The 57,671-nt window shown below is 50.2% G+C and carries 5 protein-coding genes (2 of these 5 only partly in view); all 5 read left to right on the forward strand.

The genetic code is table 11. The features are described 5' to 3' along the window. Tightly spaced (at most 17 nt apart), the 5 genes in view from NYE68_RS09410 to NYE68_RS09430 form a layout consistent with a single transcriptional unit that may run on beyond the window. A protein-coding gene (locus tag NYE68_RS09410; protein WP_324635841.1) for a non-ribosomal peptide synthetase crosses the window boundary here: on the forward strand, positions 1-13,222 show its 3' portion. Its footprint begins 1,727 nt before the window's first position; 13,222 of the gene's 14,949 nt are visible here — the last part of the coding sequence; its start codon lies off the left edge, out of view; the stop codon is at positions 13,220-13,222. Position 13,223: 1 nt separating this feature from the next. Continuing rightward, positions 13,224-26,642 carry an SDR family NAD(P)-dependent oxidoreductase gene (locus NYE68_RS09415; RefSeq protein WP_342494077.1) on the forward strand — a complete coding sequence of 4,473 codons (13,419 nt, stop codon included), beginning with the start codon at positions 13,224-13,226 and terminating at the stop codon, positions 26,640-26,642. A gap of 17 nt (positions 26,643-26,659) precedes the next feature. Continuing rightward, the gene (locus NYE68_RS09420; protein WP_324635839.1) at positions 26,660-37,195 is read left to right on the forward strand and encodes an SDR family NAD(P)-dependent oxidoreductase; all 10,536 of its coding nucleotides are present in this window, start codon (positions 26,660-26,662) and stop codon (positions 37,193-37,195) included. Continuing rightward, complete coding sequence (locus NYE68_RS09425) at positions 37,185-53,486, forward strand: non-ribosomal peptide synthetase (RefSeq protein WP_324635838.1); 16,302 nt, start codon at positions 37,185-37,187, stop codon at positions 53,484-53,486. Before NYE68_RS09420 ends, NYE68_RS09425 begins: the two co-directional genes overlap by 11 nt. Before the next feature lie 13 nt (positions 53,487-53,499). After that, positions 53,500-57,671 carry the 5' portion of a beta-ketoacyl synthase N-terminal-like domain-containing protein gene (locus NYE68_RS09430; RefSeq protein ID WP_324635837.1) on the forward strand. It continues 3,286 nt past the right edge of the window, so 4,172 of the gene's 7,458 nt are visible here — the first part of the coding sequence; the start codon lies at positions 53,500-53,502; the stop codon falls past the right edge of the window.

Here is a 57,671-nt window from a genome sequence, read left to right on the forward strand (position 1 = left end):
AGACACGGCTTCTGCAGAGAAAGAAATTGAACGGGATTTTATCCGTTTTCTGAAAGAGGAACTTTCCATCGCGGATGAGCTCGTTGATCCAAATACACCGTTTCAAAGTCTTGGCGTCAATTCCATCAAGATGATGAAACTCGCCAGATCAATTGAAAAAACGTATCACATCCGGCTGACGGCAAGAGAGCTGCACAAAAACCCGACGATTGGCGCTTTAGCGGCTTATACTGCTGAAAAAGCGGCAAACATGTCAGCGGACCATCATCCCCAAAAAGCCGAACCGCCGGCAGAACGGGAGAGACGGCAAACGGCGCCAGCGCTTTCAGAAGTCCAAAAAGGGCTGTGGACATTGCAGAAAATGTCGCCTGAAACGACTGCATACCATGTCCCGCTCTGTTTCCGATTCACATCCGGAATCGACAAAGAGAAACTGAAACAGGCGTTTCAGCTCGTATTAAAGCAGCATCCGATGCTCAAAAGCGCCGTGAATGAAACAGACGGCGGGTTTTATTTCATAGAAGCGGCAGATCCTTTTGTATTCTCGGAAGAAGATATTTCTGACGTCAATGAATCACAAATATCCGCTCTGATACGGAAAAAAGTGAAAGAGCCGTTTGTCAAAGAAGGCGGGCCTTTGCTGCGCGTGCAGCTGCTTTCAAAATCCGCCGAGGAACATTATCTTTTGACGGTCATTCACCACATCGTGTTTGACGGCATTTCATCCATTACATTTATTCACAATCTGCTGGATCATTATCAGGCGCTGCTGGAGGGAAAAGAAGAGTTTACAGCTGCCGCTCCCGGTATTCATCCCGATTTCGCGGCTTGGGAAAAGCGGTATTTAGCGGGTGAAGAAAGCAAAGCTGCCCGCGCTTACTGGATGAAACAGCTTGAGGGCGATCTGCCTGACCTTCAGCTTCCGCCGATGCGCACGGAAAGCAGTGTTCCGGAGTTTACAGAAGATACGCTGACACGCCGTCTTCCCGAACGGCTGCTGAATAATATAACGGCGTTTGCCGCATCCCGTTCGATTCATTTGTCTACCGTCATGCTGAGCTGCTATATGGTGCTTTTAAGCAAATATACGGATAAGGAAGATATTGTGACAGGCATGCCTGCAATGGTCAGACCCGAAGAACGCTTTGACGGAGTGGTCGGCCATTTCCTCAACATGCTTCCCATACGGAGCAGAGCCGGACGAAAAGAAACATTTGCTGACTTTGTTCAAAAGGTGCAGGATGCCGTTCTGGACGGACTGGATCACTCCTTTTATCCGTTTCCGAAAATGGTGCGTGATGTGCATGCAAAACCCCTGCAGAACGCTTCGCCTGTTTTTAGCAATGCCTTTTTCTATCAGAACTTTCTGCAGCATTCGAGCTATCAATCGATGCTTGATGAATACAAGGAATTCTCCTGTGAGTTTGTAAAAGACATTCATCAGGAGGGGGAATATGATCTTGTATTTGAAATGTGGGAAGAAGCATCAGGCATGGATCTTACGATTAAATACAGCACCGAATTATTCGACGAAGCAGGGGCGGCCAGACTTTTCAGCCAATTTGTACAGGCTGCTGAAGCTTTGACGGCGAATCCGGATACGCCGCTTGAGAACGTTTCTCTCATGACAAAAAGAGAGGAGCACATGATTCTTAATACTTGGAATGAGACAAGCCGTGAATATCCGGATGCCTGCTTCCATGAATTATTCGAACGTCAGGCGGCAGAAACGCCGGACGCTTGTGCGGTTGTGTATGAAGAGCAAAAGCTGACGTACCGTGAGCTTAATGAAAAAAGCACGAAGCTGGCGCTCTATTTGCAGGCGCACGGTGCAGGCCCTGATGATCTCATCGGCATTTATACAAACCGTTCATTGCACATGGCTGTCGGCCTTCTCGGCATTTTAAAAGCAGGGGGAGCGTATGTGCCGCTTGATCCTTCTTATCCCGCTGACAGATTGGAATATATGATCGCCGACAGCAGGATTTCAATGTGCCTGACGACAGCTGATTTAGAGCACTCTTTGAACTGGGGAGGCGTGCAGACAACTGCCATTGACCGCGATTGGTCTCATATTGAAAGTACAGCCGCGGAAAGAACGTCGCTGAAGCGGTTAGTGACACCTGACGATCTGGCGTATGTCATTTACACGTCGGGCAGTACGGGCAAACCGAAAGGCGTGATGATTCCGCACCGGGCGCTGACCAATTTCTTACTCTCGATGGCGAATGAACCGGGGCTTTCGTCCGAAGACAAACTGCTTGCCGTCACGACATATTGCTTTGACATCGCGGCACTGGAGCTTTACCTTCCTTTAATCAAAGGAGCGGAGTGCAACATCTGTAAGACAGAAGTCACAAAAGACGCACGGAAGCTGAAAGAGCTGATTCAAGAGTACAAACCGACGATCATGCAGGCGACCCCGTTTACGTGGAAAATGCTCTTTCATTCCGGATGGTCAAATGAAGAAAATGTGAAAATCCTTTGCGGCGGAGAGGCGCTTAGCGAACAATTGAAGCAGCAGTTTCTCGATACGAAAAGTGAGGCTTGGAATATGTTCGGGCCGACAGAGACGACAATCTGGTCCGCGGTGCAGCGGATAACGGAGAATGAGAGCGCGCTTACGATCGGACGCCCGATCGCCAATACCCGCGTGTATATTATGGATTCCGGTCTCAACCCTGTTTTAGAAGGGGTGCCGGGAGAACTTTGTATTGCGGGAGACGGATTGGCAAGAGGGTATTTCAACAAGCCTGAGCTGACAGATAAAGCTTTCGTCAGCCACCGGCTCGAACCGGGATCAAAGCTTTATAAAACAGGCGATATGGCGCGTTTTCTTCCCGGCGGCCGCATTGAATACATGGGACGGATGGACACCCAAGTCAAAATCCGCGGCTACCGCATTGAACCCGGAGATATTGAGAGCAGGCTGAATGCCCATCCGGCCGTACAGGAAAGTGTAGTGGTTGTGAACAATCACTCCGGAAATGAGAAGCTTTGCGCGTTTTATATCCGGAAAAACGGAGAGCCGCTTCCGTCTGCAAAGGAATTGCGCAATCATTTGAAACAAGCGCTGCCGGCCTATATGATGCCAGCTTCGTTTATCCGTCTTGAAGAGCTGCCGCTTACGCCGAACGGAAAAGTGGACCGCAAGCTTCTTGCTGCCCGCGATCTGACGGAAAAGCAGCCGGACACACAAACATTTTCATCATCTCATATCCAGCAGGCGGTGCTGGCGATTTGGCAGGATGTATTGAAAAGCAAAGATATAGAGCTTGATGACCGCTTTTTTGATGCGGGGGGAGATTCGCTTCTTGCCGTGACTGTCACTGACCGGATGACGCAGGAACTGGATTGTGAATTCAGTGTAACGGAGCTGTTTGAATACGCGACGGTAAAAGACATCAGCCGGTACATCACAGAACAAAAACCGAAAGAAACCGTTTTGGCTCCTGTGCCGCAAAAGAAAGTGAATACAGAAGATCGGGAACACCCGGCGGGAGAATTTCCCGATTATTACGAGGACAGCCTTGCGGTTATCGGTATATCCTGTGAGTTTCCGGGAGCGAAAGATCATTACGAATTTTGGAATAACATCAAAGAAGGCAAAGAAAGCATCACCTTCTTTTCAAAAGAAGAGCTCCGCCGATTCGGTATTTCTGAAGAACTGGCTGATCATCCCGGCTTCGTTCCGGCTAAATCAGTTTTAGAAGGGAAAGAAATGTTTGATCCCGGTTTCTTCGGCTTTTCACCGAAAGATGCGGAGTATATGGACCCTCAGCTGAGAATGCTTTTGCTCCATTCATGGAAAGCAATCGAGGATGCGGGGTATATCTCCAAAGAAATTCCGGAAACAAGCGTGTATATGTCTGCCAGCACAAACTCTTACCGCAGCCTGCTGCCGGAGGAGACGACAGCACAGCTGGAAACGCCGGATGGCTACGTGTCATGGGTGCTTGCCCAAAGCGGTACGATTCCGACGATGATTTCTCATAAACTCGGGTTGAAAGGGCCGAGCTATTTTGTTCATGCCAACTGCTCATCTTCGTTAATCGGCCTGCATTCGGCTTTTCAAAGCCTGCAGTCCGGCGAAGCCAAGTACGCCCTTGTCGGCGGTGCGACCCTTCATACGGAATCAAGCGCCGGGTATGTTCATCAGCCGGGGCTGAATTTTTCGAGCGACGGGCATATTAAAGCGTTTGACGCGGACGCTGACGGAATGATCGGCGGTGAAGGGGCCGGCGCCGTGCTCTTGAAAAAAGCGTCTGATGCGGTTAAGGACGGCGACCATATTTATGCGCTGCTGCGCGGAATCGGCGTCAATAACGACGGAGCGGATAAGGTCGGATTTTATGCGCCGAGCGTCAAAGGACAAGCTGAGGTCATTCAGAAGGTCATTGATCAGACGGGCATACATCCCGAAACGATCGCGTACGTCGAAGCTCACGGCACAGGAACAAAACTCGGCGATCCGATCGAACTGTCCGCACTTCAATCGGTGTACGGTCGATATACAGATAAAAAACAATACTGCGGCATCGGTTCAGTCAAAACAAATCTCGGGCATTTGGATACAGCGGCCGGAATGGCGGGCTGCATCAAGGTTGTCATGAGCTTATATCATCAGGAAATCGCGCCGAGCATCAATTACAAAGAGCCGAATCCGAATCTTCATTTAGAAGACTCTCCGTTTTACGTAGCGGGAGAAAAGAAAGAGTTAACCCGTGAGAACAGAGCGCACCGCATGGCTTTAAGCTCTTTCGGTCTTGGCGGAACAAACACACACGCGATTTTTGAACAATATCCGGATGCATCCGAAGCAGCAGACGCTGCCGGTCCGTTCATCATTCCGTTGTCTGCCAGAAAAAAAGATCGTCTGAAGGAGTACGCAAAACAGCTGCTGGCTTTTCTGGAAAGAAAAACGGACGCCGGCCTCGCTGATCTTGCCTACACGTTCCAAGTCGGAAGGGAAGCGATGGAAGAGCGCGCGGCCTTTATCACAAGCGGCATTGCGGAGCTGAAGCGGCAGCTTGCCGATTTTATCAATGATAATCCGGCTGTAACAGGCTGCTTCAGAGGAGAAAAACAGCAGGCGAAAGATATTGCCTGGCTTTCTGATGATGATGACAGCGCTGAACTCATTGAGAAATGGCTTGCGAAAGGAAAAGGACCGAAGCTCTGTGAAATGTGGAGTAAAGGCGTCGCCATTAATTGGCACAAGCTTTACAAAGACAAGCATCCGAAACGAATCAGCGTGCCGGTCTACCCGTTTGCAAAGGAGCCGTACTGGCCGAAAAAAGCAGAAAAGAACACATCTGCCGCACACACCGGAGTCTCAGTTTTACACCCGCTCGTGCAGCAAAATACGTCAGATTTAACCCTTCAGAAGTTCAGCTCACGGTTTACAGGCTCAGAATTTTTCCTGAAGGATCATGTGGTCAGGGAAAAAGCGGTGCTGCCGGGAGCGGCATATTTGGAAATGTCTTATGAAGCGGTAAAACGGGCGCTTGGCGGCTTATTAAAGGATCGAGACAGAATAACGCTCCATCATACGGTCTGGATGAAACCGATCGTCGTTCACGAACAAGAGCGCCAAGTCCATATTGCGCTGTTCCCTGAAGAGGACGGCATCATCTCATATGATATTTACAGCGTCAACGCTGACGGCGAAGAAGTGCTGCACAGCCAAGGACGGGCCGAAATCATTAAGGCTGAACGAGAGCCTGAGGCCGACCTTTCTGCCATACAAAACAGATGCAAAGCGGATATTCTTGATCCGGCGGCCTTTTATCGGGAAGGCAGGAGCAGGGGGATGTTCCACGGAAAAGCCTTCCAAGGCATTAAGTCCGCCTTTATCGGCGAGAAAGAAGTGCTTTCGGACATACAGCTTCCGGATTCTGTTTCTCACACGAACGGAAAATTTACGCTTCATCCGAGCATCATTGATTCAGCTATTCAGACGGCGACGATCTGCATTATGCAGGAGTTTTCCGGACAAAAACTGATTCTGCCGTTTGCGCTGGAATATCTTGAAGTCATCAAAGCATGCACACCGGCTATGCGGGCGCATGCACGCTTCAGTGAAGGATATCAAACCGGTGATTCCGTGCAGAAAGCCGACATTGACCTGTTCGACGAAACAGGAGCGCTTTGCGTGAAGGTGAGAGGATTCTCTACGAGAGTGCTTGAAGGCGATGCAGAATCGGCTCAGCGGCTATCAGGCTCGGAAAAGGTCTTGTTTGCACCGGTCTGGAAAGAAGCCGCCGCATCCGAGAAAGCTTCTGTCCATGCTGATGAGCATTTGATCATACTTTGTGAAGATGCCTGCCGTATAAAAGATGAAGCGGCATCCGGCCTGAAAGACGCCGAACTGCTGATTGCAGAAGGTGAGGGTGAAACAGCCGCTGAACGCTTCCAAAGCTATGCGCAGACAGTCGCCGAGCACATCCGGCGGATCATCAGCGAAAAAAGGCAGGGCCGCATTCTGATTCAGACCGTTATTTCAGCAGACGGCAGCCAGCAATTGTTTGCGGGGTTAACAGGTTTGTTAAAAACAGCCGAGCTGGAATACGGAAAACTTGACTATCAGCTCATCGAAATGGAATCAATCGGCGAAATGCCGGCTGTCGCTCAAAAACTGAAAAACGACAGTCATCGGCCGCAGGATAAACATATCCGTTATAAAGGAGAAAAACGGTATGTGAAGGCTTGGGAAGAAATGCATCCCGCAGGGGGCGGCATCGTCTGGAAGGACGAAGGCGTATATCTGATTACCGGAGGCGCAGGAAGCCTGGGCTTGATGTTCGCAAAAGAAATCGCAGGTCGCGTAAAACACCCGAAAATCATTCTGACGGGCCGCTCAAATCTGGCAGAAGCCAAACAGCGTGAGCTTGCTATGCTTCAGCACTCAGGCGCAAATGTCGTCTACAAAAAACTGAATGCGGCGGACCGGCGGGAAAATGAAGCGCTGATCAAAGAGATTACGGCGGAATTCGGAAAGCTTAACGGAATTATTCACGCTGCGGGAGTGATACAAGACCGCTTCCTGCTGCAAAAAACGAAGGAAGAGTTCAGAGAAGTGCTTGACCCGAAAGTGATCGGAACCGCTTATTTAGATGAAGCCAGCAAAGACTGCAATCTTGACTTTTTCGTATTGTTCTCCAGTGTTTCCGGCGTTCTCGGCAACGTCGGGCAGGCTGATTATGCCGCCGGCAACGCGTTTATGGATGCATACGCCGCTTACAGGCAATCCCTTACGGAGAATGGCCTGCGGCACGGAAAAACGGTCGCCTTTAACTGGACGCTGTGGAAAGATGGCGGTATGCAGGCGGGAGACGAGACAGAGAGAATGATGAAAAAAGCTTTCGGCATGGTTCCGCTTCAAAAGGCGTCAGGCCTGGCTGCATTTTATGAAGGAATGGCTCAGGAAAAGCCGCAGCTTTTAGCAGCTGAAGGACACGCAGCAAAATTAAAACAGTCGTTCCTGTCCGTTTCTGAAACTGAAAAGCCGCAGGTGGAGAAAATAGAGCCTGTATCCGCCGTTTCGGGAGACAAATGGCACGGTGCGCTTATCAGATTGGTCAGTTCAATTTTAAAAGTCGGCCAAGACGAGATTGATATAGATACGGAACTGAGTGAATACGGTTTTGATTCCGTATCGTTTACCGTCTTTACGAATCAATTAAATGAAGCGTATCAGCTGGAGCTGGCGCCGACGATCTTCTTCGAACACGGGACGATCCGCAGTTTAGCAGAGTATTTGACGGATGAGGCAGAAGCCGGCCTTCCTTCTCAGCCGGAAGAAAAACACGATGCAGAAGAATCTCTTCAAACGCTTCACACCGCTTTGAAAGCCATGGTAAGCGGCATTTTAAAAGTTGACCGTGAGGACATTGAGACAGATACGGAATTGAGTGAATACGGTTTTGATTCCGTATCGTTTACCGTCTTTACGAATCAATTAAATGAAGCGTATCAGCTGGAGCTGGCGCCGACGATTTTCTTTGAGTACGGAACGATCAGCGGTCTCGCCGGATATTTGGCAAAAGAGCATCCGGGCCGTTTCGGCGAAAAGAAGAAAGAGTCTCGGAAAAAAGAGCAGCCAAAAGCCCAAAAACCGAAAATGCAGCGGAAAAAGCGCTTCGCAACGGTAATGAACGCTGCGGCAGCGGCACAAGAGCCGCGCCGCTTTGACCCGGTTGCCATTGTCGGAATCAGCGGCCGATTCCCGGGTGCAAAGGATATAGAGGAATTTTGGCGCAATTTGAAAGAAGGAAAGGATTCGATCACAACCATTCCGAAAGAACGCTGGGATTGGCAAGCGTTTGATGGCGACCCGAATCTTGAAAGGAACAAAACGAATATCAAGTGGGGCGGCTTTATCGACGGAATAGCTGAATTTGATCCGCTGTTCTTTGGGATTTCACCGCGGGAAGCCCAATATTTAGATCCGCAGCAGCGGCTGTTATTGACTTATGCATGGCGGGCGATAGAAGATGCGGGCTGTAAGCCGGAAAGCCTTTCCGGTACAAATACGGGCGTCTTTATCGGCACCGGAAATACCGGTTATAAAGATTTGTTCACAAGGGCAGGTCTTGCGCCGGAAGGACATGCGGCGACAGGCAGCATGATTCCTTCCATAGGTCCGAACCGTTTGAGCTATTTGTTAAATCTTCACGGGCCGAGCGAGCCGATTGAAACAGCATGCTCAAGCTCGCTTGTGGCGATTCACCGGGCGGTATCCGCTATAGAAAACGGAGAATGCGACATGGCGATTGCCGGGGGAATCAACACGATTCTGACGGAAGAAGCGCATATCAGCTACAGCAAAGCAGGCATGCTCAGCAAAGACGGAAAATGCAAAACCTTCTCCAAAGATGCCAACGGGTATGTCAGAGGAGAAGGCGCGGGAATTCTGATGCTGAAGAAACTGACAGATGCAGAACGTGACGGCAATCCGATTTACGGTGTGATCCGCGGTACGGCTGAAAACCACGGCGGCCGGGCGAATACGCTAACCTCGCCGAATCCGAACCTGCAGGCTGATTTATTAGTGAAAGCATACCGGAAAGCGGGAGTGGACCCGAGCACCGTTACGTATATTGAAGCGCACGGTACAGGAACGGAATTGGGCGATCCGATTGAAATAAATGGTCTGAAAGCGGCGTTTCACGAGCTGGCGAAAACAAATCAAGAGCCCGAAGTCTCCGGTCACCGCTGCGGCATCGGTTCGGTCAAAAGCAATATCGGCCATTTAGAGCTTGCCGCGGGAGTATCAGGCGTCATGAAAGTGCTTTTGCAAATGAAGCACAAAACGCTGGTGAAAAGCCTGCATTGCGAAACGATCAATCCGTACATTCAGCTTGATGACAGTCCTTTCTACATCGTGCGGGAAAATCAGGAATGGACGGCAGCAAAAGATAGAAACGGAAATGCCATTCCGCGCCGGGCCGGGGTCAGCTCATTTGGCATCGGCGGGGTCAACGCCCATATCGTCATTGAAGAGTATGTCCCGAAAGCAGCCGCTCAGCCTGAGCACAGCCCGGAAAATCCGGCAATCATCCTTTTGTCCGCCAAATCAAAAGAAAAACTGTTTGAACAGGCGCAGCAGCTGCAAAAAGCGATCCGTCAAACGCCGTATACAGACCAAGACTTGGCGGGCGTCGCTTATACGCTGCAAACCGGAAGGGACGAAATGGAAGAGCGCTTGGCCATTCTTGCAGCGACGATGGCAGAATTGGAAACAAAGCTGGAAGCATTTACGAAAAATGAGAAAAACATCGCCGGGCTGTATACCTGCCAGTCTCACCGCAATAAAGATACGTTTGCCTTGTTCACGGCCGATGAAGATATGGACATCGTCATTGACGCCTGGATTAAAAAAGGCAAATTCGCCAAGCTGGCAGAGGTATGGGTGAAAGGCGGCGTATTGAATTGGAACCGGCTGTATGAAAAGGGTACGCCGCGTTTACTCAGTCTTCCGTCTTATCCGTTCGCAAAAGACACGTATTGGGTGCCTGAGAATCCTGACAAAAAGAAGGTCCATGCAGAGGAACGGATGAAACGTATTCTGACGAAACAATGGGAACTGAGCCCGATCGAACTGGGTGAACCGTGCCCACGTTCCGTTGCGATTTTGACAGGCGGGGGCACGATCAATCTCGCTGAAGAGATCGCAGCGCACATGCCGAATCACCGTATCATCACCGCATCAGACCTTACCGGTGAATATGACTGGCAGGCGTTTGACGGAGTCATCGACCTCCTCGGCGCAGCGAAAGAAGATTCTCAAGACATGGCCGGAATCAAATGGCTTCAGCAATTGATTGAGCATGGGCATAAAGAAGGGATGACACTGCTTTGTGTCACGAAAGACCTTGAGTCACTAGATAAAGAAGCCAATCAAACAACAGGAGCAAAACGGGCCGGTCTGTACAGAATGCTGGCATGCGAGTACGGTCATCTGTCTTCAAGGCATCTCGACCTTGAAGGAGCGCTTTCGGATGACAAACTGGCGAAGCAGATTGCCGATGAGTTTCATGCCCGCACTGATGACGCGGAAGTTTGCCGGAGGGACGGCTTGCGCTACCGCGCTGTATTAAGCGGCTCAGAAAATATGAATATGCAAGGCGAGAGAATTGATTTTCCGGACAACCATGTGCTTCTGATCACCGGAGGGACGAGGGGGATCGGTCTTTTATGCGCACGCCATTTTGCCGAACATTACGGAGTGAAAAAACTGGTGCTTACAGGCCGCGAGACCCTTCCGCCGCGAAGTGAGTGGACGGGCGGACTGAATGGGGTGACGGCTTCTGTAAAAGCGAAAATTGAAGCTGTTCTCGACTTGGAATCCAAAGGGGTACAAGTGAAGGTTTTGTCAGTCCCGTTAGCTGATGTAGCTGTGCTGAGACAGGAACTGAGTCAGATAAAACAGACGCTCGGACCTATCGGCGGCGTGATTCACTGCGCGGGTGTGACCGATAAAGAGACGCTCGCATTCATCAGAAAAACCGATGAAGACATACAGCGCGTGCTCGAGCCGAAAGTAGACGGGCTTCAGGCGTTATACAGTGTGCTCAGCGAAGAGCCGCTGAAGTTTTTCGTCTTGTTCTCTTCCGTGTCAGCTGCGATACCGGCGCTTTCGGCAGGACAGGCCGACTATGCCATGGCCAATGCGTATATGGACTATTTTGCAAACTCATACAAAGAGCAGCTGCCGATCGTAAGCATTCAGTGGCCGAACTGGAAAGAAACCGGAATGGGCGAAGTAACGAACAAAGCTTATAAAGAGAGCGGGCTATACAGCATCACGAATGCAGAAGGATTACAGCTCCTTGACGGCATACTTCTTGAATCAGCAAGGGGCCCGGTGCTGCCGGCCGTTCTGAATCCTAAGCTGTGGAAGCCGGAGCGATTCCTGCGGCGGAGCAGGCAGGATCAGCCAATGAGTCCGGCTATGGTAAAACCGGCGGAAAAAACCGCTTATACTGCCGCAGACAACGCTCAATTAACAAGGAAAACAGAAGAATGGCTGAAAGAATTATTTTCTGAAGAGCTGCGGATTGACCAGGATCAGCTTGAGACAGACGTATTATTCCAAGATTACGGAGTGGATTCCATTATTCTTGCTCAGCTTCTGCAGCGGATCAATCGGAATCTCTCGGCATCGCTTGACCCGTCCATTCTGTATGAATATCCGACGATTCAATCTTTCGCAAATTGGCTTCTCGAAGGATATACAGAAGTTTTGTCAGAACGGTTTGATTTGGCGGCGGAGCCTGTTAACAAGAAGCCGGCTGAGCCGTTGATTGAAACACAAGCCGTTAAGGTGCAAGAAGAGCCGGCCGGAAAACAGATTCACCGGGAAGATATCGCGGTCGTCGGCATGTCCTGCCGGTTTCCGGGAGCGGCTTCTTTAGAGGCGTACTGGTCGCTTTTGGCTGAAGGCCGTTCGGCTATCCGTCCTGTTCCGGCTGAACGATGGGGGTTGAAGACGCCTTATTACGCGGGAATGCTTGATGGAATTCATCAATTTGATCCGGACTTCTTTTTACTGGCTGAAGAAGATGTAAAGGCAATGGACCCTCAAGCTTTGGCCGCTCTGGAAGAATGCCTTAACCTGTGGCATCACGCGGGCTATACGCCGGATGAGATAAAGGGAGAAGCAATAGGTGTGTATCTCGGCGGACGCAGCCGTCACAGACCGGGTGAAGATAAACTGCTGGACGCGAAAAACCCGATCGTCGCGCTGGGCCAGAATTATTTGGCCGCCAATCTCTCTCAATACTTTGATATGCGCGGCCCGAGCGTTGTCCTCGATACGGCTTGTTCTTCTGCTTTAGTCGGAATGAATATGGCCGTGCAGGCTCTTGTAACAGGAGAAATAAAAGCGGCCGTCGTCGGCGGCGTGAGCCTGTTTGAATCAGAAGAAACCCATAAATTATTTGAACAGCGCGGCATATTAAGTAAAGCGCAGTCGTTCCATGTATTTGACGAACGCGCCGATGGAGTCGTGCTGGGCGAGGGTGTCGGAATGGTTCTATTAAAAACCGTGTCTCAGGCCATTGAAGACGGAGATTCTATCTATGCCGTAGTGAAGGCGGCATCCGTCAATAATGACGGAAGAACGGCAGGCCCGGCTACGCCGAGTCTGGAAGCGCAAAAATCCGTCATGAAGACGGCTCTTGAAAAAAGCGGAAAACAGCCGGAAGACATTACTCATATTGAAGCGAACGGTTCAGGCACGGTCGTGACGGATCTGTTAGAACTGAAGGCCATTCAATCCGTCTACCGTTCAAAAGACGCCGGCCCGCTCGGAATCGGATCTGTGAAACCGAACATCGGGCACCCGCTTTGCGCCGAAGGAATTGCAAGTTTCATAAAAGTTGTTCTCATGCTGAAAGAAAAGAGCTTTATCCCGTTTTTATCAGGCGAGCATGAAAATACACATTTTGATAGAGAAAAGGCCAATATTCAGTTCAGCCGCACTCTGGCAGACTGGCCGTCACCAATGCCGGCGGCAGGAATTAACTGCTTTGCCGACGGCGGAACAAACGCTCACGTCATTGTGGAAGCGTGGCAGGAAGACGAAGGGCGCCGAATCAAGCGCCATCCTTTAACACCGCCTGCATTAAATAAGCGGCTGATTTCGCCGGACAGCAAAGAAGAAACGAACGAAAAAGCTGCGGCAAACATCTGGGATACCTATGAAGTGGAGGTTTAACGTGAAGAACTTCAATAAGCAAATCACTTTATCGCTGAAAAATCCGTTTATTTTACATCATGACGTTTACGGACAAAAAGTCCTTCCGGGATTGGCTTATATTGATATGTTTTATCAGATTTTCAAAGAGCGCGGCTATTCATACGACGGGCTTCAGCTGCGCCATTTATCCATATATCAGCCGCTTATTGCGAAAGAAGACAGCGCCGTCAAGCTTACGGTTGAATGTACAAAGGTAAAAGAAGGGCGCTGGAAACTTACCGCAAAAGGGGCTGAGGTCAGCGGCGGACGAGTCCAGCCGGAAGAACGTATTTACGTCAAAGCGGAAATGCACGAGACAGCACCTGCAATTTTCAGTGAAACGCTTGATCTTGACTCTGTCAAACGCGAGGCGCAACGCACCATTGATTTAAATGAGCTTTATGCACAATGCAGAAGCCAGGAATTGGTTCACAGCGGATATATGAAAGCGGAAGGAGAAGTGTTTGAGGAGCGGGACGGCGTCACCTTTGATGTATCGCTCGGAAAAGACGCGATGGGACAGGCCGGAGGGTTTTTGTTCCATCCGACTCTTCTTGACGGAAGCGGCGTCGGTGCAAACCTATTGATCTCATCGCTGTTAAATGGGGAAAAGAGGCTGTTTCTGCCTCTTTTCTACGAATCTTTTACAGCTTCCGAACCTTTGCAGAGCGGCTGCATCACGAGAATCAAACGTTCGTCGCTTCGGCAGGAAAAGGAGCTCATTTACATTACACTGGAGTTTTTTAACGCATCCGGCCGGAAAGTAGCCGAGCTTAAAGATTTCACAAGCAAGCTCGTGCGGGATGCCGAGCTGATCAATACAGAACGAAAGACTGCTGAGAAGTCTCCGGAAAAAGCCGGTTTACCGGAAGTTGCGGCATCGCTTGAAGGCGGACACCCGCATGAGGAAGCGGAACGGTATGTCATGAATTTGATGGCTGAAAAAATCGGCAAGCCGCTTGAACAGATTGATTCTCAAGTCGGCTACTATGAAATGGGGCTGACATCGTCCGGACTGCTTGACGTCGTCGAAACGATCAGCGAAAAAATCGGCGAAACTCTTTCTCCGACTTTGCTGTTTGAATATACGACGGCAGCAGAGCTGGCAGCTTTCCTGACTGAGCAGTACGGGAGCCATTTCAGCGCGTCTCCGGCAAAGATGGAGAAGCCGGTTGAGCCGCAAACAGAAAACAGGCGGAAAAGCAGTGTGCCGCTAGATGAAGATATCGCAATTATCGGCATGGCCGGCCGCTATCCGCAGGCCGAAAATATTCATGAATTCTGGGAAAACCTGAAAGAAGGAAAAAACTGTGTCACCGAAATTCCGGAGTCTCGCTGGGACTGGCGCCGGTTTGAAAATGTAAAGTCGCCTTCCGGAAAGAGCATTTCAAAATGGGGCGGATTTATTGATGATCCGGATTGTTTTGATCCCCAATTTTTCCGGATTACGCCGCGGGAAGCTGAAACAATGGACCCTCAGGAACGGCTGTTTTTACAAACATGCTGGGAAACGATTGAGGATGCCGGATATACGCCGAAGTCGCTCGCAGAGGCGCGCGGACGGAATAAGAGACAGCGCGTCGGCGTCTTCGCAGGGGTGATGCATAAGGATTATACGTTGGTCGGGGCTGAGGCTTCTTCTGAAGATCATGTATTCCCGCTTTCTCTTAATTATGCGCAAATCGCAAACAGAGTTTCATATTTTTGCAATTTTCACGGGCCGAGCATGGCGGTCGATACGGTCTGTTCATCTTCGCTGACTGCGGTTCACCTTGCTGCGGAAAGCATTCGACGCGGGGAATGTGAATCGGCGGTTGCCGGAGGGGTCAATTTGTCGCTGCATCCGAATAAATATCTGACATACGGTTTATGGGACATGTTTTCAACAGACGGGGTTTGTCATACATTCGGGAAAGACGGAGACGGCTATGTACCGGCTGAAGGAATCGGTGCCGTTTTATTAAAACCGCTGCGAGAGGCGGTAAAAGACGGAGACCGGATTTATGCGGTGATAAAGGGCAGTGCCGTCAACCACGTGGGGACAGTGAGCGGAATTTCCGTGCCGAGTCCTGTCGCGCAGGCCGATTTGATTGAAGAATGCCTGGACAAAGCGGGCATCGATCCGCGCACGGTCAGTTATATTGAGGCGCACGGGACGGGAACTTCTCTCGGCGATCCGATCGAGGTTCAAGGCCTTGTCAAGGCGTTCCGCCAGTACACACAGGACAAACAGTTCTGTTCGATCGGATCAGTGAAGTCCAATATCGGCCATGCGGAATCGGCTGCGGGCATCAGCGGCTTAAGCAAGGTTGCCCTGCAGCTTCACCATAAAACTTTGGTGCCGTCTCTTCATTCGGAGGAGCTGAATCCGTATTTAGATTTTGAACAATCACCGTTTTACGTCCAGCATCATACCGAAGCATGGCAGCAGCCATCAGTGACGGAAAACGGAAACGAAACCGTATATCCCCGGCGTGCGGGCATCAGCTCTTTCGGGGCGACAGGTTCAAACGTGCATCTCATTCTGGAGGAATTTATCCCTGAAGAATCACACGGAACAAATGCTGAACCGGCAGAAGAACAGACATTCATTTTCCCGGTTTCAGCCCGGAATGAAGAACGGCTAAAAGAGTACGTTGCGAAGCTGTCTGCATTTATTCATCCCGGCCTGCCGCTTGAGGATGCGGCGTATACACTTCAGATCGGCCGTGAACAGATGGAGGAGCGGGTTGCGTTCACCGCTCAGGATATGACACAGCTCAAAGAGCGGCTGGAAGGCTTTCTGGCGGGTAAAACGGTCAGCGGGTGCTGGCGGAACCGAGCCGATAAAAGCAAACAGGCAGAGCTTGCTCCGGACTTGATACATAAATGGCTTTCTTCCGGGAGACTGGAGATGATTGCCGAAAAGTGGGCCGGCGGAGGAACGATGGATTGGAATCTCTTGTACGGTGAAAACAAACCGAATCGGATCAGCCTGCCGACATATCCGTTTGAAAAAATCCGGTATTGGGTGCCGAAGGCGGAGAAAAGAGAATCGCTGCCGCAAAAAAATGCAGGCATGCTGCATCCGCTCCTGCATGAAAATGTATCAAACATGTCAGGCGTCCGTTTTCGGTCCTCGTTTAGCGGCGGAGAATTCTTCCTGAAAGATCACGTCGTCAAAAACGAGCGGACGTTACCGGGCGCGGCTTATCTGGAAATGGTCCGGGCGGCCGTGGAACATGCGGCAGAAACGAAGGAAGAAGGAACAGTCCGGCTGAAACATGTCGTATGGATACGTCCGTTTACAGCGGCGGATGAGTCCGCAGAACTGTATCTCCGTCTTTATGACGAAGAAAATGGGGAGATGGGATTTACGGTTTACAGTGAATCGGCTTCCTCGGAACAAGAGCCCGTTCTCTATGCGCAAGGAAGCGCGGCGTTTGCCCGAACGGGCGAACCGGCCAAAATCGAGATTGACAAATTAAGAGAGTCACGCCGTCTGATCACACCTGACGCTTGCTATCAGGCATACAAACAGATGGGGATTGAATACGGGGATGCTCACAAAGCGGTCACGGAAATCTATGCAAAAGACAGCAAAGTGCTCGCGAAGCTCTCACTCCCGTCATCTATTTCTCATACAAAAGATCAGTTTGTCCTCCATCCGAGCCTTTTGGATGCGGCCTTCCACGCGACAATCGGGTTAATGCTTGACAGAGACGGGACTGACATACGGCCGATGCTGCCGTTTGCTCTCGAACAGATTGATGTGTTGAAAAGCTGTAAAAGCAATATGTGGGTTTCCATTGCGTACAGCGGCGAAAGCAAGCCTGAAGATGCCGTGCAGAAGCTGGATATTGATGTATGTGACGAACAAGGCAATGTATGTGTGAAAATGACTGGTTATTCCGCACGGGAAATTGAAACGGATAAAACAGATACACTATTTTTTGAACACATATGGGAAGAGAAGACCGCTGTACATGAAGAAGCGCCGATCCATTTCAAAGCCCGTCACGTGATGATATCTGACCGGTTTACGGATCAAATGAACAGCATACAGACAGACTTCAGCTGTCATGTGCTCCGTGATCAGCATAAGAGTGAAGACGAACGGTTTGAAGCTTGTGCGCTTCAGGCGTTCGAAGAAGTGAAGAAAATCCTCGCTTCAAATTCCGGCGGGCGCGAACTCATTCAGATTGTCGTGCCTCAAGAAGCGGATACGCAGCTCCTTTGCGGCTTAACGGGGCTTTTGAAAACAGCGGCGCTTGAAAACCCGAACCTGACCGGCCAGCTGATTGAATTGGAGCCGGACGTCAAGGCAGACATTCTGTCCCGATATGTAAGTGAATGCAGCGCTCATCCTGATGACAAGCATATTCGCTATGAAAACGGCAGGCGCTATACGGCACAATGGCAGGAAACGGGTCTTGAACAGTTCGGCGCCGAAAAGCCGTGGAAGGATAAAGGTGTTTATCTGATCACAGGCGGTGCGGGCGGACTCGGATTTTTATTCGCCAGAGAAATCGCCCGGCATGCAAAAGACGCCGTTCTTATTTTAACGGGGCGTTCTCTGTTGGATAACCGTAAAAAAGCCCAGCTTCAAGAACTGTCCGATCTCGGCGCGCAAGCTGTGTACAAACAAACGGACATGACGGAAAAACAAGAAGTTCAATCGCTCACAGCGGACATCTGTCGGCAGTACGGCGGATTAAACGGTATCATACACAGCGCCGGAACGATAAAAGACAACTATATTCTGAAAAAACACAAAGATGAAATCCGTGATGTACTGGCGCCGAAAGTCTCCGGACTGGTTCATCTTGACGAAGCGGCAAAGGACATTGAGCTTGATTTTCTGATTCTTTTCTCTTCCGGAGCCGGAAGCGCCGGAAGCGCGGGCCAGGCTGATTATGCGATGGCCAATGCGTTTATGAACGCCTTCAGTGAAAAAAGAAACCGTAAAAAAGCCCGAAATGAACGCTATGGACACACCCTTTCAATCTGCTGGCCGCTTTGGAAAGACGGCGGCATGACGGTTGATGCTGAAACGGAAGCCATGCTGACAAAAGAAAGCGGCATGGTCCCTATGCAAACAGAAAACGGCATTCAGGCTTTATACCGCGGGTGGGCGGCAAACACATCCCAAGTCATGGTGACGGAAGGCTACGCCGCAAAAATCCGGACGTTTCTGAAAAAATCAGCGGATGATCAGCCGGATAAGGGCAGCGAAACGGAAGAACCGGCGGGTCTTACAGCAGGCGGAGAGAACATGCTTGCAGAAAAAACGGAGCATTTCTTGAAACAAGTGCTTTCGGAAGTGACCAAACTTCCTGTCGGCAAAATTGATGCCAAGGCGCCTATGGAAGATTACGGAATTGATTCGATTATGATTATGCATTTGACGGGCCGGCTGGAAAAGAGCTTCGGCTCATTATCAAAAACATTGTTTTTCGAGTACCAGAATATCGAATCGCTGGCGCAGTATTTTATGAAAGCACACCGGGACACGCTGCTGGAAGTGACCGGGATGAAAACAGAAGAAACCCCTGCAGCCAAACCTGCGCTGTCTGAGAAAGCGAAAGTAAAGCCCGTTTTCAAACGGAATGAAGGCAAAAAAGGCTTTGCGCAAGTCCGTCCGGAAACGCGGGAAAATCAGCAGCTGACAGAGCGTGAAGATATCGCGATTATCGGTATATCAGGACGATATCCGCAGGCCGAAAATCTACAGGAATTTTGGAAGAATTTGAGTGAAGGCACTGACTGCATAACCGAAATTCCAAACGATCGCTGGGATCACAGTCTTTATTACGACGCTGATAAAGATAAAGAAGGCAAGACGTACGGAAAATGGGGAGGATTTTTGAAAGACGTGGACAAATTTGATCCGCAATTCTTCTCTATTTCGCCCCGTGATGCAAAATTGATGGACCCGCAGGAGCGGTTATTCCTGCAATGTGTCTACGAAACGATGGAAGATGCCGGTTACACGCGCAAAAAGCTCACGGAAAAATCGGTTGATTTGCTTGGCGCCAATGTCGGTGTTTACGTCGGCGTCATGTACGAGGAATATCAGCTTTACGGAGCCGAAGAACAGGCGCGCGGAAAATCGCTTGCGCTGACCGGAAATCCGTCATCAATTGCGAACAGGGCTTCCTATGTATTCGGTTTTAACGGCCCGAGCATGGCTCTGGATACGATGTGCTCTTCTTCTTTAACAGCCATTCATCTGGCATGCCAAAGCTTGCGGAACGGGGAATGCGAGGCAGCATTTGCCGGGGGCGTCAATGTATCCGTTCATCCGAATAAATATTTGATGCTCGGCCAGAACAGATTTTTATCAAGCAAAGGCAGATGTGAAAGTTTCGGAGAAGGCGGAGACGGTTATGTGCCCGGTGAAGGAGTGGGCGCCGTACTCCTTAAGCCGCTTTCTAAAGCGAAAGCGGACGGTGATCATATTTACGGCCTGATCAAAGGAACGGCCGTGAACCATGATGGAAAAACAAACGGGTATTCCGTACCGAATCCGAACGCCCAAGCCGCGGTGATCAAACAGGCGTTAAAAGACGCGGGAACCGATCCGAGGGCGGTCAGCTACATCGAAGCCCACGGCACCGGGACTTCACTCGGCGATCCGATTGAAATCACGGGTCTGACAAAAGCCTTTTCAGAACAAACACAAGATAAACAGTTTTGCGCCATCGGCTCAGCGAAATCCAATATCGGGCACTGTGAAAGCGCGGCGGGCATCGCCGGGCTGACGAAGGTGCTCCTGCAAATGAAGCATAAGCAGCTAGCACCGTCATTGCATTCCCGGACGCTTAACCCGAATATTGATTTTCTCGCTACGCCGTTTAAAGTGCAGCAGACGCTTGAAGAGTGGAAAAGACCGGTCATAAATGAAAACGGAGTAAATAAAGAATTGCCGAGAACCGCGGGGCTTTCCTCATTCGGAGCCGGCGGCGTCAACGCTCATATCGTCATCGAAGAATATTCCGCTGATGAGGATAAGGAGACGGCTTATGCCGCGCCTCATCCGTCGATGATCGTCCTTTCCGCGAAAAATGAGCAACGGCTTCAAAAACAGGCGAAACGTCTTCTTGATGCACTGCGGAGCGGGCGTTACCGGGAAGCGGATCTGAGCCGGATTGCATATACGCTTCAAATCGGCCGTGAACCGATGGAAGAGCGTCTCGGAATGATTGTCAGCAATTTGCGCGAGCTTGAAGAGAAGCTTGACGAATTTACGGGCGGCAAGGAGTCAATTGACCAGCTCTACCGGGGACAAGTCAAACAGAATAAAGACACGATGGCGCTGTTTGCGGCTGATGAGGACATGGAAAAAACCATTGAGGCGTGGCTTGAAAAAGGCAAAGCCGCAAAGGTATTAGAGCTTTGGGTGAAGGGCCTTCCGCTGAATTGGGATAAGTTGTATCAAATGGGCAGACCGCAAAAAATCAGTCTCCCGGCCTACCCGTTTGCAAAAGACAGTTATTGGATCGACATATCAGCAGATGCCGCTGTCAAAAGACCGGCCGAAACACAGTCTGCGCCGATCGCACCGGCGGCCGCCCCGGAACCGGTCATTGAAGTAACAACTCTTCACGAGGAGACTGCCAAAGACAAACCGTCAAACATTACACTGCAGCCTTTGAGCGGCGCGAAACCGAAAAGAACCGTACAGCCCGCTTCCCGTCCGGCGGTTTCCGCTGAAAAAGTAAGTGCCGTATTGACCGAAAGTTTGGCAGACGTTTTATATATGGATGCCGACGATATCGACGCAGACGACACATTTATTGATATCGGTATGGATTCAATTACCGGTCTTGAATGGATAAAGGTCGTTAATAAAACGTACGGCACGTCCCTTACGGTGACGAAAGTATATGATTATCCGACAATCCGCCAGTTTGCGGCTTTCTTGCAAAAAGAGCTCGGGACAGAACCGATCCTTGAGGAAGCAACCGAACCGCAGAAATCAGAGGCCGTGAAAAAACCGTCAAACATCATGCTGCAGCCTTTAAACGCTCATAAGCAGCATGTGACACAAGCAGAAGCGGATATTCTGGAGGCGATGTCTGAAACGGCAGCTTCCGCCGAACCGGAAGAACCGATTGAAGCGGTGCATGACGAGTTATCAAAAGCACTGGCTGATGTATTGTACATGGAGCGGCATGAAGTAGATATTGATGAGGCCTTTATTGACTTGGGTATGGATTCGATTACCGGTCTTGAATGGATAAAGGCCGTCAATAAACGGTACGGCACGGACTGTAACGTAACGAAAGTGTATGATTATCCGACAATCCGTCAATTTGCCGATTTTCTGCGTACGCAGCCGTCCGTCCGCGGCAGAAAAAAACAGGCGGTTCCCGTACGTCCAAAGCCGCTTACGCAGCAACATGCCCCGCAGGAGAAAACACCTGCCGAGCCGGAGAGATTAACGATTCAAAAGGAACCTGAACCGGTGCAGGCCAAACGGGAGCCTAAAGACGAGATAGCGGACGCGATAGCCATCGTCGGCATGTCGGGAAAGTACCCGGATGCGCCGGACCTAAAGACGTATTGGGACAACTTAGCCCGTGCGAAAAACGCCATTCGCGACATTCCGCTTTCCCGCTGGGATGTAAACAAATACTATGATCCGGCCTTAAACAAGAAGGGCAAAGTATACTGCAGATCAATCGGTATGCTTGACGGCATTGAAGAGTTTGATCCGCTGTTCTTTAATATATCTCCGTCTGAAGCGGAACTTATGGACCCGCAGCACCGGATATTTTTACAGGAAGGTTTTAAAGCCTTTGAAGATGCGGGTTACAGCTCAAAAGAATTAAACGGGAAAAATTGCGGCGTTTATTTGGGGATTATGAACAATGAATACGGCATGATGTTAAACAAACATCAGACAGGAGGAAGCGCGACGGGCAACAGTTTCAGCATCGCGGCGGCCCGCCTGCCTTATTATCTCAATTTGAAAGGGCCGGCCATTCCGATCGATACGGCATGCTCTTCATCTCTCGTCGGGACTCATTTGGCGCGTCAGGCGCTGTTGAATCATGAAATTGACATGGCGCTTGTCGGCGGTGTGACCTTGTATTTAACGCCTGAATCATACATCAGCATGTGTGAAGCAGGAATGCTGTCTCCTGACGGCCAATGTAAAGCATTTGATAACAGTGCGAACGGATTTGTGCCTGGCGAAGGCGCGGGGGCGCTCATTTTGAAGAGGCTGAAAGATGCGGAAGCCGATCAAGACCATATTTACGGAGTCATTATCGGATCTGGAATTAACCAGGACGGAAAAACCAACGGCATTACCGCACCAAGCGCGAAAAGCCAAATGGATTTAGAGCGCCAAGTGTATGAAGCGCACAACATCCACCCTGAGAGCATCACCTATGCGGAAATGCACGGCACCGGCACAAAGCAGGGGGATCCGATTGAATTAGAAGCCCTGTCTTCTGTATTTAAGGAAAAAACGGATCGCAAACAATTTTGCGCCATCGGTTCGGTTAAATCGAATATTGGGCATACGTCGGCGGCGGCAGGTGTAGCAAGCGTCCAGAAGGTTCTGCTGTCGATGAAGCATCAGCAGCTTGTGCCGACCCTACATTTCAGCACGCCGAATGAACATTTTGATTTTGATGACTCGCCTTTATTTGTCAATACCGAACTCAAACCTTGGGAAACAGGCGGAGCACCGCGGCGGGCCTGTGTCAGCTCATTCGGCTACAGCGGCACAAACGCTCATCTCGTTATCGAAGAGTATCAGCCGAAAGACCGGGGAAGCCGTAAGCCTGATGAGACAAACATTTTTGTGCTGTCGGCGAAAAAAGCGCCTCAGGTAAAAACCTATGCCGAGTCTGTGATCGAATTTGCAAAAGCCAATCAGAATATCAATCTTTCAGATATGGCATACACGCTTCAAACCGGGCGTGATGCGATGGATTACCGTCTTGCGGTTACAGCCGGTTCGAGAGAAGAACTGGTCAGCCGTTTAACCGATTTTATAAACGGAAATACGGGTGAAGGGATATATGAAGCCCATATCAAAACGGCTAAAAAAGAAATCAAAGCATTTGAAACGGACGATGACCTGAAGCAGCTTGTGAGGTCATGGTTCGATAAGAAAAAATACGCCAAAATAGCGGAATTGTGGGCCAAAGGGCTTCAGATGGACTGGGACAGACTCTATCAAGGCGAAAAACCCCGCAGAATCAGTCTGCCGGCTTATCCGTTTGCGAAGGAGCCGTACTGGCTGCCTGAGCCGAAAGTCATACCGCAGGAAACAGAAGACCGGCGCGAGGCTGTGCTTTTAGAAAAGCAATGGGTTCCGTGTGAGATCGATTCGGCCGGTGAGAAAAGCGGCAGGACGGTCATGATTCTGGCTGATGCAAGAACAGCGGAGCTAGCCGAAGAGACTGCAAAGCATATCGCTGACTCATTCATTCTCCCGGTCGATTCGGCTGACACTGCAGCTAGCGATTGGAATCACATAGATGGCACAATCGATCTGACGGGATGCGGAGACGAAGACCCTTCACTGGAAGGGATCAGCCGGCTCCAGACTCTGATTGATACAAGCCGCCGGCAAGCGCGGCCGCTGACGCTGCTATATGTAACAAAAGGCTTGGAGCCATTTCAGCAGAAAACGATTCAACTTGCAGGAGCGGCAAAAAGCGGCCTGTACAGAATGCTTCAAAATGAGTATCAAAACGTGACGTCCAGACACATGGATGCCGATACAGATACGGATCAGCAGACGCTTGCCAAACAGATTGCAGATGAATTTTCGGCGGACTGCACAGAACCGGAAATCTGCCGCCGAAACGGACAGAGATACCGTGCTTTATTCAGGGAGATTCCAAGCGGGAAGCGAGCAGAACATAAGCCCGCACCGTTTCCTGAAGACCATGTGCTTTTCATTACCGGAGGCACGAGGGGACTGGGTCTCTTATGCGCCCGCCATTTCACAGAAAAACACGGCGTGAAAAAAGTAGTTCTGACAGGCAGGGAGCCGATTCCTCCCCGTCATAAACGGTCAGCCGTTAAGACGAGGCTGAAAGAGAAGATACGGGCGATTGAAGAGCTTGAAGCAAAAGGAGTGCAAGTGGCGGTGATCAGTCTGAAATTGTCTGATCATGATGCGGCGGCAGCGGAAATTGAAACGATCCGGCGCACGATGGGACCGATCGGCGGCGTCATTCATTGTGCGGGATCGGTTAATTCAGTAAATCCGGCGTTTATCAGAAAGACTGCTGACGATATACAAGAAGTGCTGGAACCGAAAGTCGCCGGGCTTCAAACATTAAGCAGCCTTTTCACAAATGATCCTTTGCAATTTTTCGTCTTATTTTCTTCAGTATCTGCAGTCGTTCCGGCGCTCGCGGCGGGACAGTCGGATTATGCGATGGCAAATGCGTACATGGATTATTTCGCGGCGGCTCATCAGCATCAATATCCGTTAGTCAGCATTCAATGGCCGAACTGGAAGGAAACCGGATTGGGTGAAGTCCGCACAGAAAGCCTGAAGCAGACCGGGCTGCTGGGACTGTCCAACGCGGAAGGACTTGACTTGCTGGACCGTATTTTATCTGAAAACATCCGCCCGTCCGTACTGCCGGCTATCGTTGATCGGAGCGAATGGCATCCTGACAGGCTGCTCTGTCAAGAGAAAACACAAAAAGCCGTAATAAACGGCAAAGCCGCTGAAAAACATTCAGACAGAGAACTGCTTCTTGATACGAAGGCGTGGCTTGTGAAACTGTTTTCCGATGAGCTGAAAATCGCTCCGGAAGAACTGGAAACAGACGAACCGTTTCAGGATTACGGAGTTGATTCGATCATTTTAGCGCAACTTTTACAGCAAATGAATCAAGCGCTCAAAGAGGACTTAGATCCGTCTGTTTTATATGAACATCCGACGATTGACGCGTTTGCCGAATGGCTTGTATCCAATGGACAGCCGCTGCTTGCAGAAAGGGAGGAACCTGATACAGAAATCTTGGTTCCGGCTGCCGTACAAACGGTTCATACTGAACAAAAGCGTGATGCCGTAACTGAAGACATTGCCGTCGTCGGAATGAGCTGCCGTTTTCCGGGAGCGGAATCGTTAGAACAATATTGGGACTTGCTGAGAAGCGGCAGGTCCGCAATCGGCTCCGTCCCGGCGGAACGTTTCGGATATGCAAATCAATACGTTGCGGGATTGATTGACAATATGGATCACTTTGATTCCGAATTCTTTTTCATTCCGGAAAACGACGCGAAAGCGATGGACCCTCAGGCATTGGCGGTGTTGGAAGAGAGCTTGAAACTTTGGTGCCATGCCGGCTATTCCCGTGAAGAAATCAAGGGTATAGAGGCCGGTGTGTATATCGGAGGCCGAAGCCAGCATCAGCCTGATCCTGAAATTCTTGCGAATACCCGCAACCCGATTGTTGCGGGCGGGCAGAATTATTTAGCGGCAAACGTTTCGCAATTTTTTGATCTGCGCGGGCCGAGCATCGTGCTTGATACGGCTTGTTCATCGGCTTTGACAGGAATGAACATGGCCGTTCAGGCACTGAGGAGCGGCGATATCAAAGCGGCGGTAGTTGGCGGTGTCAGCATGCTGAACACGGATGCGGCGCACCGGATGTTCCAAGAGCGCGGGCTGTTAAACGAAAAACCGGCATTTCACGTATTTGACAAGCGTTCAGGCGGAGTTGTCCTCGGTGAAGGCGTCGGCATGGTGCTGTTAAAAACAGTAAGCCAGGCGCAAAAAGACGGCGACACGATATACGCGGTCATTAAGGCCGCCGCCATGAACAATGACGGCAGAACGGCAGGCCCGTCAGCTCCTAATATGCAGGCGCAAAAAGATGTCATGCAAAGCGCGCTTTTCAAAAGCGGCAAAAAGCCGGAAGACATCAGTTATATCGAAGCAAACGGATCGGGTTCCGCTGTTACTGATTTGCTTGAGCTGAAGGCGATTCAATCCGTATACCGCTCTGGCCAGCATGTTCCGCTCGGCATCGGGTCAATCAAGCCGAACATCGGGCATCCGCTTTGCGCAGAAGGCATCGCAAGCTTCATTAAAGTCGTATTAATGCTGAAGCATAAACAAACGGTTCCGTTCCTCTCAGGAGATGAACCGATGCCGCATTTTGATATAAAAAAGACAGATTTTCATTTTCATAAAACAGCCGGCGAATGGGATGCAGCCAGACCGTCAGCAGCCATCAACTGCTTTGCCGACGGCGGAACGAACGCCCACGTCATTCTGGAAGCTTGGGAAGAAAAAGACACCCGAATGAAAAGAAAGCCGCTGCCGGTACCGTCATTAAGACGTAAGGCTCTGGTAAAAGAGCCTGACGCACCGGCGGAGAAACAAGAGCTTCCTGCGAAAAAAATGTTTTGGAAAGCATTTAAATGAGAGAGGAGTGGGAAGGAATGATATCGGAAAAAATCAATATCTCACTGGATCATCCCATCATGAAGGGCCATATGGTCTTTGGCGAAGCGGTATTGCCCGGTCTTGCTTATATCGATTTGATTTATCAGGTTTTTCAGGAACACGGTTATGTATACAATGAGCTCGAATTGAAGCACGTTACGATTTATCAGCCTTTAACCGTCAGTGAAACGGCTGCAATCATTCTGACCATTCAATGTTCTGATAGCGGAGATGGAAAGTGGCTCATCTCCCTTTCAGGGCAGAAACAGCAAGGTGACGAGCTGTCAGACAATATACAATATGCGACGGCTGAAATGGTGAAAAGAGACGCTGTGACATTTGACGAAACCATTGATTTCGGCGATGTGAAGCAGTCAGGCAGATCTCTGAATCTTGATGACATGTATAACCGATGCCTGGATCATGACTTGGTTCATTCCGGCATGATGAAATCGAACGGACGATTGTACGAAACAGAAGGCGGAATGCTGGCTGAGCTTTCTTGCGAAGAAGGAAAAGATTTCTTTTTATTCCATCCGGCACTTTTGGATGCGAGCGGAATCGGGGCGAGCGGTTTGCTTTCTGAAACAAACCGGCTTCATCTGCCTTTATATTATGAATCGTTCACGGCCGCCGACAGGCTGCAATCTGAGTGCACGGCGCGTATCGCCGCTTCCGGCGTCCGTCAGGAAAAAGAACTCACAACGATGACGATCGAGTACTTCAGCCGATCCGGACAAAAGGTGGCGGAGCTTAAAAACATTACGGGAAAAGCGGTTCGGTTCGAAGAAGACGAGAATACAGCCGAACAGAATCAACAGGCTGCAACTGAGCCGGAAAGCGCAGATGAAAAAGACATCATTCTGTTTTTAAAGAAGCTTTTGGCTGATAAGCTTGGGCAGCCTTGGGAGACGCTGGACGTTCTTGCAGGCTACTATGAGCTTGGGCTGGATTCATCTTCTTTGCTTGAGATTGTACAGGATATCAATAAAAAGACGGGTGCGGACCTCGCGCCCACTCTTCTCTTTGAATATACAAATATAAAAGAACTCGCAGCCTATCTGAAAAAGACCGTTTCATTTGAATGTGCGGAACGTGCAGCCGAACCACAACGGTCTGAAGCTGAAGCACCGGACGCGCCAGAACATCATAAAAACACCGGAGACATCGCGATTATCGGAATGGCCGGCCGCTATCCGAAAGCGAAAAGTGTGGCGGAGTTTTGGGAAAACCTGAAGGCAGGCACGGATTGCATCACTGAAGTTCCGAAGTCCCGCTGGGATTGGAAAACATATAAAAACGTAACGTCCCCGTCAGGAAAAACAGTATCAAAATGGGGCGGTTTCATTGACGATGCCGACTGCTTCGATCCGCAGTTTTTCAGAATCTCACCGCGTGAGGCGGAAACGATGGACCCGCAGGAGCGCCTGTTTTTAGAAACATGCTGGGAAACGATTGAAGATGCGGGGTATACGCCTGAAACGCTGGGAAATAAAGGGGAAAAACAGCATCCGATCGGCGTATTTGCAGGGGTGATGCATAAAGATTATTCCTTAATCGGCGCAGAACAATTATCTGAAACTGATCCTTTTCCGGTTTCACTGAATTATGCGCAGATCGCCAACAGAGTGTCCTATTATTGTGACTTCCACGGGCCGAGCATCGCGGTGGATACCGTTTGTTCCTCATCATTGACCGCCGTCCATCTGGCCATTGAAAGCATCCGCCGCGGCGAATGTGAGGCCGCGCTTGCGGGAGGGGTGAACTTGTCGCTGCACCCGGCGAAATATCTCAGCTACGGAAGCGTGGGCATGCACTCAAGTGACGGCCGCTGCCGTACATTCGGCGAGGGCGGGGACGGCTACGTTTCCGGAGAAGGAGTCGGTGCGGTATTGCTGAAGCCGCTGGAAAAAGCCGAACAAGACGGCGACCGCATTTACGCGGTCATTAAAGGAAGCGCCGTTAACCACGTCGGGAAAGTAAGCGGAATTACCGTCCCGAATCCTGCTGCACAGGCAGAAGTCATTAAGGCCTGTCTGAAAAAAGCAGGTATCAGCCCGCGGACCGTCAGTTATGTGGAAGCCCATGGCACAGGTACTTCGTTAGGAGACCCGATTGAAATTGAAGGTCTGTCAAAAGCGTTCAGCCAAGGGACGCAGGATCAGCAATTTTGTTCCATCGGTTCGGTCAAATCAAATATCGGTCACGCAGAATCAGCGGCGGGGATCAGCGGGTTAACAAAAGCGGCGCTGCAGCTTCATCACAAAACGCTTGTCAAATCACTGCATTCTGCGGAATTAAATCCTTACCTGAAATTTGAGGAATCTCCTTTTTACGTACAGCAGCAGACTGCTCCGTGGAAACAGCCGTCAGCTGAAGAAAACGGTAAAGTCACACATTATCCGCGCAGGGCCGGGCTCAGTTCCTTCGGTGCATCAGGTTCGAATGCCCATATCATTTTAGAAGAATACATTCAGCCTGAACAAAAAGCGCCTGCACCTGAGAACGATGCAGCAAAACTCATCCCGCTGTCAGCAAGAAATAAAGACAGGCTTCTGGCCTATGCGGAAAAACTAGCCCGATCGCTTTCAGAAAAGACGGTGCTGTCTGAACTGGCTTATACTCTTCAGACAGGACGTCAAGCAATGGAGGAGAGAGCTGTCTTCCTTGTAAATGACATCCGCGACTTGAAGCAAAAGCTGAATGATTTCGTAAAAGGAAACGAAAACATCCCCGGTTTATGGCGCGGACAAGCTGAGCTGCCGGAGATGAGCGAAGCCGCTCCCGAGACGGACGATCCGAAACGGCTTGCCGCGTTATGGGCAGAAGGGAAAATAATAGATTGGAATAAGCTGTACGCTTCGGGTAAACCGCGTAAAACAAGCGTTCCGACTTATCCGTTTGCAAAAGAACGCTATTGGATTCCGCAGCAGAAAAAACAGGAGAAAAGCCCGTCAGGCACAGTGCTGCATCCGCTTTTACAAGAAAATACGTCAGATTTTTCGCAGCAGCGCTTCACGTCTCTTTTTACGGGAGATGAATTTTTCCTATCTGACCATGTCGTCAACGGACAAAAAATACTGCCGGGCGTCGCCTATTTGGAAATGGCCGCAGAGGCGGTCAAAAAGGCCGCTGTCGTGACGGAAAAAGGCCATAGCGTCACACTCAGACAGGTTGTTTGGGTCCGGCCGGTCATGATTGAAGACAAACCGAAAGAAATACATATTGCCCTTTACCCAGAAGATAATGGTGAGATTACCTATGAAATATACAGTGAGGCAGAAAACGGCGAAGATCCGGTTATTCACAGCCAGGGTGAAGCGGTCATTACCGAACCGGGAAGCGCCCAGATTGATATCGAGTCTGTCAAAACTTCCTGCAATTTAGGAATTGTGACTGCGGAAGAATGTTACGGTGCTTTTGAGAAGATCGGTCTGGATTACGGAGAGGCATACAGGGGCGTACAGCAATTGCTGATCGGAGAAGACCGATTATTGGCCCGTATTTCACTCCCAGCAGCCGTACATGACAAAAAAGAACAGTATACGCTTCACCCGAGTATGATGGACGCCGCTTTTCACGCATCCGTCGGTCTGCTTGTCCGATCGATACATGACGATGCAGACAGCCACGAGCTTTCTTTGCCGTTTGCGATGCAGGAAGTGGAAGTGTTCGGACCGTGCCCTGAACATATCTGGTCATATATCCGGTATACAGAAGGCAGCAAAGCAGATGACAACGTAAGAAAATTTGACATTGATATGTGCGATGATGCCGGTACGGTTTATGTCCGGATGAAAGGCGCGTCCGTCCGGGCGCTTGACACAAGCCAAACAGCGGGCGGAGAAACCTCGGAGGCGCCTGTCGGCCATACGATGCTGATTCCGGCTTGGGAGCCTGTTGCGCTTGAAAAAGCCGGGGAAGCAGCGGCGGATAAGCAGACGGCAGTATTCGGCGGAACGGATTCGAGACATACGCGCATAAAAGAACACCTGCCGAACGCTTCCTATTATCCGATCAGAGGTACGGATGATATCACATCTCTTACGCACATGCTTGAAGGACAAAAAGAACTGGAGCAAATCATTTGGCTTGCTCCGCAGGCTGAGAGTGCGGACAGCCTCAAAGAACAGGAAAGAAACGTTCTTCATGTGTTCAAGCTGATGAAAGCATTACTTGCCTTAGGGTACGGAGAAAAACGTTTGGACTGGTGCATCGTCACAGCAAATGCCCAGCCGTTTTCGGATCAAGACAGCGCCGACCCGTCACAAGCCGCAGTCAGCGGACTTGCCGGAACAATGGCGAAAGAATATCCGCATTGGCATATCCGCATGATTGACACAGAAACGGACGGCAGCTGGCCGATCGAAGAGGCGCTCAGTCTTTCTGCCGGGAAAAACGGTCAAATTTGGGCGTACCGCAATCAGCAACTGTTTGAGCGGCAACTGATACCGCTTGACAATATGCCGAAAAACGGCACGCTGTACCAAACAGGCGGGGTTTATGCCGTGATCGGAGGCGCGGGGTATCTTGGCGAGGCATGGAGTGAATACATGATCCGCCGCTACAAAGCACGCATCATTTGGATCGGAAGAAGCACACTGAATGATTCCATACAGGCGAAACTCGACCGGCTCAGCGCATTCGGCCCGGCGCCTGAATATGTTTCCGCCGATGCCGCCGACAGTGCTTCCTTAGAGAGGGCTTATCAGTTCATAAAAGAGCGCCACACAAAAATAAACGGAATCATCCACTCGGCAATGGATCTGTCTGAGCAAAGCTTAAATAATATGAAGACAGAAGAGTTCAAATCGGTGCTGCGGGCAAAAGCCGATGTAAGTGTGTCCATGGCGGAGGTATTTGGACGGGAGCCGCTTGACTTTGCGCTCTTCTTCTCCTCGCTTGTGGCATTTATTCATAACGTGAAACAAAGCCATTATGCCGCGGGATGCGCTTTCAGTGACGCATTTGCGAAAGAACTTGATCAGACATGGAATTGTCCGGTCAAAGTGATGAATTGGGGCTATTGGGGCAATAGCGAAGCGGCTGAAGACGGGGATTTTATTCAGCTGATGGATCAGATCGGATTGGGATTAATCGAACCGGACGCTGCAATGGAGGCGCTTGAAACCCTTATGACGCTGCCGGTTGATCAGGCGGCTTTCATTCATACGACAAAACCGGTCGCAGTCGAAGGGATGAATGAAAGAGAAAAGATTTCCGTTTATCCGCCTCAGCCGCTTGTCTTTTCACAACAGCCGAAGGTCGCTCCGCCCGGCGCACGTCTTGTTAGAGAGGCTGAACATCAGGAGCTTGATGATTTTCTGTATCAGCTGTTGATCGCCCAGCTTAAAGAAGCAGACTTGCTGACGCCGCAAAGCCTTAAAGCGTATGAGCCCGAACATGAATACTTTAAAAAATGGCTCAATCAAACGATCGCTTTCCTTCTGGAACATGGCTATCTGGAAGGGAATGCGGATTCATATAAACTGTCGGCGCGAGCCGAAAACACAACCGCCGCGCTATGGCAAAAATGGGAGCGGGAAAAAGAGGAATGGCTCAATAACGCCGATACAAAAGCGATGACTGTTTTAGCCGAGACGATGCTTAAAGCACTGCCGGACATTCTGCGCGAAGACGTGCCGGCGACAGATATCATGTTCCCGCACTCTTCAATGGAACTTGTTGAAGGAATTTATAAGCACAATCAAGTCGCGGATTACTTTAACAGCGCCCTGTCAGATACATTAACGGCTTATGTGAAAGAAAACATCAGCAAACATTCAAAAGCCGAGATCCGCATACTGGAAATCGGAGCGGGCACAGGCGGCACAAGCGCAGGCATATTTGAAAAGCTTAGGCCGTATCAAAACCATATAAAAGAATACTGTTACACCGATGTATCGAAAGCTTTTCTCGTGCATGCGGAGACGGAATACGGCAAACGGAATCCTTATCTGACGTATAAGCTTTTTAACGCAGAAGCGCCGCTTGCCGGCCAGGACATAGAGCCGGGCGCATACGACATCGTCGTTGCGGCCAATGTGCTCCACGCGACGAAAGATATCCGCCAGACGCTGAGAAATGCCAAAGCCGTTTTAAAAGACAATGGTTTGCTGCTCTTAAATGAAATGGCGGGAAACAGCCTGTTCCCGCATATTACTTTCGGACTGCTTGAAGGCTGGTGGCTGCATGAAGATTCTGCCCTTCGTATTCCGGGGTGCCCGGGCTTGTATCCGGAAAGCTGGAAGCGCGTGTTAGAAAGTGAAGGCTGGCATTCTGTCTTCTTCCCGGCAGAAGCGGCACATGAATTAAGCCATCAGATTATAGCGGCAAAAAGCAACGGCATTGTTCGCCAAAAAACGTTTAAAGCAGGGGCCGGAAAACGGACCTCTCCGCCAAAAGCAGCACATGCGCCGGAACTTCAGGCGCAAACAACGGTGCAAAAAGGCGACACGTCTTTAACAGAAAAAAGCACCGAGTACTTGAAAACGTTAATCGGAGAAACATTAAAAATTCCGCCGGCTCAAATTGATCCGAAAGCGCCGCTTGAAAAATACGGAATTGATTCTATCGTCGTCGTACAGCTGACAAACGCGTTACGAAATGTATTGGACCAAGTCAGCAGCACTTTATTTTTTGAATATCAGACGATTGAGGCGCTCGTCGCTCACTTAATCAAAACGAAAAAAGACGCGATGATCAAACTGACGGGACAAACGCCTGTTCAGGAAGAACGGAAGGCATCACCAGAACCGCAGGCTGTACAGCCTGCTAAGCCGCTTCGCACTGACTTCCGGCGGAGGGAAAAACGGGCAGCCAAAGAGACCGTCCGGCAAAGTTCGGTTCGCGACGTGGCCATCATTGGTGTTTCAGGACGCTACCCGCAGGCAAAAACAGCGGCTGAGCTTTGGGCTAATATTAAAAAAGGAAAAAACTGCATAGAAGAAATCCCGCGGGAACGCTGGAACTGGCAGGATTACTACGATGAAGAGAAAGGTAAAGAAGGCTCTATTTATACGAAATGGGGCGGCTTCATTGAGGATATGGACAAGTTTGATCCGCTGTTCTTTCAGATTTCTCCTTTGGAAGCGGAGCGAATGGATCCGCAGGAGCGATTATTTTTAGAAACGGCGTATGCGAGTATCGAGGATGCCGGCTATACGCCTGACAACCTGTGCCAAAGCAGAAAAATCGGTGTTTTTGCCGGCGCGATGAACAAAAACTACCCGACAGGCTACGGCTATTGGTCCATTGCCAACAGGGTATCTTACCTTTTTGATTTCCAAGGGCCGAGCATTGCCGTTGATACAGCCTGCTCTTCTTCTTTGACGGCCATTCATCTGGCGCTTGAGAGCATATACAGCGGTTCAAGCGAATGTGCGATTGCCGGGGGCGTAAACATAGTGACCGACCCGATCCATTATATGAATCTGTCAGTCATGAACATGCTTTCCGCAGGCGATACGTGCAAATCGTTCGGAGACCGCGCGGATGGTTTTGTCGACGGAGAAGGGGTAGGAGCGGTCGTATTAAAGCCGTTGGACCGGGCGATTGCCGATAACGATCACATTTACGGTGTAATTAAAGGAAGCACCATTAACAGCGGAGGCAAAACGAACGGATACACCGTTCCGAATCCGAATGCGCAGGCCGCCTTAATAAAAGAAGCTTTCGAAAGGGCAAACGTCCCGGCGCGCACCGTCAGTTATATTGAAGCCCACGGTACGGGGACCGCATTAGGAGATCCGATTGAAATCGCCGGATTAACGAAAGCATTTGAAGAGGATACAACAGATAAACAGTTTTGCGCCATCGGCTCCGCAAAATCAAATATCGGTCATTGTGAAAGCGCCGCGGGCATTGCGGGTCTGACAAAAATACTATTCCAGCTCAAAGACCGCCAAATTGCGCCGTCCCTGCACGCGGAACAGCTGAATCCGAATATTGATTTCGCGTATACGCCGTTTGCCGTTCAGCAGGAGCTCGGTGAGTGGAAACGTCCCGTCATCGGCGGCAAAGAGCTTCCGAGAAGGGCGGGGTTAAGCAGCTTCGGCGCGGGAGGAGCAAACGCCCACCTCGTCATAGAAGAATATACGGCAGACAAAGAGCCTGATGAGATGCCGGCAGATCAGCCCGCCATCATCGTCCTGTCCGCGAAAAACAGCGAACGGCTCACTGAAAAAGCAAAACAGCTCAGAGACGCCATCCGTGAAAAAAGATACAGCGGCCGCGACCTTATGAGCATAGCCTTTACTCTTCAGACTGGCCGGGTGCCGATGGAAGAGCGTCTCGGTTTTATCGTCCATTCACTTCATGAACTTGAGGAAAAACTGAATGGATTTATCGCCGGACAAAACAGCGCCGGACTGCACCGTGACGGCACGGAAGAAAACAAACGGATGCTTGCCGTATTTTCGGCGGATGATGATATGGAAACAATCATAGACGCTTGGATCAGCAAACGGAAATATTCTAAGCTGCTTGAGCTTTGGGTAAAAGGATTGGACATCGATTGGGCGAAATTATACGGAGACCGTCCTCCGGCCCGCATCAGCCTGCCTGCTTATCCGTTTGCGAAAGAACGCTTCTGGCATCAGCAGCCTGTACAAAGCAAGGCCGCGTCCGTTAAGGCGCCGGCTGATGAAAATGATCCGGCGGAACAATTTGAAGTAATGGCTTTTAGAGAAGTTCTTAAAGAACAGGCTCTGCCGGCTGCCGGAGAAAAGAGAATCAAAACGGTGATTTCTTTCTTATCTGATCAGAAGAAGCAGCAGGAAGCCGTCTCTGTGATCAAATCGTATGACAGTGACATTGACGTTATTTTTATCGCTCAGGGAGACCGGTATGAGGCCTTGTCCGCCGGCCGCTGCCAAGTGGTGCGGGAAGATCCGCAATCATATGTGAACGCTTTTGCGGATATTCAAAAAGAGTACGGTGAAGCTTCTGCCATTTTGTATTTATGGGCGCTTGAAGATAAAAGCTGCATCGAAGATTATTCATGTATTGTCCATATTCTCAAAGCAATGGCTGAGACCGGTCTTCAGCCGGAAAGGCTGTTATTGGCGGGGGAATATGCATCCGGTCTGGAAAGGTGCTACTTGGAATCATGGATCGGCTTTGAGCGTTCGCTCGGCATTGTTCTTCCGAAAACAAGTGTTACCGGCCACTTCAGAAAAGCCGGTGCGGCCATAACGGACTGGATGAGAACCATTTGGGATGAGCTGAAAGCTGAAACAGACCATACCGTTTTCTTGGAAGAGGGAAAACGATATGTCTATCACACCGAACCAACCGGACTAACGAAAGAAAACGGCAGGATCAGAACCGGCGGAACATATCTCATTACAGGCGGATTAGGAGGGCTCGGCTGCTTATTTGCCCGCCATCTCGCCCGGAACTACCAGGCAAATGTCATTCTCACGGGGCGGTCGCCGATCAATGAAGAAAAGAAAGAAAAAATGAAAGGCCTGGAAAATCTCGGCGCGGGTGTTCTTTACGCTGAAGCCGATGTTTGTGATCCGATCGGAATGGGCGACTGCATCAAGCGCGCGAAAGAACGATTCGGAGCCATTCACGGCGTCATTCATGCGGCGGGCATCGAAAGCAGAACATCCGTCTTTGAAAATGAAATCGGGAATTTCCGCAGTACGCTTGAACCGAAAATAAACGGAAGCCTGCTTCTTGACGAGTGGCTGAAAAACGAAACGCCTGATTTCATCTGCTACTTTTCATCCACATCGGCTGTTTTAGGAGATTTCGGCTGCTGTGATTACGCGGTCGCGAACAGGTTCCAAATGGCGTATGCCCGCTATAAAAACGAACAATCTGAAAGCGGAAACGCTTTTGTCATAAACTGGCCGGTCTGGAAAAACGGCGGAATGGCCGTCGGCGGTGAAGAGACGACGGGCATGTACCTGAAATCAAGCGGCCAGCGCCTGTTGGAAACAGATGAAGGCATTGAGCTGTTTGAGCGCATCATTTCTCAAGACAACACCCAGTGCCTTGTCATTGCCGGCAAAAGAAGCCGTGCCGAACGATTTTTAGGCATACGGCGGGACGATTCATCAAAACCGGATGCGCTTTTGGAAACCGTGAGCCGCCGCATCCCGGAAGAAAGCACGGAAAAACGGCTCGAAGCGGATTTGAAAGAGCTGATACACAGTCTGCTGAAAATATCTAAAAATAAACTCGTCCTGCATAAAAACTGGGCGGAATTCGGATTTGATTCCATCTATTTAGCCAAATTTGCCGCTCTTTTGTCGAGTCATTACGGCATTGAAGTCACTCCGGCGTTATTTTACAGCTATGCCACGCTCGGAGACGTCATCAGCTATTACCTGACAGAACACAAAGAAACGCTCGAAACGTTTTACCGAACGGAAGAAACCGAAACAGAAGCCGCCGCTCCGGATAACAAGGAGTATACGGATCAGGAGATCATCGCCATGATGAAACAGGTCTCTGAGGGGACATTAGATTTTAAAAGAGTGCAAGACATCATAGAAGGGAGTAAGACCTATGAATCATAAAGAACTTCTCGATGCCTACAGATCAGGAACGCTCACCATCGCTGAAGTAGAACAAAAGCTTCAGGCTTTCAAGCGGACAACTGCAAAACGTCCGCTTTCTGAAGGCCAGAAAGGTTTGTGGATGCTTCAGAAAATGTTTCCGGAGATGAGCGCATATAACATTCCGTTATGCTTTCGTTTTCAAAAGCTGGATATCGAGACATTCAAAAACGCCCTTTTGTCCGTGCAGCGCCAGCACCCTATTTTGACCAGTGTGATAAAAGAGGAAAACGGCCTTCCGTATCAGATAGAAGATACGGATCGGCATTTTCCGATTGAAGAAATGGATCTTTCTGAATTAAGCGGGCGTGACGTTCTTTCGTTTATTAAAGAAAAAGCAAAAGAACCGTTCGCGCTTGAAACCGGGCCGCTCCTTCGCGTTCATGTATTCCGGCGGGCGAAGCGGGAGCCGATTGTGTTAATCACCATTCACCATACCATTTTTGACGGCGTCTCTCTTATGACGTTTATGTCGGCGCTGCTGGACGCTTATGTGAAAGCAAGTGAAGGCAAAGAACCTGTCATGGTTCAGCAGGCCGCAGATTATCATGATTTTGTGAAATGGGAAAAAGAGCTGCTGGAAAGCGAAGCGGGAAAAACGCATCTCTCTTATTGGAAAAAGCAGCTGGAAGGACCGCTGCCGGTGCTTGAGTTTCCGTCGGATTATCCGAGATCATCGGTTCAAACTTGCAGAGGGCAGGCGTATCAGCGCTTGCTTCCTGATGAACTGAATCGGCAGATTAAAGTGTGCGCCCAAAAACATAATGTCAATGAATCCGTTGTGTATCTCGCTATTTTCAAAGGACTGCTCTATCAATATACGAATCAGGAAGATGTCATCGTCGGCATGCCGACGATGGGGCGCTCTGAGGCTCAATTTGAGTCTGTCATCGGATACTTTATTAATATGATCGCGGTCAGAAGCAGGGAGACGGGCGCCAAATCTTTTACGGCATTTTTGAAGGAGCTGCAGCTGACACTGGCAGAAGGGCTGGACCATGCCGCGTATCCGTTTCCCGCGCTTGTCAAAGAATTGAAGACGGAACGCTCGCCTGCGGTGTCGCCTGTTTTTCAAACCGCGTTTTTCTATCAAAACTTCTTCCGGACAGAAGGAGCGGAAAAGCTGGCGGAACTATATCAATCACTCGGCATTGAAATGATAGAAGACATTCATCAGGAAGGCGAATTTGAGCTTGCGCTTGAAGTCTATAAAAAAGAAACGGGAACCGTCCTGCAATTTCTGTACAACCCGGATGTCTACAGCCCTTCTTTCATCGAACGAATGGCGGAGCATTATATGAAACTGGCAGAAAAGGTGCTTTCTGATCCGGAGATCGCTTTTGAAGCCTGTTCCGGTCTGCTCAATCAAAAACGGGATGAAAGCCGTTCATCCCATCAGCCGAATGAGCGCTGCATTCATGAAGTGTTTGCGGAAAAAGCCGGACGCCACCCTGACAGAGAAGCCGTCACATTCGGTGAAAACAGTCTTACAAATCGCGAATTAGATGAACGAAGCACGGCGCTCGCTGTGTACCTGCAAGAAAAGGGCGTCACACCGGAATGCCCGGTCGGCATTTGTACGGAGCGTTCTTTTGAGATGGTCATCGGCATCCTCGCCATTTTAAAAGCGGGAGGCGCGTATGTACCGCTGGACCCGGCTTTTCCAAACGAACGGATGGCGCACGTGTTGACTGACAGCGGCGTGTCAATCGTATTAACGCAGGAAAAGACGCGCGGCATGATTGAACAGTTGGCCATCGGCGGTGTAAGCACGGTGGAAATTGAAAACAGCGGACGTTCTGTCAGCGGGGCAAAACTGACGCCGCGTTCAAAACCGCATCATCTCGCTTATATTCTATATACGTCCGGAAGCACGGGAAAACCGAAAGGCGTCATGGTTGAGCACAGAGCCATCATGAATACGCTGCAGTTTTTGGAAGCTGAGTATCCGGTCGCACAAGAGGATGCCTATCTGTTAAAAACGAATTACGTATTTGACGTTTCGATTTCTGAATTATTCGGCTGGTTTATCGGAAACGGACGGCTTGTCATTTTGCCGCCTGGTGCAGAAAAAAATCCGCAGCTTTGCATGGAATATATCCAAACCCACCAGGTCACGCATCTGAATTTTGCGCCCGCCGTGTTTAATGTATTTCTGGAAACGGTAAAGCGGCATACGGCATTTACAGAAGACGGCCCTGTGAAATATGTGATGGTGGCCGGAGAGGCGTTTCCGAAAGATTTAGTTAAAAAGTCAGTTTCCATCTTCAAACATGCCAGAATTGAAAATATATATGGCCCGACGGAAACATCCATTTATGCCGCTTACTACAGCTGCGGCCAAAAGGAAATCACAAGCAGGAATACGCCGATCGGGAAACCGATTCACAATACGCGGCTTTATATCGTCGATGAAAAGCTCAGCCCCGTCCCTGACGGTGTGGCCGGGGAGCTTTGCGTGGCCGGCGCCGGTCTGGCCAGAGGCTATTACAATCAGCCTGAGCTGACGGCGGCATCATTTATTGATAATCCGTTTAGTGAAGGAGAAAAACTTTACAAGACAGGTGATTTGGCCAGATGGCTGCCTGACGGAAATATAGAATATGCCGGCCGGATTGACAGTCAGGTGAAAATTCGCGGCTTCCGCATCGAATTGGGAGCGATTGAAACGAAATTGAGCGAACATCCGGATATCCTTGACCAGGCGGTTGTGGTTCAGGAAAAGAACGGACATAAAAAGCTGATTGCTTATTATACGGCCCGCTCCGGTCATACGGCAGACGAAAAAGCGCTCCGCAACCATCTTTTATCAAGCCTGCCGGATTATATGGCGCCTGCCCATTTTATCCGCCTGGATGCACTGCCGTTAACACCGAGCGGAAAAGTGAACCGCAAAGACTTAAAACAGCGCAAGGTAATCGTTCACCGGTCTGAAAAGACGGGCAGACTGCCGTTATCAGAAGCGGAAGCGAAAGTGACCGCAATATGGGAAGACCTGCTGAATACGGCGGGCATCAAAATCGAAGACGGCTTTTTCGATGTGGGAGGCGACTCGCTTCTGGCTGTTGCGGCGGCAGAACGCATTAAACAGGAGCTGGAATGCGATTTTACCGTCACGGATTTATTCGAACACTCTACCATTCAGGCGATCAGCCGATTTATTGTTGAAACAAAACAGGCGGCTGAATCAGAGGCGTCCTGCCAAGATGAGAGAGAAAGAGAACAAACACCGCAAAACGGGGTGCCGTCTTACTTTGATGACAGTGTGGCAATAGTGGGGATTTCCTGCCAGTTCCCCGGCGCGAAAAATCATCATGAGTTTTGGAAGCAGTTAAGAGAAGGAAAGGAAAGCGTCCGGTTCTACTCGGAAGAAGAACTTCGGGAAGCCGGCGTGCCTGAAGATTTGATCGAAAATCCCGACTATGTGCCGGCATTATCGACGATAGAAGGAAAAGATCTCTTTGACCCTGAGTTCTTTCACATTTCTCCGAAAGACGCAGAATTTATGGATCCTCAGCTTCGGCTTCTGCTGCTTCATTCTTGGAAAGCCGTCGAGGACGCGGGATATGTATCGAAAGAGATTCCGAAGACAAGCGTATATATGTCGGCAAGCAATAATTCGTATCGGTCGCTTTTGCCGGAAAAAACGACAGAAGGCCATGAATCTCCCGACGGCTATGTGTCATGGGTGTTAGCGCAGAGCGGTACAATTCCGACGATGGTTTCCCATAAGCTCGGATTAAAAGGGCCAAGCTATTTCGTTCATTCCAATTGCTCATCATCATTAGTCGGTCTTTATTCAGCCTACAAAAGCATAACGAGCGGAGAATCGGAATACGCGCTCGTCGGCGGAGCAACTCTGCATGCAGCGACCAGCATCGGCTATGTGCACCAAAACGGATTGAATTTTTCAAGCGACGGGCATGTCAAAGCATTTGACGCTTCAGCCGACGGTATGGCGGGCGGAGAAGGAGCGGCCGTCATTCTGCTGAAAAAGGCGTCACAAGCCGTTCAGGACGGAGATCACATATACGCCATGCTCAGAGGCATCGGTCTGAACAATGACGGAGCGGATAAAGTCGGTTTTTACGCACCGAGTGTAAAAGGTCAGACTGACGTCATCCAGCATGTTTTAGACAGCACGAATATTCACCCGGAGACGATTTCCTATATCGAAGCGCACGGCACAGGAACGACATTGGGTGATCCGATTGAAATGTCCGCGCTGCAGCAAGTGTATAAACGTTACACGGACCGGGAGCAGTATTGCGGGATCGGCTCCGTAAAAACGAATATCGGACATTTGGATACAGCAGCAGGTCTGGCCGGGTGCATCAAAGTCGCCATGAGTTTATATCATCGGGAGCTGGTGCCTACCATTAATTACACGTCACCGAATCCGAATATCAAATTCAGCGGTTCGCCGTTTTATGTGGCGGATAAGAGAAAACCGCTGCCGGAGAGGGAGACGCCGCACCGCGCAGCGTTAAGCTCATTCGGACTCGGAGGAACAAACGCACACGCCATTTTTGAACAGTATGAAAACAAAACGATCAGCGGATCAAATGACGGACAGCCGCCTTATATCGTTCCGCTGTCAGCGAGAAATAAGCAGCGTCTTACTGCCTATGCATCTTGTTTATCCGGCTTTCTGGATGAAGCCGAAAACGATGTTTCCTTGCATGATCTGGCATTTACGTATCAGACCGGACGTGAAGCGATGGAAGAGAGGGCCGTTTTTATCAGTCATGATCATCACGATTTGAAGCGTCAGCTGCAGGATTTCATCAACGGCAATGACCAAAACATCTTACGGGGCGAAAAAGTGAGAAGCAGAGAAGTGTCAGCTCAGGAGATGGAAGAGCTTGCGGCATGTCAGACACGGGATGAAAAGCTGAAAGCACTGGCGGCGCTCTGGGTTGAAGGAGCGCGTGTCGATTGGGGCTTATTGTATCCGGATTCCGCGCCGCAAAGAATCAGTGCGCCGACCTACCCGTTCGCAGAAGAGCGCTTCTGGCCGGAAGAAACGGTGAAGCAAACGGATACCAAACTTTTGCATCCGCTGGTACATCAGAATACATCCGTCTTGCAGGAGCAGCGGTTCAGTTCGGAATTCACGGGAAAAGAGTATTTTATTGCCGAGCATATCATTAAAGGAATGGCGATCGTGCCGGCTGCCGTTACCCTTGAGATGGCACGGGCCGCGGTGGAGAAAAGCATCGGCGGGGCAACAGAGGAATCTCTGGGCCTGCGCTTAAAGAATATTGTATGGGTCCGCCCGGTGATAGCCGATCAGGAGGCTGTCCGTGTCCATATCGGACTTTATGAAGAAGAGGACGGACAGATTCAATACAGAATGTACGGGGGTAACGATTCTATCGGTGAAGAAGCTCCTCTTTATAATCAGGGCATCGCTGAAATCATCCGGAAGGAACCGGAGGAAGCGGCGGATATTGAGCAGCTGAAGCGCCGGTGCACGCAGGGAACAATCGAATCTCAAGCGTTTTACAAAGGAATGATCGGTGCTGATTACGGGCCGGGTTACAAAGGGGTGCAGCTTGTATACAAAGGCGAAGACCGGTTGCTTACTAAATTGAAGCTTCCTGAATCCGTCTCTCATACAAAAGCTGATTATATCCTTCATCCGAGTATGATGGACGGTGCGCTTCAGGCCGCCGAATATTTGCAAAACGTGACGAGAGCGCTGCTTGCAGAAAGCGGGGAACCATTCAAAGCCGCATTGCCGTTTGCTTTAGAGGAGCTGGACGTTCTGAATCCGTGCGCTGATGATATGTGGGTGCACGTCACATTCAGTGCGAACAATAAAGCCGGCGATCCTATCCAAAAAGCCGATATTGATTTATATGACAATAACGGCGGGCTTTGTGTGCGGATGAGAGGTTTCTCAACACGGATCATGGAAGAAAACGCGGGTGCCGGCGTTTCGGTCAGCCGTACGGACACATTGCTCGCTGAACCGGTCTGGAAAGAGCAGACGGAACCGGCCGATCACGAGCCTTCATATGAAGAGCATATCATTTTTCTTTGTGAGTACGATGAAGCCGTAAAACAAGCTGTCGAAGCAAAGCTTGAACATGCAAGCGTCATTATCTTGGACGAGCGTCCCGCATCTATTGCAGAGCGGTATCATTCTTATGCGGGCCAGCTGTTTGACCATATCAAAACCATAATGAAAAGCAAGCCGAAGGGCCGCGTTCTTTTTCAGGCTGTTACGCGGTCAGCAGGCTTACAGCGGGTGTTCTCAGGCATTACCGGCCTCTTCAAAACCGCATGCCTTGAACATTCCAAGCTGATCTGTCAAATGATCGAAGCCGAGGAGGAAGAAAGTGCTGAAGGTATAGCGGAAAAAGCGTCCGAAAACCGTATGCATGCCGAAAGCGTCCATGTGAAATATGAAAACGGCAAGCGCTTTGCCGCTGGTTGGGGAGAAATGGATATACCTCGAGCGGAGCCGGACATTCCGTGGAAAGACGAAGGCGTTTATCTCATTACAGGAGGTGCGGGAGGTTTAGGTCTGATCTTTGCAAAAGAGATCGCAAACCGTACAAAAGATGCCGTCATAATACTAACCGGCCGGTCCGCTCTCAGAGAAAAGCAGAAAGACATGCTGGAAACAGTACGTGCTGCCGGCGCTTCTGTTTTCTACGAGCAGACTGATGTCACGGACGAAGCAGAAGTATACCGATTGATCCGCAATATCCGCAAACGGCACGGCAAGCTGGACGGGATTGTTCACAGTGCCGGCATTATAAAAGACAACTACATGGTGAAGAAGACGGCAGAGGAATACCAACACGTTCTCGCTCCGAAAGTGAAGGGCCTTGTGTATCTTGATGAAGCGTCACAACATGAGAAATTAGATGTCTTTATTGTCTTTTCATCCTTATCAGGTGTGCTTGGAAGCGTCGGCCAGGCTGATTATGCGTCTGCAAATGTCTTTATGGAGATGTATGCCGAGTACCGCCGTTCTTTACAAGCCGCGGGACAAAGATACGGAAAGACGCTTTCTGTCAGCTGGCCGTTATGGAAAGAAGGCGGAATGCAGGCAGGAAAGCAGACGGAAGATATGCTGATGCAGGAGGCGGGAATCGCACCGCTCGGCACAGATGCCGGCATCAAGGCTTTATATCAAGGCTTGATGAGCGGGACAGCCCGGATGACGGTTCTTGAAGGAGATGTGAAACACATGAAAGCAAAACTGTTCCGCAAAGAGAATGATCATCCGGAAACAGAGACCGGCGTACGTCATGACATTGATGCTGACAGCCTGCTTGAAAAAGTGAAGCATCTGTTAAAACAGCAGACGGCCTCATTGTTAAAAGTAAACATTGACAAAATTGATCCTCATGAAGAAATGACAAAATACGGGCTGGATTCTATCTCGATGACTGAGTTTACGAACCAGTTAAACAAAACGTACCGGCTTACGTTAACGCCGACGATTTTCTTTGATCATCCGACAATCCATGAATTTGCCGTTCATTTAATCAGTGAATACGAAGAGGAATTTGCCGGACGGTTTGCGGTAAATACAAAAACGGTTCAATCGGCAAGACCGGTAAAAGAGACTCAAATCACGCGCCCGGCCGTTAAGCGGCGCCGCACTCTGCCTGAGACACTTCCGCAGACAGTGCAGCGGGACCAAGGGCCGGAACCGATCGCAATCGTAGGCATCAGCGGGATTTTCCCGATGGCAGAAGACATTGAAGCTTACTGGCAGAACCTGAAAGAAGGCAAAGACTGCATGACCGAGATTCCGAAAGACCGCTGGGACTGGCGGGACTATTACGGGGATCCCGCAAAAGAAGCCAATAAAACAAACGTCAACCAAGGCGGGTTTATTGACGGAATTGCTGAATTTGATCCATTGTTTTTCGGGATTTCACCGCGGGAAGCGGAGCAAATGGACCCTCAGCAGCGACTCTTGCTGACGCACGCGTGGAAAGCGATTGAAGATGCCGGATATGCGTCAAAGAGTCTCTCAGGCACAAAAACAGGTGTGTTTATCGGGACCGGAAATACCGGCTACGGTTCTCTTTTAGCCAATGCCGATGCGGAGATTGAAGGGTCATCCGCGGCGAATACAAGTCCGTCTGTCGGACCGAACCGTGTCAGCTATACGCTCAATCTGCACGGGCCGAGCGAACCGATTGATACCGCCTGCTCAAGCTCGCTCGTTGCCATACACCATGCCGTTTCTTCAATTGAAGAAGGAACGTGCGACATGGCTTTGGCGGGAGGAATCAATACGATTGTTCTTCCGGATGTGTATATCAGTTTTGACAAAGCGGGCGCGCTGAGTAAAGAAGGAAGATGCAAAACGTTCTCTGATCAGGCTGACGGTTTTGCCCATGGTGAAGGAGCCGGTCTCTTTTTCCTCAAAAAGCTGAAAGCCGCTGAGGCGGATGGGGATCATATTTACGGCGTCATTAAAGGAAGCGCGGTGAATCACGGCGGCCGCGCGGCATCTTTAACAACGCCTAACCCGAAACAACAGGCGGAAGTCATTAAAGCCGCATACAAAAAAGCGGGCATTGATCCGAAAACAGTCTCTTATATCGAAGCGCACGGCACCGGAACAGAACTGGGAGATCCCGTTGAAATTAACGGCCTGAAACAAGCGTTCAGCTCGTTTGCAGACGGAAAAGAGAAAGCGGCCGGCTATTGCGGCTTAGGGTCGGTCAAAACGAATATCGGCCATTTATCCCTTGCCGCGGGAGCAGCGGGCATTATTAAAATTTTGCTGCAGATGAAGCATCGGACACTAGTAAAAAGTCTCCACTGTGAGACGGTAAATCCGTACATTCAGCTTGAAGACAGCCCGTTTTATCTGGTGCGGGAGACAATGGAATGGAAGACGCAGACGGACGAACGCGGAAACGAACAGCCTCGCCGCGCGGGCATCAGCTCATTCGGCATCGGAGGCGTAAATGCCCACGTCGTCATCGAAGAATACATTCCAGAAGACAGAGAGGAAGCAGATGATTCTCATATCGACCCATGTCTTTTCGTTCTGTCCGCCAAAAATGAAAAACGCCTGAAAGAGCAGGCAAAACAGCTGAAACGTGTGCTTACTGAAAAACGGTACAATCAATCCTCCCTCGTTTCTATGGCATATACCCTCCAAATCGGAAGGGACGCCATGGAAGAACGCCTGGCGGTTATTGCCGGATCTGCAGAAGAACTGCAGGAAAAACTGTCACAGTTTATCACTGGAGATAAGCACGCGGACTTGTACAGAGGAAGAATAGACAAAGGCACGCTGCAAATGCTGACGGAAGATGAAGAAATTCAAGAAGCCGTTGAAAAATGGATGGCACGCGGCAAATACGCGAAGCTGCTTGAATTATGGGTCAAAGGGCTGAACGTCGATTGGGCGAAGCTGTATGGAGACCGGCCGCCTAAACGCATGAGCCTGCCGTCGTATCCTTTTGCAAAAGACCGCTATTGGGCGGCAAAAAGCACCGGAAAACACGAAAAAACAAGCACTGTATCTGCCGGAAAACAAGACGCGCTTCATCCGCTTCTGCACAGAAATACTTCAAATCTTGCAGAACAGCGGTTCAGTTCAATCTATACAGGAAAAGAATTTTACCTTGCGGACCATGTTGTAAAAGGCGTACCGATTTTACCGGGAGTGGCACATCTTGAAATGGCGCGCGCAGCAATGGAACAGGCATCTGAAGTTCCGGCCGGACAAGGAAGCGTCAAGCTTAAGAATACGGTTTGGGTGCGGCCGATCACCATTGAAGACGAGCCGGTTCATGTCAACATCCGTCTCATTCCTGAAACGGCAAATGACGTTCAATTCGACATTTACAGCGGCCGGGAAACAGATCAGCCGTCCGTTTACAGCCAAGGGGCAGTATCAGTCCGCCCTGACGCCGAGGCTCCGGTCATTGATCTCCAAAAGCTGAGATCACAATCCGCCGAGACACCGTTTTCTGCAGATGAAGTGTACGATATGTACCGCAAAATCGGTTTTGATTACGGCCCGGCTTTCCGGGGTGTCAAAGCGATTTATACAGGTGATGATTTCGTATTGGGCAGACTGTCACTTGATGCGGCTTGTGCGGACACGGTACAGGAGTATGTCATGCATCCGGGCTTAATGGACTCTGCATTGCAGGCATCAAGCATATTAACCGGAACAAATGATGAAAAACTGATGCTTCCGTTTGCGGTTCAGGAGCTTGAAGTATTCAGCGCATGCGCTGCCGAGATGTGGGTTTACGCCAGACTTTCTGAAGACCACAAAGCCGGCCAGATTGAAAAACGCGATCTTGATATTTGTGATGAAAACGGCAAGGTTTGCGTAAGGCTGAAAGGTTTGTCATTCAGAACGGCTGAAAAAGAATCTGAGAAAAAAGAAAAAGCTCCGGAAACGCTCATGCTTGAGCCGGTATGGACCCGAAGCGATGAAACTGCTACTCAAACGGAACCGGTTTTTGCCCGGCATATCGTGTTGCTTTGTGACACAGACGCCGGATTGAAACAAGCCGTTGAAGCCGCGGGAGCTGAATGTATTGAAATGACCTCCCGGCACGGGAAAGCGGCGGCGCGCTTCCGTGATTATACAGGACGGATATTGGAGACGCTGCAAAAACTGCTGAAGGAAGAGACGGATGGAGACGTCCTTATCCAGACGGTTCTCTCTAAAACAGATAAGCATCAGCTGCTCTCAGGCGTTTCAGCTCTGTTAAAAACAGCCGGCCTGGAACATAAAAAACTGAAAACCCAGCTGATTGAAATAGAACCGGCGGAAAACGGCAGAATCACAGACATCATCAGAGAAAATAAAACACGGGCTGATGACAGCCATATCAAATATGAAAACGGCATCCGATACAGCGCAGATGTCAAAGAAACGGCCGTGTCCGGCGGCAAAATACGCATTCCGTGGAACGACGGAGGCATTTATCTCATTACCGGAGGAGCCGGGGGCTTAGGCTTTATTTTCGCGAAAGAAATCGCCCGCAAAGTCAAAGAGCCGACACTGGTTTTGACAGGCCGTTCCGCTTTAAGCGAGAATCAGCGGATGCAGCTGCAAACGCTTGAATCACTCGGAGCAAAAGCGGAATACAAGCAGGCTGACGTAACAAACGCTCAAACTGCGGCAGACCTGGTCAAAACAATTGAAACGGAATATGGCGGCCTTCACGGCATCATTCATAGCGCGGGTGTGATGAAAGATCAGTATATCGCAAAGAAGACAACCGAAGAGTTTTACAGTGTACTGGCCCCTAAAACGGACGGATTTGTCAACCTTGATGAAGCAACCGAGCATTTAGCGCTGGACTTTTTCATCGTTTTCTCATCCATTTCCGGCGTCACCGGGAATGCGGGACAGGCGGATTATGCGGCGGCAAACGCATTTATGGACAGCTATGCGGCATACCGCAACGCACTGGTTACCGCAATGTACCGCCACGGTCACACATTGTCGGTCAATTGGCCGCTTTGGAAAAACGGCGGAATGCAAGTCAATGAAGAAATGGCGAAGCTCACCGAAAAAAGAACCGGTGTAACGCCGATGCGCACTGAGACCGGAATAGAAGCTCTTTACAAAGCATGGAGCACGGGGAAAACAAGCGTGCTCGTCATGGAAGGAAACCGCGCCGTAATGCGGGAAAAGCTGCTTCAAAAGACTCCCGCAGCCGCTTTTGCACCGGTTAAGAAAACGGAGGAAACGCCTGCGCCGAAAGACCTGACGGCAAAACTTCAGGAATTGCTGGCAAAAGAGGTTTCCGGGCTTCTGAAAATAAACATTGAAGAAATCGATATCGAATTGGAGTTCAATCAATACGGATTTGATTCCATTACGCTGACGGAATTCGCCAACAAGCTGAATGACACTTATCAGCTTGATCTGACACCGACCGTATTTTTTGAATATGCGACGATTCAAGCCTTGGCGCATCATTTAGCAGAAGACTATCAAACACAATTTGCCGGCAGTACACAGCCGAAAGAAGAAAAACAAAGCAGCGTAACTGATGATGACGGTATCAGACTGGCAGGGAACAAACGATTTGCAAAAACTGCCGTACAGCCTGTTCAGACGGCGGCTGAACATAAACCGGAACCGATCGCCATTGTCGGCATGAGCGGAGTGTTTCCTAAGGCCGCAAATATTGATGAGTATTGGCGCAACTTAGAAGAGGGAAAAGACTGTATAACAGAGGTGCCGGCGGATCGCTGGGACTGGCGTGAGTATTACGGTGACCCGCTTAATGAAGCCAACAAAACTAATGTAAAGTGGGGCGGATTTATTGACGGAGTTGCGGATTTTGATCCGCTGTTCTTCGGAATTTCACCGCTGGAAGCCGAACAGATGGATCCCCAGCAGCGCTTGTTAATGATGTATGCGTGGAAGGCGATAGAAGATGCGGGATATTCCGCTAAAAGCCTTTCCGGCACGAAAACAGGCCTGTATATCGGCACGGGGAATACCGGATACGGCTCACTGTTTTCCGACCTGGATATCGGCGGTGCGTCAGCCGCAAATATGAGTCCGTCAGCGGGGCCGAACCGCGTCAGCTATATGCTTAATCTGCACGGGCCGAGTGAACCGATCGACACGGCTTGTTCCAGCTCGCTGGTCGCGATTCATCACGCCGTATGCGCCATTGAAAACGGGAACTGCGATATGGCGATCGCCGGCGGCGTGAATACCGTCGTCACTCCGCAAGGCCACATCGCTTATGACAAAGCGGGTGCGCTGAGCAAAGAAGGGAAATGTAAAACATTCTCCGACAGGGCGGACGGATTTGCTGTCAGTGAAGGTGCCGGAATTCTGTTTTTGAAAAAGCTGTCAGAAGCGGAAAAAGCGGGCGATCATATCTACGGCGTCATTAAAGGCAGCGCGGTCAATCACGGCGGACGTGCGAACTCCTTGACGACACCGAACCCGAAAGCCCAGGCGGAAGTCGTCAGAACGGCTTATGACAAAGCAGGCATTGATCCGAGAACCGTCACTTATATAGAAGCGCATGGAACCGGAACGGAGCTTGGCGATCCGGTCGAAATCAACGGCCTGAAATCCGCCTTTCAAAAGCTGTACGAAAAAACAGGCGATTCCGCCGTTTATGCGAGTCACTGCGGTCTGGGTTCGGCCAAAACCAATATCGGCCACCTGTCACTGGCAGCCGGTGTCGCGGGTGTGATCAAAGTGCTGATGCAGATGAAGCATAAAACACTTGCAAAAAGCCTCCACAGCGAGGTCATCAACCCGTATATCAAGCTGAAAGACAGTCCGTTTTACATCGTACAGGAAAAAAGAGAATGGACGGCATTGAAAGACGAAAACGGCAATCATCTGCCGCGCCGTGCGGGAATCAGTTCTTTCGGCATCGGCGGCGTAAACGCCCATGTCGTCATTGAAGAATATATCCCGAAGGTAGAAAGAAAAACAGCTGTTTTCACACACTCTCAAATCTTTGTGCTGTCGGCCAAAGAAGAAGAGCGTCTGCAGGAACAGGCGCAGCAGCTGGCGCAAGCTTCTTTTACGGATGCGGATCTTGCCGATGTTGCTTACACGCTTCAGCAGGGGCGTGATGCCATGGAAGAAAGAGCGGCCATTATCGCTTCCTCGGCTGAAGAACTGCGGGACAAGCTAAAGAGCTGTGCGAAAGGACGTTATGATATAGCGGGCATTTATAAAGGAAAAGCGGGTAAAACCTCCCTGAAATCCATTCTGGCAGGCGCAAACGGCGAAGCGGATATCGAAGAGCTGATAAGCCGCCGAGAGAATGACAAGCTTGCGGAATTATGGGTGCAGGGCGCGGATATTAAATGGGACGGCTTATATTCTGATATCAAGCCCCAACGGATGAGTCTTCCTGCTTACCCGTTTGCGAAAGAGCGGTACTGGATCACGGACAACCGGCCGAAAGCAGAGAAACCGCAAGCTGTGCCGACGTCGCGGGTACTGCACCCGCTGCTTCACGAAAATGTATCAGATTTAACAGAGCAGCGGTACCGATCCGAATTTACGGGACAAGAGACGATTTTCACCGATCATCTTATTAAGGGCAAGCCGGTTATGCCGGGCGTTGCCTACTTGGAAATGGCTAGGGCGGCGGTTGCTCAGGCAGTCAAAGGGCAAAAGGAACGTCCGTCTGTCACCCGCCTGAAAAACATCGTTTGGGTTCGGCCGATCGAAGCGGGAAACCGCCCGATTGAAGCGCAGATCAGCCTGAACCCGAGGGAAAACGGTGAAATCGTGTATGACATTTACACGGATTTACAAACAGAAGCAAGCGGCAGGCAGATACACTGTCAGGGCGCTGCCGGCATTCTCAGCGCCGGGGAGGCTCCGCACCGTGATATAGGCGCACTGAAAGCTCAATGCGGCCTCAGTATACTGACTTCTGAACAGTGTTACGGCTTATTCAGCAAAATCGGCATTGACTACGGTCCAGGACAACAAGGAATTCAGCAGATTCATATCGGAAGCAATCAAGCATTAGCTGAGCTCCGGCTGCCTTCCTTCCTCGAAGAAACGGCAGATCAATACGTTCTTCACCCGTGTATGCTTGATTCAGCTTTGCAAGCGACAATCGGTCTGAAGCTGCACGCAGATGATAACCAGCTGTCACTGCCGTTCGCCCTTGAGGAACTGGACATTTTCAGCCCGTGCACGACAAGTATGTGGGCGTATGTCAGCTCCCGGGGAACGGATGAAAAAATACAGCGTATGGACATTGACTTATGCGATGAGACAGGCCGGGTCTGTGTCAGAATTAAAGGGATTTCTTCCAGAATGATGGAAGGCCCCGCGCCGGAAACATCATTAAATGGAGCAAACCTTCTGGCTCCGGTGTGGGATATCGCGGAATTCCGTGATCAAAGCCCGGCATATAAGACGGAAGAGGTTGTCTTTATCGCGGGGGATGAGGAAAGCGCGGCTTTTCAATTGCATCATCCTTCTGCGAAACGGCTTCATATCAACCCGGAAGATAAAATAGAGGCTGTTGCGGCTGAACTGAAAGCAACAGGGTCTTTCGGGCATATCGTATGGATCGCTCCTTTTCACAGCGCTGATGACATGGTAAAAGCTCAGGATGCGGGCGTCATCCAGATGTACAGAGTGATTAAGGCCATGCTTGCTTTAGGATATGGAGACAAGCGAATCAGCTTGACTGCAGTCACAATAAAAACACAGTCCGTACAGCCGGCGGACATTATTGATCCGGCTCATGCAGGCATTCACGGGTTGGTCGGCTCGCTCGCAAAAGAGTATCCGAACTGGCAAACAAGGCTGATTGATGCCGGCTGTCCGGAAGATGTTTCAAAGGCGGAGCTGTTCTCAGCGCCGTTTGATGAGCAAGGCAATACTTGGGCGTACCGGAACAATCACTGGTACAAACAGCGCCTCATTCCTGTACAGCAGCCGGTGTCAAGCCGGCCCGCCTACCAAAAAGGCGGCGTTTATGTCGTCATCGGCGGCGCGGGGGGCATCGGCGAGGCATGGAGCGAATATGCCGTGAAAACATATCAGGCGCGAGTCGTTTGGATCGGCAGACGAAAACATAACAGCGCCATTCAGGAAAAAATCGACAGACTCAGCCAATTCGGCCCGGCGCCGATTTATATTGAAGCTGACGCGGCAAATCCGAATGAGCTCACACGTGCGTATGAAACGATCAAACGCACGCACCCGCAAATTAACGGAATCATCCATTCCGCAATTGTTTTAGAGGATCAGAGCCTGGCAAATATGCCGGAAAGCCGTTTGAAAAGCGTGCTCGCTGCGAAAGTCAATGTCAGCGTGAATATGGCCCGCGTGTTCCAAAATGAGCCGCTGGACTTTGCTTTGTTCTTCTCATCTGTTCAATCATTTGCACGAGCGGCCGGACAAAGCAATTATGCTGCCGGATGCAGTTTCAAAGATGCCTTTGCCGCTCATTTGGCTAAAACGCGGCCGTATTCGGCGGCAGTGATGAATTGGAGCTACTGGGGCAGTGTCGGAATCGTATCATCTGCCGACTATCAAGAACGGATGAAACAGGCGGGAGTCGGATCAATTGAAGCGCCGGAAGCAATGGCGGCGCTTGAACGATTGCTCGGCGGCCCGTTGAATCAGTTCGTCATGATGAAACAGGCGGAAGAGCCGGAGGAAAAACCGGAAGAAATGATAGAAGTATACCCTGAACATCACGGCTCGGCGATGCAAAAACTGCGAAGCTATCAGCCTAAAGTAACAAGACATGTACAACAATTGAGTTAAGGAGGGGACGGCTTTGCAAAACACTGAAGATCTTCTTTACAAACTATTGGCAGGCCAGCTGAAATCTGTCGGATTTTTTACGGAAAACGAAACGCAGCCTGTCATGCAGGGGTTTTACGGCAGGTGGCTGGAAGAAAGCATCTCCATCTTGGTGCAAAAAGGCTTTTTGAAACAGTCAGGCAGTACGTATGTGTTAACAGGTCCGATAGAGCGTGCGGACGTTCTGTGGCAAGAATGGGATGAAAAGAAAGCTCCTTTACTCAAGGACAGCAGCAAACAGGCGATGATCACCTTAGTGGAGACCGCTCTCAGAGCTTTGCCGGATATTTTATCCGGCAGAGTTTCTGCCACTGATGTTCTGTTTCCTGATTCCTCAATGGAATTGGTGGAAGGAATCTATAAAAACAATGAAACGGCAGACTATTTTAATGAGGTGCTCGCTGACACATTGACGGCTTTCATTGAAGAACGCCTGAAAGAAGACCCGGACGCGGAAATCCGGATATTAGAGATCGGAGCGGGGACGGGCGGGACGAGCGCGGCCGTGTTCAAAAGATTAAAAGAGTACAAACATCATGTGAAAGAATATTGCTACACCGATCTGTCAAAGGCCTTTTTCATGCATGCTGAAAAAGAATACGGTCCCGACAATCCGTATTTGACTTATAAGCGGTTTAATGTGGAAGAGCCCCCGGCTTTGCAGGGTATAGAGGCGGGCGCATATGACGCGGTAATTGCGGCAAATGTGCTTCACGCGACAAAAAATATTAGGCGGACACTTCGCAATGCCAAAGCGGTGCTGAAAAAGAATGGGATTTTGCTATTAAATGAGATTAGCAGCCATTCGGTTTATTCTCACCTGACATTCGGTCTTTTGGAAGGCTGGTGGCTGTATGAAGACGCCGAACTGCGCATTCCCGGATGCCCGGGGCTGTATCCTGAAGCGTGGCAGTCTGCGCTGGAAAGCGAGGGATATCGGTACGTTACATTTATGGCGGAATCGTCACACCACCTCGGCCAGCAGATCGTGGCGGCAGAAAGCGACGGCGTCATCAGGCAAAAGCAGCCGGACGCGCAGGCGGTTGAAGAAACTGCGGCTTCCAAAGAGCCGGCTGATGTCACAGAACCGTCTTTCTCAGTCACAGACCGGACTGTGCAATTCATAAAAGAAACGTTAGCCAAGTCCATAAAGCTTGCTCCCGAGCGCATTCAGCCGGAAACGAGCTTTGAAAAATACGGCATCGACTCCATTTTGCAGGTGAATTTTATCCGCGAACTGGAAACATTGACGGGCGAGCTGCCGAAAACGGTCTTATTTGAACACACGAATACGAAAGAACTTGCCGAGTATTTGCTGGAAACTTACCCGGATAAGCTGCAACAGGCATTCGGAGCCGAACAAGCGCCTCCTGAAACAAAGCATCCGGAACCTGCAATGAATGAACCGGTGCCGCTTGTCACGGAAACGCGGCGGTTTATCACTGAACAAAAAGAGCCAAAAGCGCCAAAGCCGGAAACAGAAACCGTCACCGTTAATCGTTCTGATTGTGACGACATTGCCATTATCGGCATCAGCGGCCGCTATCCCGAGTCTGAAACCCTCGATGAGCTGTGGGAGCATTTAAAAGCCGGAGACAGCTGTATTACGGAAGCTCCGGAAAACAGATGGAAATCCGGTCTTCTGAAAACAATGGCAAAAGAAACACGAAAAGAAGAACGCAAAACACGGTACGGCGGATTTCTGCAGCATATTGACGCTTTTGACCATCACTTGTTTGACATCCGGGAAGACCATGTGATGGAGATGACGCCTGAGCTCCGTCTAAGCCTTGAAACCGTATGGGAAACATTTGAAAACGGAGGCTACTCGTTAGAAAGAGTAAACGAATGGCAGGAATCAGACAGCGGCATCGGTGTATTTATGGGCAGTATGTACAATCAATATTTCTGGAATATCCCGTCATTGGAAAAAGCTGCGCTCAGCTCTAACGGAGGGGATTGGCATATCGCCAACCGCATTTCCCACTTTTTCAATTTAACGGGCCCGAGCATGGGCGTTACGACCGCATGCTCCAGCTCACTGAGCGCCATTCATCTCGCCTGTGAAAGCCTGAAGCTTAACAGCTGTTCCATGGCGATTGCCGGAGGGGTCAATCTCACGCTTGAACCGTCTAAATATGATGCGCTCGAACGGGCGAATTTGCTTGAACAGGGAAGTGAAAGCAAAAGCTTCGGAACCGGCACGGGCCTGATGCCGGGAGAAGGAGTCGGGGCAGTGCTCTTGAAGCCGCTCTCCAAAGCGCTTGCCGACAAAGACCATATTTACGGGGTCATTAAAAGCAGCGCGTTGAGCCATAGCGGCGGAAGGCAGATGTACACGGCTCCGGATCCGAAACAGCAGGCGAAGCTCATGGCGTCTTCCATTGACAAGGCCGGAATCAATCCGGAAACAATCAGTTATGTTGAATCAGCGGCAAACGGCTCTGTATTGGGAGATCCGATTGAGGTCATTGCCCTGACAAATGCGTTCGCGCAATATACTGATAAAAAACGTTTTTGCGCGCTTGGATCCGTCAAGTCAAATCTCGGCCATTTAGAGGCGGCTTCCGGCATGTCCCAGCTCGCGAAAGTGCTGCTGCAAATGGAGCGGGAAACATTAGTCCCGACGATTAACGCAAAACCGCAAAATCCGAATATCAACCTTGAACAAACGGCTTTTTACCTGCAGGAAAAAAACGAGTATTGGGAGCGTATGAGGGATGCCGAAACGGGGGACATCATACCGCGGAGAAGCATGATTAATTCCTTCGGGGCAGGCGGGGCATATGCAAATCTCATCGTAGAAGAATATATCAGCCCGAATTCCGATCAGGCCCGTCACGGCGATGAGGAATATATTTTCCCTGTGTCAGCGAAAACAAAATGGAGTTTTGAAGCCTATCTTGACAGACTGGCGGCCTTTTTAGAAAAGACGCCATCTCTTCATCCGGCCGCCATCGCATCCGCGCTGCAAAAAAGAACGCATCATTCGGAGTATCGGGCGGCATTTACGGCTTCCTCCATTCAGGAACTGTTGGAAAAGCTGGCCGCTTACCGTATGGATCAGCGGAATCTCAATTTCTCCGATTCTGATATTGGCCGACGTGCGCGGCAATGGGAAAAAGGAGAGAATATCGCGTTTGATCAGTTGCAGCAAGAGCACGCCGTTCATCTGCCAGCCTACGCTTTTGACCACGGGACTTCTTTTCAATTCGGTGAATCAGAAAACGCTGCCGGCGTTCAGGCGGTATACAGTGATGACGATCCATACGTGAAAGGGCATCAATTCAGCGGAGAACCGGTACTCGTCGGCGCTACATATAACAGTCTGGCAGTCGATCGCTTTTGTGAAATTTTCCCTGAAGCGGAAGGAGGACAAATTAAAAAACTGAATTACGCGAGCCCCATTACCGTAAAAAAAGGCGATCGCATCGAGCTGAAAACAGAATCGAAACAAAATGGAGATGGATTTGAACTGAGCATAATGCACCGCAGCCGCACGTCTCCTGATTGGAGCATAGCGGCGTATGCCGAGTGCAGCCCGTATCTGTTTCAAAAGCAGCACGCGGATCTGGCGGCCATTCAGCGCTCTTACCGGGAAGTGAGCCGGATAGATGAGTTATACGGAGACGGAACGGGAACCGTCGTGTGGGGAGAAGAATTTAAAACGATCACCCGCCTGTACAAAGGCTCTGATGCCGTTTTAGCGAAAGTGAACCTGAACAATAGCGACTCACAACGAGCGCATCATTATGCCGTAAATCCATTAATCGCCAACAGTGCTTACTTGGCCTCGCTTTCTTTATTGGATCAAACGGAGGCGGAAAGCTATCTGCCGTTCGGCATTAATTCTGTCACCTTCAGCAGCCCTGAAGATCTTACCGATTGCTGGCTGCACATCAAGCTGGCCAAACAAACGGGGGAAATGATTCTGATTAACGCAGATGTCATCAGCAGCCGATCGGAAGTGGTGATGCGTTTTGAAGGCTATGCCCTGAAACGGTTCCGCCCGAAAACCGAACAGATGAATCAGCCGGCCCGAACGGCTGTTAAGAATGCGGGAGCACCGATTTCTGCCGGCAGTCTGACAGATGATATCCGCAGCTACGTCCTTGGCAAGCTCGCCAAGATGATGGATGAACCCGG

The sequence above is a fragment of the Bacillus sp. FSL R5-0447 genome (assembly GCF_038606125.1).
Lineage (GTDB): Bacteria > Bacillota > Bacilli > Bacillales > Bacillaceae > Bacillus > Bacillus velezensis.

Coding starts and splice junctions, on each gene's coding strand:
- NYE68_RS09420 (WP_324635839.1), top strand. CDS start 26,660: ATGATATCGGAAAAAATCAATATCTCACTGGATCATCCCATCATGAAG.
- NYE68_RS09425 (WP_324635838.1), top strand. CDS start 37,185: ATGAATCATAAAGAACTTCTCGATGCCTACAGATCAGGAACGCTCACC.